Source organism: Vreelandella sp. 162(4c), assembly GCF_058152265.1.
In genome coordinates, this window is the sequence record NZ_CM176981.1 from 863,909 (window position 1) to 920,443 (window position 56,535).

Below are 56,535 nucleotides of genomic sequence, written 5' to 3' on the forward strand. Positions count from 1 at the left end.
TAACCAGGGTGCTCCAGAAACCGAGGTTCAGCGGATTGGCGTTATTGGCCCCGAACACAGCGGCCATCTCATCAACGCTGCTGCCCGCGAGCCCCCCGGTCAGCATCTTCCACAGATACGAGAACGACCAGCCCGCCACCACCACGTAAAACGACAGGATCATAAAGCCGCAGAGCATGGCCATCCAACCAATCAACGACCAGGCCGATGAACGGCCAGACTCATTGACCACGCGCCGTATGGCATCCACCGGGCTACCACGTCCCCGCCGACCAAACGCGATTTCGACCATCATCACCGGCACACCCACGGCAAAGATGCACGTTAGATAGACCAGCACGAAGGCGCCGCCGCCAAACTCCCCAGTCATGTAGGGGAATTTCCAGATATTGCCTAGCCCCACCGCCGAACCGGTGGCCGCCAACATAAACCCCCAGCGGCCTAGCCATTGGGTGCGAGGTTGCCTAGAAGAGGTCATTTGCCCATATCCCGTAAGAAAAAGGCGCTCATCCTAAAGGATTTCGAGGGTAATGCCCACTAGGCCCCAGTTCCTAGGCGTACACCGTGGCTTTTGCGGCGGCATCCAAGCGTTGAGCGGTTTGATCTACCCGGCGCAAACAGGCCAGCAGCACCGCGCCAAGCGTTACAAAACCGCCCGCCAACCACAGCCCAACATCATAGTGGCCAGAGGTTTCAGCCAACATACCGGTTAATGCCGGGGCGCATATCTGGGCGGCGCCGTATGCCAGAGTCATCTGCCCCATTAGCCGCGCGGGGCTGGAAGGATAGAGCCTACCTGCCATGGTCAGCACAAGGCTGACGCAACCAAGGAAGGTACCGCCATAGAGCACCGCACTGAGCAGTACCACTGCTGAGTTCGCGGTAATCGCAGGCAGTACGATCCCCACTACCTGAATCCCCATGGCGAGAATAAGCGCCCCTAAATAGCCCACTCGACGGGCGACCAGATCCCACAGCATCACCGCTGGGGCGGCGGCTAAACCGGCCAGAGCGAACGTCCAGTTGCCCATCCCCGCCAGCAGCGGCTCACGCTCAACGATGGCAACTAAGAAGGTAGCGCTGATCACATAGCCATAACCGGCGCAAAAGTAGGCGGCGAGCATCCAGCGCATAAAAATACGTGTTGGCGGCGTAGCGGTTCGGCTACTCGCCACGTGAGCCCCTTCTAGCGGCCTTTCCGGCCGCGGCAGCCAGCGCCAGGCAGGCACCAGCAGCACGGCACCCAGCAGGCTAAAGCCCCACCATTGGGTCTGCCAGCTAAAGGAAAACTGGAGCATCATCTCCACTGCCACCGCCGCGACAATCATGCCTAGCCCCAAACCGGCAAAATGAATTCCCAGCTCGCCGCGCTGGCGATGTTGGATTAACCAGTGAAGAATCAGCCCTGACGCTAATAGCATTGCAGCGCTGCTTGAAAGACCCGCCAGAAAACGCAACCCCGCCCAAACCCAGAAGTGATCGGTAAGCGCCATACCCGCAGTCGTGATTACCGCCAGGATTAACCCGCAGCGAAATAGCGTGTCTTTGATATAAATACTGTGAATAGAGGCGGCCAGCACGGCCCCCAGCATATAGCCCGCGTAGTTAACCGCAGCCAGCCAGCCGCCATCGGCATCACCCATCCAGGTCTGCTGCTGCATGACCGGTAGCAATGGGGTATAGGCAAAGCGCGCGATGCCAACACATAATATTTGGCTAAAAACGCCCGCCAACAGCACTTTGAAGCGCTGGGCACCTAGCGTTGCGACGGTCATGGGGCTGCTCCTGAACGGCTCTTTAACGACGACTGAGCGGACGTTATGTTAATTAGCGTGCGTATTTTATCGTCATAGTAAGGCCTTTCAGGCAGCGGGTCATGACCACCTAAGTCGAGGAGCGAGGTTAAAAAGGCCTAGCTCGCATCTACCTCCATGCTTAACAGCAAAAACGATAGCGTTTTGCCATGCCCGTCCAAGTTGAGCGCGCCATTAACGCCGCCCTGCAGCACGTCATCGATCACGAAGTTCATGCCCGCCAAATTAGGCAAAGGGTAACGCCGCACTCGGCTGGCACCACGATGAGCAAACAGCGCCAGCACACGCTCCTCGGTTACCTGCTCCAGCAGGGTGGTGTAATGGTCTGGGTCATAGGCAAACAGTGCCACGTTTAGCCGCTCGCCCTTATCACCTGCACGGGCATGGGCGAGTTGATGAAGGGTGACCGAGGAATGCGGGTGCACCGCCGTTTGCGTGGGTTCAGCTTGCAGCATAACGTTCACTCCTACGTTCGCCGAGGGGCGACGCTTCAAACAGACTGGCATGGGCATGAACGTCGCTACGTTTGACCAAATATGAGGCCGTAAACACTCGCCGTTGAAACTGACGCCGCACGCCGCCGCCGCCCGCAGGCCCGGCACAATAAAGCGCCAATAGCTCCTGGGTGGCGCGGGCTACCCAGCGCCGCTCGCTGTGCTCGGCCGCCAGTCGCAGCCGATAATCGCCGCTGGCAGACGCTGAAGCGCTACGCTGCAGCTCACCGCTATCGCTATCGAATACGCTGGCCAAGCCAATGATATCCAAGCGGGTACGCAGCTCAGCAGGGGCTCGAAACACCAATCGTTCACGCAGTACCTGCGCTGCAAGCTGGGCTCGTGCCAAGGCGTTCGGGCCGGCATAGGAGATTTCCGCCTCGCCCTGCCAACCGCCTTCATAGCACACGGTGGTTTTTAGCCGCTCAGGCGCAGGCTTGCCGCGAATTCCCGTCACCGCCACACGGTTAGGTGACAACTGACGCACCTCGGCGTGGGAAAGATCCACCGTGACATCCGGGGTTAGGTAATTCGCCGGGTCATGCACTTCGTAAAGCAGCTGTTCTTTCACCGTTTGCTCGGTAACACAGCCACCGGTATTGGCAGGCTTGGTAATAATAAGGCTGCCATCCTGCTCCACTTCAATAATCGGATAGCCCACCGTGGCGAGCCCCGGCACGTCTTTAAAACCCGGATCGGCAAAGTAGCCGCCGCTTACCTGGGCGCCACACTCAGCCAAATGCCCCGCCATCATCCCGCAAGCCAGGCGATCCCAATCGTCCCAACGCCAATCGAAGTGGTGCATCAGCGGCGCTAAAAACAGCGCCGGGTCGGCAACACGGCCTGTAACCACCACATCCGCCTGCATGACCAACGCCTCAGCCAGCGCCTTGGCTCCCAGGTAGACATTGGCTGAAATCAGGGCGTCATCGCCAGGCATATCCAGCCGCTCGGCCTCCCAGCGCTGTAAGTCCAAGCTATGTAGCTGCTGGCGGATATCGTCACCGTGCACCTGGGCAATGCGCACATCCCCGCGCCCAAGCTGTGTCGACAAGTCAGCAATTACTTGACAAGCACCACGGGGGTTCGCCGCACCAAAGTTGCCTAAAATCTTAATGTCGTGATCCAGGCAGTCGCGGAGCACTGGCGCCAGCAGCTCGTCTAACAGCGGTTCAAACCCGCTTTCGGGATCATCACGCATCGCGCGGTGAGCTGCCGCTAATGTCCGTTCACCCAGGGTTTCAAATACTAAAGCGGAGGGCTGCTGTCGCTTGATCAACTCTGCCACCACCGCCACGGCCGCATCGGTACGGTCGCCAGAAAAACCCGCACCACTGCCTAATAAAAAGCTCATAGCTGTGTCTCCTTGGCCTGAAGAGAGTGGTGGTCGCCCGCGACGGCCCCCTGCTCGTCTCTCAGCAGCGAGCGGCGGCGTATAAATAGCCCAATGATCAGGGCTAGCGCCGCCAGCGTGGTCAGCCAGCCGGGTGTCAGCGCCAGTCCAATGACCGCGATCAGCCCCACGACATCGATCACGCGCTTACCCGTCATGGCTACCCGGGACATCAGCGCGGCGAAGGCCATCACAAACACGACCCCTTGGCAGCTGGCCAAGACGATCTCCAGGGCAGAACCAAACCCTGCCAGGGCTGGGTAGATCAGCAGCAGGAAGGGAATGACGTAGATAGCCGCCGCCAAGCGCACTGATTCAACCGCCGCAGGCAGCCAGTTGGTGTCGGCAATGCCTGAGGCCACAAAGACCGCAATGCAGACAGGCGGTGTAATGACTGAGAGTGTCGCGAAGTAGAAAACGAATAGGTGGGCAATCAGCGGCTCAACACCGATGGTGGTGAGCGCAGGCGCCAGCACTGATGCCACCAGAACATACGCTGCCGTGGTCGGAATCCCCATGCCCAAAATCAGACACACGCCGCCGACGATAAAGGCGACCAGGAACAGCGACTCTCCGCCCACCGTGACTATCAAGCTGGCTAGGGTCACACCGATGCCTGTCATACCGATCATCGCCACCAGTATCTGCGCCCCGGCCAGCAGCACGCCAATAATCACCATGCCCTTGCCTGCATCGACTAAGCCTGCCACCAGCTTGCCGAGGATCTCGCGCAGCGGCATCTTAGCCATGAGCGCAAAAGGCACGAACGTTAGCACGGTCATCAAGATGCCGTAGAACGCCGACATTTGGATCGAACGACCGCTGAGCACGCCGTAAAACAGCCCGCCTAATGCAGCCAGAATGGGAATAATTCGTTCAGGGCGTATCACGTCTGACCAGCTTGGCAGCTCATCATCAGGCACTACCTGCAGTTGGCGGCGCTTGGCGACGAGGTGAATGGTGACAAACACCCCGAGATAGAAAAGAATCGCTGGCAACAAGGCCGCCAAGGCGATACGCAGGTAACTTTCGCCTAGAATTTCCGCCATGATAAATGCCGCAGCACCCAGGATTGGCGGTGCGATTTGGCCGCCGGTAGAGGCCACGGCCTCAACTCCAGCTGCGAACGGGCGTGGGTAGTTCAAGCGCTTCATCATGGGAATGGTGAAGTTGCCCGTGGTGGCCACATTGGCCACCGCACTGCCGCTGACCATGCCGAATAGCCCGGAGGCCACCGTGGCCACTTTGGCAGCACCGCCTGGCGAGCGGCCGCTAATACGCAGCGCCAGATCCATAAAGGTATTACCGCCTCCGGTATGTAGCAGCAAACAGCCGAACAACACGAAAGCAGCGATAGTGGTGGCGGCGACGCCCACCAGCATGCCCCACACGCCTAAATCGCCGAGGTAGATGGTTTCGGTCATGTAATACAGATCAAAACCACGGTGACCGAGCGGCCCTGGAATGGCTGCTCCAAACCACGCATAGGCCAATCCCACTAACACCAACAGTGGAAAGATCACGCCGATGGCACGGCGTGACAGTTCCAAAATAGCCACTAGCAGTACGCCGGTCAGCAACATATCCCGAGGCGTTGCCCAGGGTAGTTCGACCAGAATTTGTTCGTAGTTAAGCGCCACATAGCTGCAGGCAACTACCACACCCACTGCCAACACCACATCAATAGCGATACCCAGCGGGCGCCAGCGCTTGCCTGCGCCTAACGGATAAACGGCAAGCCCTAGCAAAATGACCAGCGCGAGAAAGATACTCCGCTGAATCAAACTCTCGAACGGCCCAGTGGCGGAGGTATACAGGATTAGCCCGCCCAACAGGAGCGCCAAGCCTTTGGTGACTGTCTCACGCATGATCATCTTCTCCGATTGGCCTTACTGGACTGGCTGCAAGGCATCGGGGATGTCATACCCCTGCTCTTCGAAATAGCGCGCAGCGCCAGCATGCAGTGGCACGGTGCCAACCTCCAGGGTCATCTTCGCCATATCCGCATCCTGCATGGCAGCGAAGGCGTTAACCTGCGGCTCTGGGTTTTCAATCACCGCTTTGACGATTTGATAGGCGGTTTCTTCATCCATATCCGGATGGGCGTGCACGGCCACACCAAAGGCCCAAGTGGTGTAGGCAGGAATCCCCTCCGCAGCACCTTCAGGTACATCGACAATCGCCACATCGGGCATTTCGCTGCGCAGTGTGTCGGCCTGCTCTTGGTCAAGCGACAGCACGCTAATCGGTGTGAAAGTGGCGATATCCATGGAGGAGCCATCCAGGCGTTCTCCGACACCCGATTTTACCGACCCCATCACTCGGCCATCTTTCATGGCGTCGACCATATCGGTGGTGGAACCACGTACATAATCCGGTTCGATACCAAGTGCGCGCATTACCGCTTCGGTGGTTTTCTCAGTAGCTGACCCCGTAATGCCTGGATTGAAGCGCACACCGTTTAAGTCAGCAAAGGTTTCCACCCCTGCATCCTGGCGCATTACGGTATTCTGTGGTGCCACGGTGTAGACCCAGAGCAGGCGGTTATCGACGGGGCGGCCTTCAAAATCCTCCTCACCGGCGTAGGCGTGATAACCCGTATTGGTGGTCACCAGGCCCATATCGATTTGGTTGCGGCCTAAACGGCGCAGGTTATCCACAGTGGCACCGGTTTCGGCAACCGAAGAACTGATCCCTTCAACTTGGTTATTAATAATCTGATTGACTGCCACAAAGTAGCTGTAGTGGCTGGAGGAGCTTGAGGTAGAGCCAATCAACAGGCGTTCATCGGCATGAGAGGTCGCAGCGGCTAGCACAGCGGCGCTTGCCACCATGGCGGTCAGTAGCGTTTTCATTGTGTCTCCGAAGCTCGCTAAGCGAGCTATTGTTATTGTAGAGCGGTTTTTATCTAAAACGGTGATCGCGACGAATCTAATCGCGATAAGCCAAGCATGGTGCTCCGGTTTAATTTTGTATATTGAATAGTTTTTAATTTATGTTTTACTTTCTAAATGAATCCAAGCATCCAGCAGTTGCGTGTTTTTGTTGCCGTCGCCCACTCGCGCAGCCTTGCAGAGGCCAGCGAGCGAGTACATCTTTCCCAACCGGCGATCTCTATTGCGCTGCGTAAACTTGAGGAGAACGTCGGTGGTGCACTGTTTTCCCGCACCACGCGCCAGCTCGCGTTAACACCGGAAGGCGAGGCTTTTCTGCCCGTTGCCGTGCGGCTCTTGAATGATTGGAACGAAGCCTTTGAGGATCTCAACGACCAATTTTCCAAACAGCGCGGAAAGGTAACCGTGGCCGCCCTGCCTACTCTGGCGGCAGGACTATTCCCGCGGGTCATTAAGCTTTTTCACGAGGCTTACCCACGTATTAACCTCAGCCTGCACGATGTGCTGGCCGATCAAATCAATCAAATGGTGCGCGAAGGTCGCGCCGACCTGGGTCTTTCAGTGCCACCAAGCGACGCAGACGACTTGACGTTTGAGCCCGTCCTCGAAGACAGCTATGTGGTCGTTTGCCCCTGCGGGCATCCGTTGTTGGCGCAATCAGCCGTCGCCTGGAGCCAACTCGCAGCTTATCCGTTTATTGGTATCAATCGTCTTTCCAGCTCGCGCCAGGATATTGACCGCATTATGCAGAGCGTAGGAGAACGGCTGGATATCTTGTGCGATGCGCGCCAGATCGCCACGGTAGGCCGCATGGTAGCCGCGGGGTTAGGCATTAGCGTGCTGCCCTCACTCAGTTTTCGTCAAATTGCCGCTGATGGGATTGAGTACCGCCCGTTGGTCGAGCCAACCATTCGCCGTGAGCTGGGCATTATATTGAGCCGCCGTCACCCTCCTTCCGCCGCCACCAGCGCCCTGCTCGAGCTAATTCATCACCATGAATAAGCGGCTTTCTCTACACACAGTGCGGGAATCTGGCAGACTAGAGGTGATTAACATCCACCTAAAAATGAGTGAGCGACAACGATGAGCGATAGTGCGAAACCCTGGACACAACCGATGCCCGACGCGCAGTTCAAACTGATGCGCGATATTCTTGCCGCCCCTAGCCCCGTAGGCCTGGAAGCTGCCATGACCTACGGCGTGCTCAAGCCGCATTTTGAGAGCTTCGCGCCTAAAAGCTGGCACCTTCACCAGTTTAAGGGCAACGCGGGCGTTGTGCTGGACACTCACCCCGGCCGCGACGACATGTTCAAGGTCATGCTGATCGGCCATGCGGATAAAATCCGCATGCAGGTGCGCTCGATTGGCGAAGACGGCAAGATCTGGATCAACACTGATTCGTTTCTGCCCACTGTGCTGATCGGCCATGAAGTGAAGCTGTTTAGCGAAGCCCCGGACGCCCCCGGTAGCTACCGCTGCATTGAAGGCGGCACGGTCGAGGCCCTGGGCGCGATTCACTTCTCCGATCCTGCCCAGCGCGATGGTAGCAAAGGCCTGAAAAAAGAGCAGATCTACCTGGATTTACAGATCCACGGCGAGAATAAAAAGCAACAGGTGCTGAACCTGGGCGTACGGCCCGGCGATTCGATTATTTTCGACCGCCCTATCCGCCCCGGCTTCAGTCCCAATACCTTCTACGGCGCTTACCTGGATAACGGCCTAGGCTGCTTTGTGGCCGCCGAAGTGGCGCGTTTGATCGCCGAAGCAGGTGGCACCCAAAATGTGCGCGTGCTGTTTGCGATTGCCAGCTACGAAGAGATTGGCCGTTTCGGCAGCCGCGTGATGGCGGGCGAAATGAAGCCAGATGCGCTCATTGGTGTCGATGTAAATCATGACTATGTGGCTGCGCCCGGCATCGGCGACAAGCGTATGCAGCCGCTAGAGATGGGCAAAGGCTTCACCATGGCGGTGGGCTCTATTGCTAGCGAACAGCTCAACCGCATTATCGCCACTGCCGCTAAAGAGCAGGATATTCCGCTGCAGCGCGATATTGTGGGTATCGATACGGGTACCGATGGCATGGCAGGCGTATTGGCGTCTATCGACAGTGCCGCTACCTCGATTGGTTTCCCCATCCGTAATATGCACACCATCTCAGAAACCGGTCATACCCAGGACGTGCTGGCGGCTATTCACGCCCTCACCCATACCCTGCAAGCCTTGGATGCCATACCTGACCTGCAGCGTGAATTCCTGGATAACCACCCGCGCTTAGACCAAGCGAGCCCGCTCACCCATCAAGGCGGCGACAAGCCTGACAGTGAGAAGGATGACAGCAAAGACGAGAGCAGCGAAGGCAAAACAGTTAGCCAAGGCAACGACAGTAAGAAAAGTAAGAAAAAGGCGAAGAAATAAAACAAGCGTATAAAAAAGAAGCCCCGGCCACTCCCTGGCTGGGGCTTTATCAAACCTTCCTTGATTCGTCTTCACAAACATCCTGTTTGTGCTTCCATGAGCGTAAGCTTTCCTAGCTTTATCTTCCCTGTTGCCACTTCCTTGTGCTGTGTACTCACAGTGAACCTTAAAACACTCTATTTATCTAACCTATGTTATTAAACCGGAAAAAATTTATCTTTTTTATTCAGATTAACTGCACCTATTTAAAGCACGCTTTTTTATATGGCACATATGCCTTGCAGCGCTATACTATTAAAAGTATCGGCAACGATACCACTCTACACGGACGTTACCACGCCTGAACCATCATCTAACCTAATGGTAGGAGGTCAGCGTGCGAGACATTATTATTAGCAGCAAAGTCAACGGGCTGGATGTCATCTGTCGGCATTGTGGTAACTCAGAGTCACCCAAAGACCCGTTTTTGAACCGCTTCCGTTTAGAAGGCACCGGTAAAGACAGTACCACCGTACGCTGCCTGAACTGTCAAACAGCGGTTGAAATACCCTTGAGTGAATTAAGCTCGCTTTATTATCACTATGCTTGTTAAAACAATCGCTTACCAACTTGAGCAATTATTATAAAAAAGGCTTATCTTTGTGACCGCTGCCTTTTTACTAGCAATAGCAATACATTATTAACAAAAGCGTCATAAGAGCTTAATTAAATTTTTATTTATTCCAGGGTAAAAAAAACCCGGCCACTCCTTGGCCGGGTTTTCATCTGTTCTTCCCTGATCTTGCACCACAAACATCCTGTTTGTGCATCCTTGTGCTACACAAGCAATCCTTGCTTGTTCTTCCCTGTCGCGAGTTCCCTTCGCTGTGTGCACACAGTGCGCTTTATAACAGCGGGTTTATCTAACCTGTGATATGTAGCGGCAAATAAATTGTTTTTTAACGGATTTTTGGATTTTAAATAGCATTTTAGCCAAGCAAGTTTTTGACGACGATTGTTATAGCAACATTTTCAGCGGCATCCATAGCCCCATCAGCACCATGGCGATATTTTCTGTCAGCGATACAAACCCTAGTGGCACATTGCTGCTTCCGCCAACGCAGGCACATTTCAACTCACGCTTATCCACGTACACGGCTTTAAAAACCGACACCGCGCCCACCGTGCCGATAAACAGCGCCAGCGGTGCTGCCAGCCAAAGCATGGCACCGGCCAGCATTAGTATCCCTGCCAGGGTTTCTGCGTAGGGGTACACATAGCTGTAAGGGACATAGCGCTGAGCCAGTAAGTCGTAGTTAAGGAACATCGAGCTAAAGCTCTCTACATCCTGCAGCTTCTGCAAACCCAGCAGCACCATGGCCGTGGCCACCGCATACTCAGGCATTCGTGCTGCCACTAAGGTGCCATTGGCAACCCAGCTAATCGCCAGACCGATGAGCAAAGCGGTAACAAAAATCGCGATCACTGGCCGATATGCGGTCTCTTTTGCACTCGGCACGCTCATGCCTAAATGCTCACGAACCTCTTCATAGCCGCCAATACGTTTATCACCTATATAGGTTTGCGGAGTGGTATCGACATTCTCCTGGGCCTTGAACGCTTCAATTTCATCTCGGGATGTAAGCGGATGGTCATCAACCTGATAGCCTTTGCGTTTTAACAAATCGACTGTTTTCATACCGAATGGGCAGAGATGTTCCGCGGTTTTCATCCGATAGACGCGTGCTGTCTCCATGTTAGTCGCCTCCTTGTTGCGCTGCTGAGAACTGCGCTGTTGAGAACATAGCTAATTAAAAATAAATAACCTATCTCCCTATAAGCATAGTCAGAATCTAATCGGCACCCAAAAATACAAACGGCGAGGAGAGCCTCGCCGTCGTCACCAAACCCGGTATTAATACCGGCGGGTTATTTCGTCAGCCACGCCATTAGCGTTTCAGCCGTGAGCGCTGAGGAAGGCGGGTTTTGCCCTGTGATCAGTTGGCCATCTTCACGTACGTAAGGAGTGAAATCATCCGCTTTGCTATAAATCCCGCCGCACTTTTGCAAGGCATCTTCAACGAGATGCGGCACGATATTGGTCAAGCCCACAGCCTCCTCTTCGCCGTTAGTAAAGCCCGTTACTTGGCGGCCTTTTACTAGCGGTTCACCAGCGCTGTCTTTAGCATTTACCAACACTATCGGCGCGTGACAAACCGTGGCAACCGGCTTGCCTTGGGCGATAAAGGTTTCGATCAAGCGAATCGAGTCCGCGTCGTCAACGAGATCCCATAGCGGGCCATGGCCTCCGGGGTAGAATACCGCATCGAAATCATCAGCCTTCATGTCGCTCAAGCGATGGGTAGCGGCAAGCTCCGCGTTCGCTTTTTCATCTTGCTTAAAGCGGCGCGTTTCATCGGTTTGGCTATCGTCTGCGTCACTTTTTGGATCAAGCGGCGGCTGCCCACCCTTGGGCGATGCCAACGTTACTTCAGCACCCGCGTCTTTAAAGACATAATAAGGGGCTGCCAGCTCTTCGAGCCAAAAACCGGTTTTATTACCGGTATCACCCAACTGATCGTGAGACGTCAGTACCACTAAAATACGCTTGCTCATATCTCTCTCCTGGCGGTGGAAAATGAGGCAATTAAAATGCGTTACGGTTAGTTAGTGGGGGTCTGGATGGCGGAATGCAAGGAGAAACGACAAGTGAGCATCGAAGCGCGGGATTTTTATCGCAGTGGTCCTGACCATCGCCAGGGGCAAGCCAGCAGTTTTGCCCTGATCCGGCGTCAGTTTGATTTTCGCTCCATTGAGATTGGACGCTGGGTAACCAACGCTGAGCGCGACCGTGCCGCCGAGCTGTTTCATGATGCACTGTGCGATCTTATGTTGATTTTACAGGGAACAGAGGCGTTGATTTCCCTACGCGGCTCAATCGCGCTGCAGTACGGCAGCGGTGGTCGACCGGGTGTTTCTGCCCACTATGACCCCAGCCAACGCAGTTTTGCGCTGGCTAAAAACGCTGGCCCCGGCAGCATTGCCCACGAGTGGTTTCATGCTTTTGATCACTACATCGTCAGCAAGTGTTTTCGTGGCATCCCCAACGGCATGTTCGCCTCTACCGCGTGGCTGGCTGATGCGACGCCCATTCCCCACCCGCTTAATCAATTATTGATGGACTGTTTCAAAGCTATTCTGCTGCAGCCAGCAGGCGATCAGCCTAGCGAGCTGTTTCAGCATTCGGTGCAAGTAGATAAAAAACTTGGACAGCTCTATTACAGTAAACCCGAAGAGCTCTGCGCACGCGCCTTTGAAGGGTTTGTGCAAGATGCGGCCATCACCAATCACTTCCTGGTCAAAGGCACCAAGGCCTCTCCTGAAGCGGAAAGAGGTCTTTACCCACGAGGCGCACAGAGGGAACAGATCAATGCAGCGTTCAGCGACTACTTTGGCAGTCTGGGGAAAGCGTTGCGGGATGCAGAGTAAGCATGACGGCGCTCGGCAAGCTCTGCTGACGAACGCCGTGGGTGTCCAAGCAACTTTACCTAGGTGGAGCACTTCGTGATGTCTGCGCGTTTCGTGGTGTGCAGCATCGCCATCAGGTAGCACAATGCAAGCGCTAGAAAGCCCAGCAGGTCACTGATCCATTCGGGGTAGATCATCAGTGCGGCAGGCAGCAGCAGCGCACAACGCATGCGCACTCCCACCGAACCTATTCGATAAAGGTATCCTTCCATCGCCGCTGCCACCAACCAGATCGCGGTCATGGCTGTAAAAGCGGAGGCCATCACGCTCAACAGGGGGCCCTGCAAAATCAGCGATGGGTTGAGCACAAACAGAAACGGCAGTACGAACAGCACGGCTCCCAACCGCACGGCATACAGGCTCGTTCGGGTGCTGTTGGCGCCGGCAACACCGGCAGCAGTAATGGCGGCTAGCGCCACGGGTGGAGTGATATAGGAGAGCATTCCCCAGTAAAGAATGAACAGGTGGCTGGCAAGAGGATTGAGGCCAGCACCCACTAGCGCTGGCGCAAGCAGAATCGACAGGAAGATGTAGCATGCGCTGACCGTCATTCCCATCCCGAGGATAAAGCTGGTAATCGCCCCCGCCGCCAGCATCAGGGGAATGCTGTCACCTGCATACAACAGCAGTTCGCGAGAGAAAGCCCCTGCAACCCCCGTATAGGAAAGCCCACCGACCACCAAACCGATACCGGCCAAAACGGCGACCAGACTCCCCACCCCGTGTGCCAACTGATAGAAAAAATCCAGCAGTTGGCTGATACGCAGCCGCTGCTGACGGCGCACCAGTGCAATCGCCAGCAATATCAGGGTGGCATAATAAGGCGCCTGACTTTCCAGACGCATGACAAGCAGCATATAGATCAGCACGCCCAGGCTGAGTAGGTACGGCCATCCAGAGAGCAGCGTGTCACGCACCCTGGGGATATCCTTGTCGGGCATGCCCATGAGGCCTTTGCGGGCAGCATAGTTATCTACCTGAAGCAGCAGGGCCAGGTAGAAGAGCACCGCAGGCAGCAACGCCGCCAGCATTACCTCACCGTAACTGACGCCTAGGAAGGAAGCCATGATGAAGGCAACGGCCCCCATAACGGGCGGCATCAAGGTTCCGCCCGTGGAGGCGCACGCCTCTACGGCAGCGGCATATTCGCGTGAATAGCCACTGCGCTTCATGGCAGGAATGGTAATCGTCCCTGTGGTCAGGATATTGGATACCGCACTACCGGATAAGCTGCCCATGAAGGCACTGGAAACGACGGCCACCTTGGCGGGCCCGCCGCGGCTTCGGCCCATCAATGCAGTGGCGAAATTCATAAAGAACTCACCGCCACCGGTGATGGTTAGCGCAATCCCAAATACGACGAAGCCGATAATCAGGTTGGCGACGACCTGCATCGGCACGCCCACAATGCTTTCCGCCCCCATGACATGGGCTCGGATGGTTTCCCCCCATCCAAAACCGTTACTCCACAGGAAACCAGGCATGTGGCCTGCATAGAGCGGATAGAGCCCAAACAGCAGTGCCACGGCAAAAATCGCCCAGCCACCACAGCGACGAACGCCCTCCAGCACCAGTAGCAGCATCATCGTTGCCACCAGCGTGGCTTCGAGCGGGGCGAAATACTCCCACCCTTGCTGGGTCATGCGCAGGCCATTAAGGCCGAGGTAGATGGCGCCGCCAAGAGCAGCCCCCGCCAGCACCCAGTCATACCAGGGAAGGCGTTCAGTATCAGCCTTGCGAGCCGGAAAGATCAGTAGTGCCGCCGATAGGAACAGCCCTATCAGATAGTAGATGAAGGCATTACCGATCGGATAGAACCCCAACAGCTTGAGGGCAAAGGTTTGGTTGATCGTCATCAACAGACCAACGGCCCCCAATCCCATCACTATCCACCTTGCCGAACCTTCCAATCGCTCTTGACTTGAATTGCTCATGATGTCGCTCCCAGTTACACATCCACCCCGTGGTCAAAGCGCGCCAATCACTTCTTGCCGGCGAGCTTCCCAACGTTCGGCAAGCGCATCCCCTTCGAGGTCTGGCTCCGCGTTCAGCAGGCTATCCCAAGCTTGCTTCAGTGCTTCCAGGCGGGCGAGGCGGTTATCGTTCCATGTCTGCATCTTCTCGCTCCATAGCCCTTTCTCTTGCATGTAGCGGATAGCCCCAGGGTGGAAAGGTATATCGATAGGCGGCACGCCGGAGTCCTCGATTGCCCAGCGGTGAATGGCAGCGGTCGCGTCACGATAAAGGTCATAACTATCATCCAGGCTCTTGATGAACTGGTAGACCTCTTCTTCGTCACGATCAGCCATGGCCACGATAATCGGGTAACGGTAGGCAAGCATGTTGGCGGGAGATTCTTCGCTTAGCCCGGCGCCAATGGTTTCACGGAATGACTGGAAGACGGGAGCCACCTGGTTCATGCGCGCCCAGCCCTCTTCATCATCGGCAGGAATATCCACCCAGCGAATACCACGCGACGACTCTTCCAGCTCATAAAGCTGGCTGGCGGTGGTGGTCGTGCAGGTGGCATCGGCCCGATCCTCGACCAGCGAGCTCATGGCGGCGCCGTGAGTCGGGAACATCACCGCCTCCACATCGTCGTGACTCAGCCCTGCGAAGGCCAGGATCGCATCACATTTCACATTGACCGAAGGGTTGCCTGCCACGTAGGCAACCCGTTGCCCCCGCAAGTCTTCGAGCGTGTGGATATTGGCGTCGGCAGCCGATGGCACACCAAAGGTAGACGGTCTTCCGGCAACGGCTCTGAGGTCTTGGGGCCCCCAGCGGCGCTCGCTGAAGTCGTAAATTCCTTCCGTTGCAAAGAAGGACTCCGTGGCCAGGTAGGCATAGTCAGCCCGGCCACTTACCAGGGGCTGCAGTCGCCCAATGGCTGACCCTGCAGGCTGGATACGGATGCGGGTGTTGTAGGTCTTGCCAAAGGCATCGGCGATAGCAGAGGCCTCCGAGTGTCCTTGCGAGCCCACATCATAGGCGGTCCATGTCATGGTGCTGGGAAGCTCTGCGGCCGATGCCGTATTGGCTAGAACGGCAAAAACGGTGGAGATAAGGCCAGTGGCCAGGTGCGTGCGTTTCATGGGTTTGCTCTCATATTGTGTTGTTATTGGCGTAACGTTAATTGTGTTTCTTTTTCAGCCCTTAGGATTGGGCAATGGTGTACAGCGTGTTGTGCAAAAGGCTTCATGCCACCGGCATATCTGGCAGCACACCTTTCGCTCTCAGGTGCTCTATTTGTTGCACGGTCAATCCTGCTTCATGAAGGATTGCGTCGGTATGTTCGGCAAAGCGTGGCGGTGGGGTTTCATAGCGCGAGGGCGTACGAGCCAGCTTGATCGGCGAGCCAGTGCCCTTGTAATGGCCTATATTGACGATCATATCGCGGTGCTGGGTATGCGGATGCGCCAGCGCTTGCGTGGTATCGAGTACGGGCCCGCAGGGAACGCCGATACGCATCAACCGGTCGGCAAGCTTATCGCCTTCCCACCTGGCCATGGCACTCTCCAGCACATCACGCAGTGCATCGCGGTTACCCAGGCGGGCACCATTGGTTGCAAAGCGTTCATCCTGGCTAACGTCGTGGCATTCGAGCAACTCGCATAAGCGCGCGAACTGCACATTATTGCCAACTGCCAGAAAAATCGGCTGTGTCGCCGTCCGGTAGACCTCATAAGGGGCAATGTTGGGATGCTCATTTCCCGTGCGGCCCGGCGGCGGTCCACCGTAGAACACGTTGGGAAAGTGGGGGTGCATCAAGGACAGCCCGGAGTCGAACAGTGCTGTTTCGACAAACTGCCCACGCCCGCTGCGCGTACGCTCATGGAGAGCCAAGGTGATACCGATGACGGCATTCAGGCCAGTCACGATATCGACAATGGGCAGCCCCACTCGCAGCGGCTCCCCCTGTTTCTCACCGTTGACACTCATCAGCCCCGCCATTGCCTGGATGATGGCGTCATAGCCAGGCAAACCGCCCATCGGACCATCAGCACCAAACCCACTGATTCGGCACTGGATCAGACGGGGAAAGCGCACGCTGAGAATGTCATAGCTCAGCCCCCACTTTTCCAGGGTTCCCGGCTTGAAGTTTTCCACCAGCACATCGGCGCCCTCCAGCAACTGCAGTAACAGTGTCTTGCCGTCAGGATGACGAAGATCCAGCGCCATCCCGCGCTTGCTGCGGTTCAAGCCGTGGAAATAGGAAGCTGCATCGCCTTCGAAAGGAGGCCCCCAGCCGCGGGTTTCATCACCCCCGGGAGGCTCGATCTTGATCACATCCGCACCGTAGTCACCCAGCACCTGGGTGCAGTACGGGCCTCCCAGCACACGGCTAAGATCAATCACCCTGATTCCGCTCAGTGCGCCATTTGGCTTATCCATGACCCACCCCCAGCCCGTGAGAACGCGCCAGTGCTTGGGTATTCACAACCGCCACGACCTGTTCGTCGGTCATCGGCGTTTCGCTGAGCAGCATCGCCAGCGCTTCCGGCGACGCTCGACTGACCGATAGCGGATCGGGAGGGAATAGCTTGTGGCGTACCACCAGCCAAGCGAGTGCCAATCGCCGCCTGTCTCCCGTGATCCGGGACGCCTCCCAGGCCATAAGAATGGCGGAGGTAATGTGGTAGAGACTGCTGGCGATCCGCCGCGCGTCGTGCTCGCAGGCAGGATCCTCTGCCAGTGCATTCGCGCTCTCTACTGCCTTGTCGAGGAGCACCTGCAACAGGTGGCGCTCGTGATTCTCAATGGCGGACGCCTGCAACTGTTGGTGCAAGTAGTCAGCCAGTACCGGCAAGGTCTGTTCACGCCGAATCGCCCGGAAAACATCCAGGGCAACGATATTGCTGGTGCCTTCCCATATTGAGCCAAGGTGGGCATCACGCAGCACGCGGGCATCCGACCACTCCTCGATGTAGCCACATCCACCACGTACTTCCATGCCATCCCCAGCCACCTTGCGTGCATCCCGCGTGGTGCGGAACTTGATCATGGGTGTCAGGATGCGCAAGAGCTTGGCTGACTGGGTATCCCCCGCATCGGCACGCCGCAGGCACTCGGCTGTGTGGAAGACCATCGTGCGCCCCTGCTCGGCAGTGAGCATCATCTTGCTGAGCTGACGCTGCATAAGCGGCAGCTCGATGAGCTGGCTACCGAACGCCTGCCGATGGCGGGCAATGAAAAGCGCCTCGTTGAGTGAGCGACGCATTAGCCCCGCCGACCGCACCCCGTTCGAGAGACGAGACATGTTGATCATGTCCGTCATCTGCTTGAAGCCCTGCCCCGGCTCTCCCACCACATAAGCTTCGGCGCCTTCGAGCAGGATCTCACCGCTCGCCATGGAGCGAGTACCCAGCTTGTCTTTCAGGCGTACGATGCGGTAATGGTTAAGATCACCATTTTCCAGATACCGGGGCAGCAGGAACAGCGTGAGACCGCGAGTGCCCCGCTCCCCCTGCTCGGGGCGCGCCAACACCATCGCCAACGCGGCATCGGGGTTAGAACAGAACCATTTGTCGCCATAAAGGCGCCATTTGCCGTCTTCCTGCCTCGCTTCCGTAGTAATCGCCCCTACATCAGAGCCTGCATCCTGCTCGGTCATGAACATGGCTCCCTGATAGGCCAGATCCATATCCTGTGAGGTCAACGCTTCCAGGTAGCGGTTCACCAACGCTTCGTCGCCAAACTTGCGCAACGTGCGAGTCAGTGCATCGGTCATGCTAAGCGGGCAGCAAAGGCCAAACTCTGCCTGCACGAACAGGTACGTCAGCGCATACTTCACTACCGGCGGCATGGGTTCCGACCAGTCAAGCACTCCACCGCGGTGCGACATGGCCGCCAGCCCGAACTGCCCATAGGCATACGCTTCCAGGCGTTGATAGGCTGGATGTTTGAGGATCTGCTGACGCTCGGCGCCATTTCGGCTGCGCAGGGCAAGTTCAGGTGGATGCTTGTCAGCCTCGATAGCCAGCGTTTCCAGTTCACCGCCAGCAAGGGCTCCCATCTCATTGAAGTGGTGCTCCAGATGCTGACGTAGCGCCGCCGGCAAATAGAGATCCAGAAGTTGGGAAAGGGTGGGATCGTTATGGTAACTGTTCTGCCCCCAGGAATCGGGGATATTGCGGTGTATCATTTCATTCACGACGGCGTACCTCTTGGACTTATTATATGTTTTATCGTCACATTAGGTCGGTATGGAGGCCGTCTCCAATACTGTTTTAGGATCCATTGATTCAGTTTTATGTATGATTGAAGAACAAGAAACGATAAGGAACGAAGCCAATGGCGCTGACATTTCGACAGTTGCGTTACTTTCTAGTGCTCTCGGAGGAGCTGCATTTCGGCAGAGCAGCACAGCGTCTGCATATCTCTCAACCACCGCTAAGTGCCAGCCTGCGTCAACTGGAAGAGGAGCTAAAGGTCAAGCTGCTGCTGCGCAATAGCAAACGCGTTACCCTCACGCCCGCCGGAGAAGCCTTCCAGCGCCAGGCACGCCGGATTCTCGAGCAGCTAGAAGACTCGCAAACGCTGGTGCAGCGCATTGCCTCAAGCGCCACCGGCCTGGTGCGCGTCGGGTTTACGCCCGCCATGCTCTTTCGCGGCCTGCCGGAACTGCTCAAACGCCTGCAATCCCGCTATCCCGGCATCGAAATACAATTGATCGAACGCAACTCGGCAGATCAAGTAGAAGCAGTGATGCAAGAGCAGCTCGATATCGGCTTTATCCACTCGATGCCGTTACCCGAGGAAATCGAGTCGGTCATCCTGTCGGACGAACCCTTCCTGTGCTGCTTGCCAGCGCATCACCACCTGGCAGGCCGACGCGAGTTGGCGGTCAAGGAACTGGCCAATGAGCCCATCATCCTGTTTGGACGCGACCTTGCCCCTCACTATTACGACAGGATCATCGGCCTGTTTCACCACGCCGATGTTAAACCCCATATTTGTCACGAAGTCTCCCACTGGTTGACCATTCTTGCTCTGGTAGCCAATGCGATGGGCGTTGCCCTGGTTCCCCAATCACTTGCCAAAGCCGGGTTTTCCAATGTGAGCTTTCTCCCTCTGACCGATTCAACGACACGACATCAGTCGCACTGCATATGGCGCAGCGATTCGGAGGAACATGAAGAAATCCGTCAGTTGCTGCTTAACTGCCTAAAAGAACAACAGCAAGTCAGGTAAGCACGGCGCCAAGCCCAGCAGCCCCCCTACCTGCCCTACTCCCGCCGACCACCTCATTCCGTCGTGAGGAAACCGCAGTGCAGTCGTTGTCGCCTACGTGCGAAATAACGCTTTCGCGACTACGCTATAGCAACGCTCACTACTCAAAGGAAGAGAATATGTCTACTACCACTATCGTCGTTATCGTTGTGGTTATCGTTGCCGTGCTGGGTATTGGCTTCGGCGGAGTGCTGCCTTTTTAAACGTCGTGAACAGAGGGTTCTCAGGAACTCGACGCTAAGCATCTGACCTGAGCACAAAAAAAGCCCGCTGATTGTGAACTGCATCCCAATCGTTGGATGAGTGTCCAACTTTTGAGGTGCAGTTCAGTGGCGGCGCGGCGGGTTCAAAGGTAACAGTTACATCAATCAGGGAAGTTCCGGATTAGCTTGTAGGTAATACCTGTGTTTCCAGCTTCAATTACCTCTAAGGAGGCTCCTTTGTAACTTATCTCGTCGGAGGTGCTTAAATCATACTCTACTTCGTTATTGAAAGCTGGCCTGGCAAGACTGGAGCTAAATTCTCTGTAACCAATGTTGATTTTATCTCCAATGCGACCATTATATATGAGCGTCTGCTGGAAGCTGTCTTCTTGCTCAGATAGCCTTTTCGCCTTTGTGTAGTCACCAGCATAGCAAGCACTACCTCCAAAAGTAGTTATGACACATATTTCAGCATTGTCTTTTTTGGCAACTGCTAGCGCTTGGATTGGATCAGCAAAGGCTCCTCTGACCACGCCTGTAGGTTCATAAAAATCATTTTCCGTATCGTGCCCAATCTGGCGATAGGTTCTATTAGGGATGTCATACATAGCCCCATCAATCATTTGGTTTACTCGGAGAACGCCCACCTCAACCATCGAGCCTTTCTCAACCATGTGCTCTCCCACGCCCACGGTCATAACTTCACCGATCTCAGGATAACTCACCCGATTAACCAACTCTTCCCCCCCATTGTAGGAAACTGTTGTACAGCCCGTTAGAGAAATGAGGCTTAGTAAAACAAAAATCGCTTTTTTCATTCTATATCCCTTGCTTATTAGAGTAGCCCTCTCGGAGGGACGTTTTTAATCCCGAATTCATCTAAAATTCGCTAATCCATCTTAGCGTTTTAAGCCACCCGCTAGTTAGGGTGCTTGTGGGGAATTGCTTCATTTAAAAATATGACGTAGCCGCACTTGTCGTTACTGCTCCGAAAACCACCAATGCCGATGTCGGTCTGCACTGCCTGAACTCACTACCCAGGCATATCGAGCATGGTCAAGTACATCTTTAAAAGCAACCTTGAAATCAGAGCTACCTGCAAATACATCCGCCATGCTGAGGGTTTACCGGATGTTGATGCAACTTGAGTCTGAACGGCTGTCATGAACTGCATGAAAATAAGCCAATAATTGCTCGCTTAACTGGAGGCAGCGTAAACCCAGCAAATTAAATCCTCCAGATAAATGTTTCCAAGTCAATGCGAGCAACTTCATTGCGTTCGTTTGATATGAGTCGAATGCAGTGAGCATCATTGGTGCTGAGTTGAATTTTCTTCAGGCAGGGGGTGACAAGCTTCTTCATCTACTGGATGATTACCTAAGGTGATTGAGCCTGGGTTGACCCGTGAATCTCAATCACTGCCAGCAAAGGAACTTAACGACTAAGATAAATGAAATAATATCAAGTATTTAACTATAGGGGGCAACGTGAGCAAGGGCGAACCACAAGCATCACTGGATGAAAAGATCGACGCACATGCAGACAGTTATTCAGATGAGAGTTTCTGGAACAAGACGACTAAGTACGCCAAGAAGGCTGGTGAAAAAACACTCTCACCAGCATTGAAGATGTACTACTCAGCCAAGGATAGCGACACCCCAATGTGGGCAAAAACTACGGTTTATGGTGCGCTTGGATATTTCATCTCTCCTGTTGATGCCATACCTGATCTAACTCCAGTTCTTGGCTATACTGACGACATAGGCGTTCTTGCCGGTGCACTGGCAATAGTGGCAGCGCATATAAAAGATGAACACTATGAACAGGCACAACAGACCCTCAAGCGCTGGTTTAACTGATCTATCCACCAATGTACACCCATGGCGTGAAAGCCTTTATTGGCTTTCACGCCATTTTTGATTTCTAACCAATCACTCATGTTTAATCAGCTTGAATCGCCTTGGGTTTAGTAGACAACTCTAGGCCTTATACTAAAGGCATCTAGAGGATACATGAGCCATCCCCGTTATACTGAAGAATTCAAAATCAAAGCCGTCCAACAGGTGGTAGAGCGTGGGGCCATCGAGTCGCTGAAGTTGCTGCTCGGTTAGGCGTCTCAGACCACAGTTTGTACCATTTGATCAAGCGCTACGACAGACCTGTAGAACTCCGGAAAAAAAGATGATGATCTAAGCTGAAAGACGACGCTTGAAGACGGAACTAAAACGCGTATCGAAGGGCGGGGCCTATTAAAAAAGGCCGCCGCGTGCTTCGCTAGAGGATCTGACTGAGGTAAGCGTTTATTCAGGATCATGCGAGCCAATATCAAAAAGCAGGCCGCTGTTCATTGCTCACCGAGAGGGCCGTGACCGTCAGGTAATATCTCTCAACTCCACATCCAACGCAGCCGCAATGCGGGTCAGCACACTCAACGAGCCGCTCTTTTTTCCTGACTCTATTTCGGAGAGGTACCCCTGGCTAATCCCTGCTTTTTCCGCCAGTTCACCTGCGCGTAGGCCACGGTATTCACGGTACACCTTCACGGGTGCCACGCCGTCCAGCAGCGCATCCACAACCGCTGCGGGAAATGACTCTTCACCACGCGCCACAACCGCGTTGGCAGCGTCGATATCGTCCTGGTCTTCCAACCGCGCAAGCAATGCGTGGTACTCCTGCTCGGGCAGTACCACCAGCCGCTCGCCAGTGGGCGTTTGAATAATCTGAGGTGCACTCATGCCGCCTCCTGTTAATTGCCGGGTGCATTATTGATGCTTTATTGATAAATAGCACCACGGGCACCGATGTTAATGATGTCCAACACATCGCCACGCTCGTCGATGATCACCCGCCAGTCGCCTACCCGCAGGCGAATATAATCGCTCCCCTTCAACGCCTTCACATTATTGCGTTGGCTTTCCGGGTCTTCCGCGTAGGCCTTGATTTTACCTTGTATGCGCTTCGACTCAGGCCGCGGCATTCGCTGCAGCACCTTTAGTGCACTTTTACGGTAAGTGATCGTCTTCATTACTAGCATTATAGCTAATAGAGAATAAATATAGAAATTTTTTAGCTGTAAGCTAACAAACACCACAGAAGGTCAATATCGCCATGGTGACCAGTTGGGCTAACTCGCCCTTTTACGAGAACGCTATCCGCGAGCGCTTCTGGAAAACCCACCTAAAACACGCCGGCGTTCGCTACCGCGGCCCCAACCAGTGCCGGCACCCGTTCATAAGCCAGCTGCTCTCATTGGAAAAGTGGTGCCGCTGCACTGGATCTCTAACCACGTTGGCCACGCGACGATCATCATGATCCAACAGCGTTATGGTAAGTGGATTCGCAGCGACGGCCCAGATATTCCAGCGCCATTGAGAAGCAATTAAATCTGGAAGCATTCCCAAGCTAGTCCCTGAGAGCCAAAAACGAAAAAGGCCGTCGAGCTAAGTGCTTGACGGCCTTCAAAATTCTGTGGCGGAGGGGGAGTCCGCTGACTTAACATCCAGTACCATCTACTAGACACTGCAACTATCAACAAAATCATAATCTTGTATTGCATCTTTGTCTATTGAAGTCTATGTTGATCTATAACATATGGGGGACTATTTGGGGGACTAACCCCAATTTTTTAGAGAGGTAAGCCGTGGCAATACACAAGCTTAGCCCACGCAAAGTAGCTACTGCTGAACCGGGCAAACATGAAGATGGTGGCGGCTTACGCCTAGTGGTTTCTGAAGGTGGAGCTAAGAAATGGGTACTTAGATTTACTTTAAGAAGTAAGCGCCGAGAAATGGGGCTTGGCAGCTTCCCGGACACAGGCTTAGCCGAAGCTCGTCGTAAAGCTGAAAACTATAGAAAGCTGGCCAAAGAAGGCACTGATCCAATTCACGCTCGCGAGCTGGAAACGCAGCAACAAGCGACCCCTACGTTTACAAATTGCGCTGCACGGTATATACAGTCGCACCGGCGTAGCTGGCGAAATGCTAAGCATGCTCGACAATGGGTTAGCACCTTAAAGACTTACGCAAGGCCAGTCATTGGCGAATTGCCTGTTGATGAAATCGACACCCACCAAATACTCAACATACTTAGCCCTATTTGGGTGACTAAAACTGAAACCGCTAAGCGTGTTCAAGGCCGAATTGAGAATGTGTTAGACTTTGCTTCAGCACACAAATATCGCGATGAAGCCAATCCAGCTCGTTGGCGTGGTCACCTAGATAAGCTGTTGCCAAAACCATCAAAGGTTCAGAAAGTTGCTCATCACCCCGCAATGCCCTACGAACAAGTTGCTGCATTCATGGGGGCTATGCAAGATTACAACAGCATGTCGTCAAAAGCGCTGCAGTTGCTGATCCTAACAGCAACACGAACGTCGGAAGTTCTCAATGCTGAGTGGCATGAGATTGATCTTGTTAACGCCACGTGGACAATTCCTGCTAAGCGCATGAAAGCTAGCCGCGAACATCGTATTCCCCTTTCCCACCAAGCTTTATTGCTGATCTCTAACCTTCCAAATGTTAAAGGCAATTCATTTGTTTTTCCGGGTATGAAACCTGGCCGCCCTCTTTCCAACATGTCACTGCTGCAGTTTATGCGAGGCCTTGGTTACGGCCCAAGCGGTGACAAAGGCAACTATGTACCTCATGGCTTTCGTTCAAGTTTTCGCGACTGGACAGGTGAAGTGACCAGCTATCCACGCGATGTTGCTGAGATGGCGTTAGCTCATACCATAGAAAACAAGGTAGAAGCCGCCTATCGGCGTGGTGATTTGTTCGACAAACGACGAGCGATGATGCAGGATTGGGCTGATTACATAATAGCTTAAAGCGCACTTTGATAAAGGATGCGTTGAGGTTGTAACGCCCCCAATACTTCCTTAATCAAGAACACTATTCAATACATACACTTTCATTCTAACGAGTCTTTCTGAGAAGCCTGTGACTGCAAGAACTCACAGGCCTCTAAATTCACAGCTATAAATTCATCCCAGGTGTATTGTCGGGAGTAGGTTTTTTCGTACTGTAAATCTACTCGGCAGATATCAGGTCGTTTATCATAAATGCTGCAAAATTTATTAAGGTGATCATAGTGGCGACAGCTCCCATCACTACGATCTAAGAAACGCGTTTCGCTTGCGAGATGAACTTGCTGGCAACACAGCCCGCATTGACTACAGGGGAATGCTTGCGATAGATTTTTGGACTGACACATCAAAAATTTTCCTCACTTAGTGGCTCGTACCCGTTGAAGAGTACGAGCCTTTATTTTTACTTTTCTATACTGTCGAGCGTGGACTTCTCTCCGATTGCCACTTCGTTAACATTAATAATACGTTTTTGAGTGGAAATAACTAGGTTACCATCTTTATCAAGTATCGGCGTATCGACCATAGCCTTCAGTAACTGCGCAAACTTAACAGCGCTGAAGACCGTTGCTTTGCTTTGCTCAGAGTAATTGGCAAAATCTATACCTTCATTACCAATAACTTTTTTCAGTTCCGAGACTGCATGACGTAAACGCGAGCTAACGTTTGAAAAGGTAGTATTCGCTAACGTAGTGACTTCTGAAATGGCTTTGAGTTTGTTGCCCATTAGTTCTGCTTGATCACAGATGGTGCGGGCTTGTTCCATGTTGGAGTTGGCTTTGTTTAATGCTGCTTCGCCTTTGTGGCCAAGTACATGCCCAAATATTGCAAGGGCAGGTCCAGCAACGATTCCACCAAGAACCATCATGCCACCGGCCATGCCGTAACCGCCAGCGGCGAGCGACCCACCTCCCAACCAAGCGAGCGTGGCATTAGTGGCTGCAACGCCGCCCAACGATGAAATTGCAGCACCTGTACTGGCAGTTGCTAGTAGCATAGTGCCGTTGTATGCACCGAATGCCAGCGCAGCACCGCCACCTATACCGGCACCAAGTCCGAGGCCAGCATCCTTCAAAGCTTGGTAGTCCTGTTTCAGGCTTGGAAGGGTTTTGTTGGAAAAATCCCCCGCATTGAGCTTATCAAGCTCAGTGCTTTGTTTGAGATCAACGTTCTTAATTTGCTGGAATGTATCAATAAAATCTGAAATAACGCCATTAAAAGCACGTAGCTTGCGTTTGCCATAATCTTCAAGCTTATTGTTTGTGGTCTGGCGAAGTTCTTCAAGTGCCTCATTAGCGAGTTCTACTGAGGAGCGGGCATCGTTATTAATATTCTTTGCCTTGGTTTGGTTTATCGCCCCACTAACACCCTTTACTGCACCATATAAGCCAGCTGCAGCAGCACCTGCACCTATTAACAATGGGATCGGCATATTTTTACCTTATTCCAGAATAATTGAAATAGTTTTAGTCATTTCTTGATTGAGCGTTTCGGCACGCTCCAGCAAGTCGTCGAAAATGAATTCTTCTATCTTGTGATGTCGTTGAAACTCCTTAAGCAACGCCCATTCAACACCCGAGATGTGGCCATCGCGCAGTGCTACCAAGAACAGCTCATAAAGAATAATTTTCGGGGTAGAGGGTATGTCATATTTCTTTTGTTCAAGCATTTCTCTCAGGACGGTAGTAGCTGCTCCCACACGGTTACCTGGGTTTTCCATCTTAGTGAAAGGGTATTTCTTTAAGGCTTCTATAAGTCGGTTAGTGATGCGTGTGAACATGCTACTTCCGAACATAAAACGATCACCGATTTCAGCAGAGTTCTCCAACTCAGCTATCAGCTCGCGCTCCTTCTCACCGATCATTATGGAGATTAGTTCCAGGCTGGTTTCAGTAGTAATCTCATCATAACTTTTACCATCCCAAAGAATGGGCTTGTCAGAGATTGCTATTAAGCTTGCTAGATCTAGCAAATGTTCTCTGTCATCATTCGGGAGCATCTTAACCAACATGAAGCTTGTATCCTTTCAACTTGAGTATATTTTAGAATATAAAGGGATCGTCAGAGGACATGAACGTTTCGAATTCATTTACAGAATGGAATTGAAGTGATTTTCCAAGTAATCCTGCGTAGTGGTTTATGCTCTTGGATAATGCCTCTGAGTCCTGATGGTCGGCGTTTGCAAGAGATGACAGAAGAAACTGTGTTTCCAATCGCAGTTGGGGAATCTCCCGGCTTACGAATGCTTCCAATTGTTCCTGTTCATGAGCTATTCGTTCACGCGCTGCTTCTTCTATTGTGCGTATTTTAAGCAACTGCTCACTCGAAAGTTTCGCACTACGCGAAGCCTCCAGAGCACTTTGGTAAAACATCGACGAAAGCGTGTAGCCAATCATGCCTCCGATAGCAGCGCCTACGAACGGGATAGGGATAGCAACTTGGCCTACAGCTGCCATCATGCCGCCCGAGAGCATCCCAGCGCCTTTTTCACCTACTTCGGTAAGTAGCTGTTCCTCGTCGATCTCACCTGTAACGAAGCGGTTGACGGTGCTTCCCAAAGAGAGGCAAATGTTGATAGCAAGGGCGGGGCCACTTGTACTTGCTAGCTGTCGCGTGAATTGGTTCCCCGACTGCTGCATTCCACCCTTTAAGGCCGAACCCACAAAAGCTGTAGCGTACCCAAGTGTACCTGCCTTGGCAGTATCGAGAGCTATGTCTGGCAAAGCTTCAGAAACTTCCTTTTCTCCCTGAGCAACAGCCCAACAATTCATTAGAACTGAAATGCTTCCACCAATAATCGCACCGTACTTGGCCCCTTGCAGGCCTGCCCCGTGAGCAGTACGACCAATGTCTCTCAGCGTTGCAGTTCCTGGATTCTTGCGATAATAGATGGCATCTTCTGTAGTAAGGCCACTATCACTGACATTTTCTGCCAGTTCATCGTAATTATTTGCCTCACGGCGAAGTTTTTCTGCTTCGTCTATGTTGCCTTTTTTTTCAGCTTTATCAGCATTGAAGCGTCGTTGATAAGCTTTATTACGGCAGTGTTGTGCCGCTGATTCTGCCTGAAAATCGTCAGAGTTGGCGCGCTTTTCCAGCTTGTCCGCCTTAAACATCATTTCTTGTACTTGTTTGGCCTTATTAGGATCGTCTGAAGCTTGTTCGCCTAGCTTTTCAGCACGCTCCCTTAGCCTCTCAGCTTCTCCAAGTACATAGGCCTTGTTACCTTCAAGCTGCTCAGTTGGCAATTCAAGTTTGGCGCCACGATAACGGAAGAACTTGCCATCTTCTCTAGCAATATCATCAAGGAGCTTATTTCGGTTGCCGACGAATTTCATCTGCGCCTGCGAACCATCAATGACTTTTCCATCTACCAATTGCACCCGGTCGACTACGTTATGATTCTTGCCATATTGGGGTAGGTCATCAGAACGGGAAGCCCGTACTTTCGACTTGCGGATTATTGCTTCGGCGTTGTCGCGGCTAGTTGAGGCTACCTCAGCGCTGAATCCGGCCTGCTGCTTTATGTTTTGGGCAACGTAGTTTTCATTAACTTTGTGTTTCGCAATGTCGACCAAGCCTTTGGCATAACGCGTGCCTGATTCATTATCTAACCCTCGATAGCCTTTGATATATTCAGCACTTGCACTCCCAAAGCGTTGGACAGTCTCGTGAGTGGATAGCGCCTCGGCCGTGCGAATTGCATCCCGACGCATCTCTTTCAGTGACTCTTTTTTTTCTTGCTTGGTGTGGATCTCTTTAGAAGCCATAGGGTCCCTTGATAGACGAATATCAGTTCAGCCTTCTAGAATCGGAGTCAGGGCACGCAGACGTACCTAGGTAACCAAATTAAAACTACTCATATTTAGTATCGGTTCACTCTCCTAAAACTTTAGGATCTTCTGCTACCCCAAGCTTGCCGACAGAGCGATGGGATCTTTTACATGGTGAAGATTAAAAAGCTGGTAAGAATAACCTGTTCAAACAGGCTAAATTACTCATGCGACAGTTAGCGTCGCTACAAATTTTTTTTGCTAAAAGTAAGTGTTGCGACATGAAATGTCGCAACTCAGGATAAGACTGATGCCAATTATAGTTAATTGAGGCATCGTCATGGAATCGAAACCCTTACTGAATGATCAGCTCATTAGTGATATTGACGAGAAGGAAGTCATCACTAAGCAGAAAGGACTTTGGCAAGCTGACCGCGATGCCTGGAGCAATGATCAACCCGCTACGGCCTTCCTGGCCCAGCAACTCGATATCGAACTCGTGCCAGCATCAAATGTGGCGACAGCCTCTACTGACGGCAGAGGCCTCTATGTGAACCCATATTGGAGCTCGAGTCTGGACGAAATAACTCGCCGGTTCACACAAGCCCATCTCGTGTGGCACTGCGCGGCAAGACACTTTAGCTCCGCTCCGGGACTAGACAGTCGCCGCTGGCATTTGACATGCGATCACGAGGTCAATGTAGTTTTACTGATGCTGGGATTTGTCATGCCACCTCAAGCTGTGCTGTTCCCTGCTTGTATCGGTAAATCACTACCTGATGTATATGCATGGTTGGCCGATTACCCCCTACTCAATGAAGAGGTAAGCCTGGACGCACCGCCGTGGCTGACTCATAGCAAAAAAAATGATGAGGATGAGACTACTCATTTCGCTGTGAGCTCTCTTGAAAAGCACTGGCAAGAACAAGCCTGTGAAGTGATGCACCGCTACGTTGGAACGCCGGACTTACGCTTTTTGATGGCTTCCTGGCATACTAACCGGTGATAAGAATGATTAGCCATCACCAACGCCGATAGGCTGTAAGACCGCCTGGCTCCTTAAGACAAGGTTCGTTCATGTCCGAGATTCGCGAGACGCTGTTCCGCTACCTGACCATGCTTCAGCTCATACCACGCAGTCCTGGTCGAGTTAGCACACCAGTGCTATTGGAGAAGTTACATGAACGGGGTTTTCGAATAGATACCCGCTCACTGCAACGAGACCTACGCGACAAGCTTGCTTTGCACTTTCCGCTAGTCTGTGACGATAGCAGCAAGCCATACCGCTGGTACTTTGACCGAGACTTTCACTGCAATCTGCCAGCACTTGACGTTCCTAGCGCTCTAACTCTAGTGCTAGCCGAGGAATACCTAAAGGGAGTGCTGCCTCCTGTAGTGATCGACCAATTGGCACCTCAATTTCGAGACGCACGGCGATTACTTGATGATTTGGAGGGCAACGGGCTTAGCCAGTGGGCTAAACGAGTTCGGGCAATTCCAAACGGTAAGGTATTAATTCCGGCCCTATTCAAGGAAATGATTTGGCAGGTTGTAGCTCAGGCCCTGATGGAAAACAGAGCATTAGATGTAACCTATCTCTCTCGAAGTACTGAGCAAGAGAAGCAATTCACTCTTCACCCTCAAGGATTAGTGAGTCGCCACAGCGTGACTTATCTGCTGGCTACCGTGAACGACTACGACGATATCCGGCAGTTTGCTCTGCACCGAATCAAAAAAGCGATTATAAGCAGCAACTCATGGCGGGAATCGACAGCGTTTGACCTAGATAGTTATATACACAATGGCGCATTCGGCTATCTGGATGGAAATGAAGATACTAGATTAGTCGCAAATGTGGCTCCACAATTAGCTTGGTTACTAACGGAAACTCCACTTTCCAATCATCAAACTCTCATTCCGCTGGAAAATAGCGAGTGGCAGCGTCTAGAGGCCGTTGTGCCAAATGATCAGCAGACACTGTGGTGGCTCAAGGGACTAGGGGCCAATGTTGAGGTGCTGGAGCCCCTTGCATGGCAGAACGACATCCTGGACACCGCACGCGAGATTCTGTCACGTGTTCCATAAGTATGACCCTTATATCAGCTTAAACGGCCCAATAGCGTGATAGTCCTCTTTTGGATCCTTTCCCGCCTTCGTAAGTGCAACGGTATCGACATGCTGTAAAGATTTATTCTTATTTTTACAGATGGCAGCTCATTCCGATCCATAGTGTTGCGTGTGGCGTGGTTTGCGTTGCCCACTGCGTAGCGACCAGGCATTGCCTTTATGGGGCAGGCCCAACTTTACCGTTCACTTACCCAAATCTCGAGTGAGCTTATTAATCGTGCCTATCAGTCGTTCGCTGCGTTTGGCTACCGCCTGCGGTTTGTGGGTCTCAGTGAGGGTAAGTAGTTGGTTATACTAAAAGGAAAGCTCAGGAAGCATTAATTCTATTTTATGTAGGCATATATAAAAAATTTAGCTGTCTAATAAAATTTAAAATAATTATTTATCTTTATTTATGTGCTTTTAGTTTATTTGCTTGTGATCCTGTTCACCACAGAACACGCATGCTCGGGATGAACGCCCGGGAGCAGTGACACTCCAGTCTCCCCATGTATGTTTCTTAGAGTTTGTTTTTTTCACAAGATCACACCTTGCACACCGTTCAAATACATTGCAGCCTGCATCAACCCTATCAAATGTATAATGATGAATTATTTTTTCAACAGCATGATCACAATGGACACATGTTGACCTTTTAAGGCAGTTCATTTCTCTCACATAAAAATCATTGCCATACTTATGCTTATTTTTAACAACAACCTCATCACAATCTGGGCATGTCTTACTCAAATAGCATTGAGGCTTACCTTCCATTTTACTGTAGTTTCCTCCGTGCATACCGACTTTACATTTCGCACTTTTAAAAGCGCCCTTTGCTTTTTGAAAAAGACTCATTAAAACTCCTAAATAATATAAATTATGATTAAACCATTAGACTAAAATAAAATTTTTGAACGTCGACGCATGTTGGATTCAGTAAAAAAGTTAATCTAGCTTCTCAATTTTTCCAGAAAATAGCTATAACGGCGTTGAATGTCAAGTATTATTAGACTTCCCCTATCTTCGACAAGTAAGTAGATCAGAATAGGCAACGAAGCCTAGTACCATTGCCACCTCTACGAAATCTTAATGACCTGCTCTACCTAACAATCATTAGCTCGTTCCATTGGGTTGTGTAACGTGGCGTGCGTCGCTCACTTCGCAGCGCCCAGGCATTGCCTTTACGGGGTAGGCCCAGCTGTACCGTACCCTTACCTAGCTCTCGGTTGAGCTTGTCCATCGTTGCCATGAGGCACTCGCTTCGCTTTGCTTCCTCGTCGGTTTGCGGGGTTTCAGTGAGGGTAAGCTGACGGTTGGCCTTGGGCGTAAGATCGAGCAGCATGAGGCCTGCTTTATGGTAGGCATAGCCTTTGCGCCAAAGGCGCCGTAGGCCTTGTACCGCCGCTGCGATGATGTCCCGGCTATCATCGGTAGGTCTCTCTAGTGAGACAACCACACGCTGTTGGTATTGCGGCAAATCGGTACGAAACGGATTGGTGCGCACAAACACCATCACGGCGCTGGTAACGCTGCTCTGTTTGCGCAGCTTTTCGGCCGCCCTGGCGGCGTGCTGCCTTAAGGCTTCGCGTAGGTCATTAAGGTTGCCGGTTAGCCTGCCGAATGAACGCGACACCATGATCTGTTGCTTGGGTAGGCTCATGTCCTCGAGCTGTATGGCGGACTGCCCGCGTAGCTCCCATACGATGCGTTCCTGCACCACACTAAATCGCCCCCTAATACGCTTAGGGTCTGCCTCGCGTAGATCCCATGCGGTCTCAATACCCATCACTCTTAAACGTTCACCGGTGCGGCGAGCCACGCCCCACAGCTCTGTCACCGGCAACTGCTTTAACAATGCCTTGGTCGCTTCACTTTCGGCGATTAACTTACACACCCCGTGCTGCTTGTAGGCAGGATGTTTTTTAGCCGCGTGGTTCGCCACTTTGGCCAATACGCACGTTGGCGCAAATCCCACACATACGGGAATACCCGTCCACTGCCGAACGGTAGCTCGCATGGCTTGGCCCCGTGCTTCCAACGTATCAGGGTCGAAGCCCTGAAACCCAACAAAGCTCTCATCAATGGAATACACCTCAACATGGGGCGAAAACTCGCCTAGCACCTCGGTCACCCGCTGGGACATATCGCCATATAACGCGTAGTTACTGGACAGCAGCACGGCTTGGCGGCGTATCGCGGGCGGTAACAAGTGCATGGCCGTCCCCATCTCAACACCCAGCGCTTTGAGCTCGTTGCTACGGGCAACAACGCAACCATCGTTATTCGACAGCACCCCTACGGGTCGCCCTTCCAGCGCTGGATCAAAGACGCGCTCGCAACTGACATAGAAGTTGTTGCAGTCAACGAGTGCGATCACGGTAGTGACCTCAGCAGATTGTGAATCACGTCGGTCACTACACCCCATACTTGGGATTCGCGTCCATCAAGGGAAATCGGCTTGAAATTAGGGTTGCTTGCTTTGAGGTAGGTGCGCTGACCAACACGCTCCAGACGCTTAACAGTCATTTCCCCATCTACGCAGATCACCACAATCCGACCAGGCAGCGCTTCCAGGCTGCGATCTACCACCAATAAGTCCCCAGGGTGAATGCTGTCCCCGATCATTGAATCCCCTTCCGCACGCGCAAAATAGGTCGAGGCTGGGCGTTTAACGACGTAGCGGTGCAGATCTAGCTCGGTATCCAAGTGATCATCGGCGGGCGAAGGAAACCCGGCGCGCACGGCGGTTGAATAGAGCGGTAAGGGTAGTGACGAGGCCACGGCATCTGCCCGGCCCATCAGTGAAACGTTCAATGACATATAGGGCTTCTCCTTTTTACTGTATGCATAAACAGTATCAGTAAAGAGGGCTAGCGAAGCAACCATTTAAGAGTCGACGCTAAAAACTTTCAGATCTATATCACTCCTATGAATCCTGCACACGGGATCACTTTGACGCCTATAGGAGTGTTGTTTATGTCCCCGCCTTGCCTACGCTGTGCAGCCCCATGCACGCTTAACTTTGAAACCGCCCAACGTATCGGCACCGTGGGCGGCAGCCTTGTCGGCGCTGCCATTGGTGCGTGGCGGGCATCCTATACCCCAACGTCCCCTTTATCGGATGCCTCCTCCCGCTTTCCGTTAGCCAAACTGCCCGCTGCCGTGATGGGGGCTGTTTCCGGCAGTCAATCAGGCTCGCGAGTCGCAACGGTGTTCTTCACACAGAAACTGCCACCCGGTGAAGGAAAGCCCTGGCTGTGCGCATCGTGCGGTCATACCTTCCGGCAATTAACCCGTCCCTTCACCGCACCCCAATAATGCGTTCCCACTATGCGACATAGCCCTTACTTTACAACCATAAAGCGCTGGCGATTAACGTCAGCGCTTTTTTATTGCTAGGAGTTTTCACCATGGCTCATCTCGTTGAACAAATGGCTTACGTCGGCGCTACCCCTTGGCACGGCCTGGGACAGCAGCTATCCCGTCAACAACCGTTAGAGGTCTGGCAGCAACAGGCCGGAATGAACTGGCATATTGAAGAAGCCCCGGTGCGCTTTATTGCCGAGGGTGCCAGCCACCTGGGCAGCATCCACTCATTCCCCGAGCAAAAAGTGCTCTACCGCTCGGATACCAAGGCGCCGCTATCGGTCGTCTCGCAGCGCTATAAGGTGGTGCAGCCCGAGGAGATTCTGGAGTTTTACCGCGATCTGACAGAGTACGCCGGGTATGAACTGGAAACCGCGGGTGTGCTGAAAGGCGGTCGGAAGTTCTGGGCCTTGGCGCGCAGTGGCTTAAGTACCTCGCTGAAAGGACAGGATGAGGTGAACGACTACCTGCTATTGGCCACCTCCTGCGATGGCACCTTAGCCACCATGGCGACACCAACGACAGTAAGGGTGGTGTGCAACAACACGCTGCAGATTGCGGTGGATGGCTCTAGCCAAGCGGTGAAGGTACCCCACCGATCAGAGTTCGATCCCCGGGCGGTAAAAAGCCAACTGGGTATTTCTGTATCCCAATGGAATGACTTTATGTACCGCATGAAAGCGTTAGCGGAGCGGAAGATCGATCATCGCGAGGCACAGCAGTATTTTCAGTCGGTGCTCTGCGGTATCGATAAGCCGATAGATGATCCTTCCAAGCTGCCCAATTACCGGGCACTTAATAAGGTACACAAGCTCTACCACGGCGAAGGCCGCGGTTCTCACCTCGACACGGCCAAAGATACTGCGTGGGGCTTGCTCAATGCGGTCACCGAGTACGTCGATCATGACAAGCGTGCGCGTAGCAACGATACCCGGCTCGATTCAGCGTGGTTTGGCCAGGGGGCGCAGCTGAAGCAGGAAGCACTGCAAACAGCCCTTGCCCTGGTGAGCTGACATGCTGTTTCTCATCATTTTACTGCTAATTTTCTTAGTTTTTGTCTTACCCCTCATCGGATAGCGCGATAAGCCCAGCCCCTAACAGGCTGGGCTTTTTGCTGTTACGTGGAGTACACCATGGCCTCTCTTAACCCCGATTTAGATATCGCATTAACCCAACTAACGGAACGACTGCTCACCCAGGAACAAACCTATGCCCAGACCTACGTGATGGCAAAAGGACAGCTGTATCGCACCGAGCTGCACCTATGCCCCGTCCCTCCCAGCGAGCTTCCCGCCGATTTTTAAGCCTCTATTGAAGGAGCCTTTTCATGGCAACCAAAACTAATGTGGTAAATCACGAGACGTCTGCATCCTCTTTACAAGCCGTTCCTGCAGCACCCACCCCCCATCTTGCGGAGAGCACGGCCATTATTCAGGTGATTGAACGCGCTGCGCTCAACCCGGACGTCGATATCGACAAAATGGAGCGCTTACTGCAGATGCAGGAACGGGTGATGGATCGCCAGGCCATGATGGCCTATAGCGCTGCTATGGCGGCGATGCAGACCGAACTCCCCAGCATTGAGGAGCGCGGGCAGGCTAACAACGGCTGCTACGCCACCTTGGAGGATATCGTCGATACCGTTCGCCCAATTATGCAGAAACACGGCTTTGCGGTGAGTTTTCGTATTCAGACGCAGGAACGAGGCATTGAAGTGACCGGTGTGCTGATGCATAAGGATGGCCACCGTGAGGAGACTAGCATGCTGCTGCCTGCCGATATGAGCGGTAACAAGAACGCTGTGCAGGCGTTTGGCTCTTCCACCAGCTACGGCAAGCGCTACGTACTCTGCGCACTACTTAATATCACCACCCGGGGGCAGGACGATAACGGCAAGACCAGCACCAAAGCGAGCATCAAGCTAGTAACGCCCTTTCAGGCGGGACAGATCCAGCGGCTCATTAGCCAATGCCCTGCGACGACCCAGGAGTGGTTCAGCGGTAAGTACAGATCAGCCGTGCAAGTGCCTCAGAGTGACTTCGACAAGCTGCGCGCCTCACTCTCCAAACGGGCGGTTAAGTAACAGAGGTTTTAAACCCTCTCGTAGGAGGTTTCTATGCAAGTACTTAACATGGAACAAGGCACGCCCGAATGGCTGGCGGCACGCTTAGGGCGCGTCACCATGTCGGAGCTCAAGACATTGTTGGTCAAGGGTAAAGGCCCTGGAGGGTTTGGTACCGGGGCGATTACCTATATGAACCAGTTGATCGGTGAGCGCATTACCGGTGAGTTAGCAGAGCCCTTTCAAGGTAATACGCATACCCGTCGTGGGCATACGCTGGAAGGCGTTGCCCGTTCGCTTTACACGGATGCCACCGGCGAACCTAAACCAGAGGAAGTGGGCATTATCCTCAACCACGGTGTGGGCTACTCGCCTGACAGTCTGGTAGGTGCTAACGGTCTGCTGGAAATCAAAACAAAGCTACCTAAGTTCCAGATTGAGGTACTGCTCAGCGGCGAAATACCCGATGAGCACGTGCCCCAATGCCAGGGCGGGCTATGGGTCAGCGAACGGGAATGGATCGACTTTGTGAGCTATTGGCCAGGTATGCCGCTGTTTATCAAACGTGCCTACCGTGACGACATTATGATCCGCACCATTGCCGAGCGGGTAGAACGATTCCATGAGGAGATGGAACGTCGCATAAACCAAGTGATGGCTGCGTGACGCGACGATTCCATAGATACACCAACCGATCATTAACGACATAGACGCCGGGGCCACTGAACTGACCCCACCACCCCGGCGTTTTTTATTTTTTGGAGACAACCATGACACACGCCAAACTCAAAGCTGGGGAAGTGGCTGGTACCTATCACGTTACCTCGCCAGTGACTGAAACCGATATCATCACCATGGCCAAGCGCTTCGCGCGCCGTAAGCTCGCTAAAGGTCGCAAGATAGCCCAACCTTCGCAAGCGTTTGAGCACCTGCAGTTACTGCTTCAAGATTACGAGCACGAGGTATTTAGTGTTCTCTTCCTCGATAGTCAGCACCGTGTTATCCGCTTTGAGGAGCTATTCCGTGGAACCATCGACGCGGCCAGCGTCTACCCGCGTGAAGTGCTAAAAGCAGCTCTCACCTACAACGCTGCTGCTGTCATCTTGGTGCATAACCATCCAAGCGGTGATCCCGAGCCAAGTGATTCAGATAGACGTATCACCCAGCGGCTCATAGAAACTATGGGGCTGATGGACATTCGAGTGATTGATCATGTAGTGGTGGGGAGTGATGGGTGTAGGTCGTTTGCGGAGATGGGGTATTTGTAGGTGAATGTTGGGATAAGAATGGAGCTGCCTTGCTGGGCAGCTCCAGTAATTAGGCAAGCTTTATTTTTTGTTTAAGACGGCAAACGGCCAGAAGCGGTCTTTTAGATATTTCGCATATACGCCTAACCTGGATTTCTCACAGGGTATAAAAGAAAGCGGCTGAAAGTGCTATGATTTCAAGAACCCGGTGTGGAATTTTGCCCAATCCCGCATGCTTGGCCAATCGGCGCTGATAGCGCCGCTGGTGTGGTAGGCGGAGTCGCTTCCATAATTCGCCGCCGTGTTTCTTGTCGTCCCAGATTAACGCGTAGATCCACTGATGGCTTACGCAAACGCCGTTGGCATTCGCCATGAAGCCACTAATTTGCTGGGGGCTCCATTCGTCCATCAGTTGATCAGTGACCCATCGAATTAGGCTGGGCAGTCGCTTCGTCACTTTCCAGGCGCTGCGTCGACGCTGATCACTTCTCAATTGAGCCTGCTCAGGCGCATAGCCAGCAGTAAGCCCATTGCGCTTTATCTCCCGGCTAATGGTGCTGCTGTGAACCCCAATAGCCTTGGCTATCTGTCGCTGGCTGATGCCAGTCTCAAGGTAAGCGAAAATTTGGTATCGTTGGGCCTGGGTCAGTTGTCGGTATCCCATTCTCTGCTTCACTTTGGTCGGTAAAGTCGAGAGGGTACCGGCGCTGGCCCTCCTTCCTCTACTGTGTGATCCAAAGTGCTGCGGTTATTCTATGAATCCAGACTCATATGTTGCATTATTTTCAACTCCTTAGCGTGAACGACTGAAGAGGTACTTGGCCAGCGAAGCGATCGCCAAGCCAATTAATAACAGCATGGCCAGGGGCATCAACCAGCCTAGCCACCCCATTGACCCCATAAAAGCAAAACATTCCGCGTTCATCATGCCATCACTCCTAAAAAAAGAGGCAATCGCCAAGGCTTATTGCGGGCCATGGTGGCTGGGCATGCTTCCTCTCATCTGTTCACGCTGCTCATCGGTCAGTAAGTCCTGCATCTGATTATGCATGCGCACGTTATCAGCCATCATATCGCCATGAAGGTTGGCCATTTGAGCATGCAGCGCCTTTATTTCCTCTGGTTCAGGGCGTTCAGTCTGCATGGTTTGCATCATGTCGTCGCGCAGGTTCATCAATTCGCCCATCCGCTCAAGCTGGGCCGCGCGGTGTTCTTGGCGCATCTCACGCATGGTACTCATCTGCTGCTCGTCGAGCATACCGCCAATGCCGGACATACTCCCCATGCCTTCCATCATTGGACAAGGCATCATCCCGCTTTGCCCTCCCATCATCATTCCTGGGTACATGCCTTCTTGACTGCCCATCATCATGCCCGAACCCATACCGACTTGGCCGTCCATCATATTGCCCTGACCTTGGGCGCCTTGGCTCATACCTTGAGCGAAGATGGCGCTGCTGGGGACACTGAGGCTTGCAGCCAGACCAATGGCAAAGATCATCTTGTGCTTAACCATGATATTTCCTCTTATCATGTTGCTGGTCGAGACATCGCCTTATCCATTAAAAATGGAAGAAGGCGGAGTTAGCTTTCGTTATAAGCCTACAACCTATAGGTGGCCCAAAGGTAAAGGAGAAACCGATCCCAATACCTAAGTGTTGTCACAGATCATTTTTTCCGCCATTTTAGCCCTGTTTCAGGTTGGCACGTTTTAACACCGACTCATTTCCATGAAGAAAAGCACGACGCCATGCGCCTTGTTCGCCAAACAGGGCAGATGAACGATGTAAGAAGGCTCAGCCGAATCAGTTTTAGCGCCTCCGCGATGAAGTAACGGCATCCATTCAACCCTAAAAATATATAAGGATACGGTATGCAAAAGAAGACGAGTTCGCTCCCTATCATTCACGCTACCTTAGCAACGCTGTTGCTGTCGCTAGCAATCCCAGTGCTGGCCCATGAAGGGGGCGCAAGCACTTCGCCTAAGGATGGCGTCACCATTCAGGATTCCCCAGCAGAGATTGGCATCGAGTTTGGTGGCATGATGCGCATCACCCAGTTTGAAGTGACAGGCCCAAACGGCCCCGTTCCTCTTGATGGTCAGCCAGGCAGTGAACAGGTCGAACGCTACGTCGTGAAGCCCGGTGAAATTCTTTCGGCTGGGGACTACCAGGTGCACTGGCGCGGCCTATCGGATGACGGACACATGATGTCCGACGGTTTTAACTTCTCGGTCGAGCCCTGACCCGTGGCTTGGTGGTTCTCCGTAAATAGCCTCGATGTCTGGACCGTCGCGATGATTCTCGTGGCGGCCGGGATTTACCTTAGCGCCCTAGTCGCGACGGGGGCCGTGTTGTTTCGTCTAGCGTTTCCCCGGCTCCCTGATCACGACCGGAGGCGCGTCGCCCGCATGGGTGTCCTTTCTGCCTGGGCGGGGGTCATCCTGATTCTGTTCCAGTGGTCTTTAGAAGCTGGTTACCTTGGAGGCGGCAATATAGCGGCTGCAACCAACCCAATGTTGCTCGGGATCGTGTTCGATGGCGCGTCCGGGGGTCGACTAATACTGGTGGTAGCTGGTTTGCTGCTGGTCCAGGCGATTCAGCTTAATAACTTAGCGTTCTCGAAAACAGCCAACAGCTTGAGCCTAGTAGGCGTTTTATTGGTGATGCTGGCATTCGTGCAGGTGGGGCATACAGTAAACACCCCACGCCTCGTTCTGGCTGTCTTGCTGATCGTTCACCTGATGGCGGCAGCATTCTGGGTAGCCTCGCTGTGGCCGCTGTTCCACTTAGTGGGGCAACATTACAACCACGGCAATACCGCCCGCATTCTGACCCGTTTCGGGCAACTCGCCATGGGCGGAGTTGGCGTGTTGGTACTGGCGGGCGTCACTTTGGCCACGCTGCTAACAGGCGGTCTCACACCCCTGCTCACCACGGCATATGGACAGTTCTTGATCGGCAAAGTATTGATTGTCGCGGTGCTGCTGTTATTTGCTGCCGCGAACAAGTGGCGGCTTGTACCTGCCTTTGAGAGCGGCGATGCAACAGCCCCACGACGTTTGCAGCGCAGTATTGCGCTGGAGGTGGTGCTGGTCGTGGTTATCCTGCTGATCACGGCGGTGCTGACAAGGGTGACATCACCGAATGGGTGACCGTCAGGACAACCACCTTAGGTAGTTAAGAACCTAGCTTAATAGCTATAAGCAACGCTATCCGGAAGGCAAGGCCGATGCCATCCGCGCGCGACAAGAGATGCACACCCGCCACGTGGCCGTGGTGGTTCGTGGCATCTTGATGTGGTTCAGAAATTGTAGCCCAGACCAATCGTATAAGCCCAGATACCGTCCTCCTGAAACGCATCGGTGGCATCGTCGGTATCGCTGAACAGGAACTGATACTCAGCGCGAGCGAGGAAATAGGCCTTGGGCAGAACATAGTATTTCATACCCGTTTCCCGTCCCGCGAAGGCGCTGTCTTTGACGCCGTCTCCATAGATACCACCGAGGCTAGCACCGACGAAGGGCCGCGCACGACCATCAAGGAACTGATGGGTTAGGTAACCACGGGTTGAGCCGTTCCAGAAACCATCTGTGACGCCCGCCTTCGCCTTCGACATCGGCGTAATTGACGCTTTGCCGAACACCGGCAACCATGTTATCCCTCAGATACCAACCAAGATCAACAGTCTCACGCCGAAGTTTCCGCTATTAAAATTCCGATCGTTACTGCCAGTTCCAGAGATCGAAAACTCACGGACACCCGTGGGCCGTACTCTGAGTTTTGGGCGGATGCTGCCCTAGGCAGAACAGCGAGAAGACAAAAAGCCATTGCTGCAGTGTTGACTCTATTCATGAGGAGACCCTTCCTGACATTATTAGGATTGTATTTCCATAATGCACTATTCGTTATCTAGCGCGGATAGTAACGCGACCGATACCTTGGCGATCAAACGACACGGACCCGCACCATCATGTTCAGGGTCTGACATCACACGATCTGTGCGTTAGCACACACGTATATGATGGAATCTGAAAAACTGGCTACCGGATTGAGGATATGTGCTTCACCACAGCCGATCGACTCACCATCGGCATTATGCTCGGCTACATCGTATCCGGACTGATCATTCTTAGGCATCAGTTCCCGGCTGCCTTGCTAGCAACGGTTCTTTACTGATCATTTATTAGTTCTGGTCGACCGGTCGATTCCACCGCCTCGACTGGGTCAGCGACGCGACATGGTTTCTATATGAAGGCCATCGCTCGGCTAGGTGGCTATCTATATCGCTCCAGAGATACCCCTTTAAGGGCAGCCTTCATTGACGAGGTTTCATCCGCGTAGCTGATAATATTGTAAGTTTCCAGGCTTTAAATCCAAACGCAGGAAAAACTTGCGCGCAATTGAAAGGTTGCTGGGAGCAATTTCCGAATAACTAATCGCGGGCCGAAGTGAGGCGATCGCCTTGCAAGATGAGTTCCACGCCCTATCACGATAATCGCATAAGTTGTGGGACAAACTCTTTAGATCATATTTTTGATAACTAATCTTTCATGAGAAGCACAGGTGCGAACCCCCCACCTGGCGTACGGAAATTGGTCGTCTGTCCTCGATAAAGTCTCGCTGCGGCCATTAACAGTGTGCCGCGATAGGTATACAGTCTAACGTCGACCTTGAGATTTTTACGCTGTCCATCGACCAGAACGAGGCGTTCGGAGGGAGGCACATGGGCCTGGGCAATATAGTCGCTTTCCAAGATTTGGCTGAATGTTTTTTTGGTGAGTTTACTTCCCCGGTACACTCCCTTACTTCCGTGGCCTGCGACAGGTTTGAAGAACCACTGCCGTCGCTGTTGCCAAAGGGTATCAGCATTATCAGCGCTGACCTGTAAGGTACGGGGAATACAAGAGCGAAGTAATTCGGCATTTTGAGCGCTCAACCCCCAAGCCATAAGCGTCGCGGGATCTGATAACACAGCCAAGTTGCGTTTGTCCGCGAACAATGCGTGTGCATGGGGATTTGGGGTTATGACTGCGCCTCCGTCCAACCAGGCAGAGTGTAAGGCGGAGTTTCCGGGTGCTTCGAGCCCAAAATCCACTAAGCGATTGTAAACCATATCTACTCGCTTACCGCCGCTGTATAGCATGCCTGACTCATACCGAAGGTCGCCAGGCGAGAGGATGAGAGCATCAATGCCATGACGCCGTAATAACTGCTGGGCAAGTTTGAATTCAGGATAGAGGTATTGCCCCATAGGCTGATCATCAACGATAGCTATCCTCTCCAGACGTCCATTGCCACGCTGGGCACGCCATTCGCTCTCGAACTGGGCTATCACTTTAGCCTCGAAGTCGGCAGACCCGGCCGCACTTTTAGCATCACCACAACACTGCAGTTGGGCCCGTACCAGGATCGCGTTAAGAAATGCACCTCCGGCATTGGTATTGATTTCGATGAGGCGAGGCCCGTCCTCGCCGAGATGGAAATCATAGCCCATGAAGACACCTACTGGGCCGGGGTTTAACTGTGCACTTTGCGGGGCCCAAGACAGTACTTGTCGCTGATAGTCGGGAAGAGCGGCGGCGTTTTCTATGGCCTGAACAGTGGCCCTCATCTGCTCCAGAACCTGAGATGGGACAAAGACAGCGACATTCGAGAAAAGTTGATGCCAGGTCGAACGGATAAAGGCCTCATCGGCATCGTCGCCCAACTGGTCGATAAGACTTTGGGTGGCTGCTCGTCGGTCTAGAGTGATACAGGTGCAGTGCTGGTTCAGCCTTTCTGCTTCTGTCATCCCTGGGGAGCCACTGGTCTTTTGCAAGAGCTGTCCTCTGGTTTTTTCACGCTGATCTAGATCAAACTGGCCAGCATCGGCTGGTCATTGAGTTCATGAGGGCGATATTTAACGAGCTACACCTTCTGCTGATAGATCAACGTCGATGATGAGCGCTCATGGTGCTTGTACGCTCGCATTAACATCTTGTGGCAAAACTTTCAGGAAATGTAGACACAAGGGTTAATATAGATGAAGTGGAAAGCCGACGTCCGGTCATAGCGATAAAAGTAACTAGCTCTACCATCATCATCAACAAGGGGCAACTATTTTCTGCCGACAATGATGCGCAGTGATGACCAAGAGCATCCCTGCTGCCGACATCGGCAACTGAACAAATTTCACTATTAAGCGGAAGATGCTGTATTGAATTAAAAAAGGTCCCGAAATAAGGCCTTGCGCTTGCAAGTTTTCGTGATAGCTACTTATCCGGCAGGTCATATTTTTACTGTAGGTTCAGGCTCGTTTCAGGTTAACACCGTATAAAGAACGGGTGACAATAACCTCTGAGGTAAATGACCATGCGCTACACTCTTTTAACAACGTCTTTGTTTGCCCTTTCATTAAGTCTGATCACGGGCGCGGCGCTGGCTGCACCCGGCCACGGCGGTGGTGGCAATAACCTAACCGAGGCTGACGTTGACCGCACGATCAGCCTTGAGGCTGGCGATATGTGGTTCGACCCTGAAGAGCTAGAACTGGCGGCTGGGGAGGTGGTTAAATTTGAAATCACCAACACCGGCAATTTAGAGCATGAATTTGTGATTGGCAGTAAAGAAGCCCAGGAAGAGCATCGTCAAATGATGCTAGACATGGCAAATGGCGAAGGTCATGACATGTCAAACATGTCACAAGGTGAAGGCCACGATATGGCCAATATGAGCATGGCAGGTGTCACCATTGCGCCTGGTGAAACCGGGACTTTATTATGGAGTGTCCCTGACAATGTTAACGAGCTAGAGTATGCCTGTAACATTCCTGGTCATTATGAATCCGGCATGTACGGTAATTTTTCTCTCTAATCTGACGCAGACCCATGAAACTGTTGCTACTCGAAGATGATGATTTGTTAGCAGAAAGCTTGGCAGAGAGTCTCAAGGACAACGGTTACCTGGTTGATTTGGCCGCTTCATTGAAAGCGGCCAAGTCGCTGATGGCAACCGAGGATTATGAGCTGGCTATTTTAGATGTCGGTTTGCCCGATGGGTCGGGGTTAGATCTTCTCGCTCATTGGCGCAAGCAGAAGCGCAGTACGCCTATTTTGATTTTGACGGCGCGCGATACCTGGGAAGATAAAGTTATCGGACTTGAAACCGGAGCCGATGACTATCTCACCAAGCCTTTCCACGAAGCCGAACTTATGGCTCGCCTGAAGGCCTTGTTGCGTAGGCAGTCTGGCCAGTTATCTCATGTGATTACGCTTAACGGTGTCTCGTTGGATGAGGCGGGTCAACGCGTGTGCTTAGAAGGAGAAACGTGGCGTTCGCTAACAGCAACGGAGTTTCGATTACTGCGCTACTTAATGCTTCATCCAGACCGTATTCACTCGAAAGATCAGCTACTAGAGCAGCTCTACGCCTTGGATCAGGACGCTGCCGCACCTAACTTGGTGGAAGTCTACATCGCTCGTCTGCGCCGTTATCTAGGCAAATCAATTATCCAAACTCGCCGCAGCCAGGGGTATTTCTTTGCTTCACATTGATCGGCGCAGTTTACGTTTTCGACTACTCGCCTGGCTAGGAGGCGTGGCACTATTCGTAGTGGTGACGACCTGGCTACTGCATGGCATATTGTTACAGAATCTTGCTCGGGATTTTTTGGGTGAGCGTCTTCAGCGCGAAGCCGACCATGCCGTCACGCAGCTTGAGCAAGGTGAAGCCGCCGTGCCTGCCGCGCTTGACTCGGTTAGCCAAGGCTATCAAGTCTTTCATCATCTCTACGTACTCCGCTTCAACGGCTCGGTCAGCGCTTCCGACCCACAATGGCAGCAACAGCTGGCTCCGCTGCTAGATGAAAGCGGCAATGCTCTAATAGACGTGAATCGCGGCGAGCAACACATGCTCGTCTATCGTCGCCATTTTGAATGGCAGGGCACGCAGGGTGTGCTGCTGGTGGGTGAGGACTTCTCTCAAGTAGAAGCAGGGCTTGCAACATTGCACTGGTGGGTCGGTGGGATTGCCAGCGTGCTGTTAGGAATGCTCATCATACTCAACATGTTAGCGGTTAATCGTGGACTTAAGCCACTCTGGCAACTGCGTCAACAGCTTGAAGCATTGCGAGCGGGCAAACGTGATCGCTTGTCATTAATAGCCCCTTCTGAGCTAGATGAATTAGTCGACCAGTTGAACTGGTTTATGGATGACATTGACCTTCGCTTGAAGCGCTCCAGAGAGTCGGTCGCGAACCTATCACATGCATTAAAAACCCCGCTGGCAGCCGTTACCCAAGTACTGCGTGGCAATCGGCCCATTGATGAAACCCGACGCCATAAACTGCTCAGCCGTATTGAGGATATTAACGCCCAGCTGGATGCGGAGCTGCGTCGCTCACGTATTGCAGGCCCTAACGCGGGGCGAATGGCCAACGTCACGCGTGATAGTTCACGGCTCATCGAGATGTTCCGCAGCCTTTACCCTGAGCGTATCTTCAACCTCGCCCACTCGGCAGGCGAGAAAGACCAAGTGCCTATTGAGGCTCACGACTTTTCTGAAATATTAGGCATCGTGCTCGATAACGCTGGCAAATGGTCGAATAGGTGCGTTAATTGCGATATTGCCGTCTCCGCAACCACACTCACGCTCACCATTGATGATGACGGCCTCGGCGTTGCAGAAGAGGATCTTTCGCGCTTGGGAGAGCGTGGCACACGACTGGATGAACGCCGTCCCGGCTACGGCTTAGGCCTGTCGATTCTTGCGCAGCTAATTGCCCGCTACTCAGGGCACTCGTATTTTGAGCGCAGTCCACTGGGTGGACTGCGCGTTACGATTATCCTGCCTCTAGCGGGTGAAGTAGCTAATTAATCATTATTCAGCTTTGTTTCAGGTTCTTCCATCAAGATGGTGTCATTCATCATTGATGGGAGTTACACATGGCACGCTCAAGCATTATTTCTCACCCGCTTTCTCGCCGGCAAGTCCTAAAAGGCGGTGCTGCCTTAGGGTTAGGTTCCGCTGCCGCAATGGGGCTAACTCCCGCCTGGGCAAACCCCTGGGGCCGTACGAATGTCTATGCACAGGGCGTCGAAGAAGGGCCCGAGATATCACTGGCTATCCGCCGTGAATCCATTCCGATTGACGGACAAGAAGCCCACCCTATTAGCATTAACGGTACTAGCCCTGGCCCACTGATTCGTCTGAAAGAAGGTCAAGACGCCGTACTGCGTGTTACCAACCTGCTGGATGAGTCCACGTCGATCCATTGGCATGGCCTCATCTTGCCACCGGAGATGGACGGTGTGCCTGGGGTCAGTTTTGCAGGCATAGCACCTGGTGAAACCTTCACCTACCGTTTTCCTGTCCGCCAGAACGGTACCTACTGGTACCACAGCCACTCCGGCTTGCAGGAACAGCTCGGCCACGCCGGGCCGTTGATAATTGACGCCGCCGAGCGCGAACCCATCCGCTACGACCGTGAGCATGTGCTACTGCTCACCGACTGGACCTTTGAAGACCCCATGTCGGTATTTCGTAATCTGAAAACCATGGAAGGCTATTACAACTTCCAAGAGCGCACGATTGCTGATTTTTTCGCCGATGTTCGCGAAAAGGGTTTCTCACAAACCGCCGAGATGCGCGGTATGTGGGCCAAAATGCGCATGAGTTCTCGGGATATCGCCGATGTGACCGGCAGTACTTATACCTACCTGCTTAACGGTCACTCCCCCCAAGAAAACTGGAATGCGCTGTTCAAGGCTGGTGAGCGGGTACGACTACGCGTGATTAACGGGTCGGCGATGTCATACTTTGATGTACGTATACCTGGTTTGAAGATGACCGTCGTTGCTGCCGATGGCCAGCCAGTGCAACCCGTGCCTGTTGATGAGTTCCGTATTGGCGTGGCGGAAACGTACGATGTGCTTGTTTCACCAGAAGATGATCGAGCCTATACCATCTTCGCCGAAGCCATGGATCGGAGTGGCTACGCTCGCGCCACGCTAGCCCCGCGTGAAGGCATGCAGGCGGAGATTCCCAAGCGCCGCCAAATTGCCGACCGCGGCATGGAAGCCATGGGCGCTCATGGCATGGGTGACATGGAAGGTATGGATCATTCAGGCATGTCGAATATGGAAGGTATGGATCACTCCAATATGCCGGGAATGAGCGGTGACGATGCTGGTATGGAAGGCATGGATCACTCTAATATGGAGGGGATGGATCATTCCAACATGGAGGGCATGGATCATTCTAATGTGGGCGGCATGTCGGGCGAGCAGGCGAAAGTCGGCGAAAACGGCATTCTCATTGCCGGTGAAGCCCAGCCCGGCTCTCGCTACGACCAGGCGGGCATAGGCATCGACCCCAACGAACGTCGAGTACTCGTCTACCGCGATCTTAAAGCCTTCACGCCATGGCCTGACCGCCGCGAACCAGGCCGTGAGCTTGAGCTGCACCTGACCGGCAACATGGAACGTTACATGTGGTCGTTCGACGGCAAGAAGTTTAGCGAAGTGACCGGCCCAATCCATTTTGTGAAAGATGAGCGGCTGCGCCTAATCCTGATCAACGACACCATGATGGAGCATCCTATCCACCTCCACGGTATGTGGATGGAGCTAGAAAACGGTCAGGGCGAGCTAATTCCGCGCAAACACACCTTGAACGTTAAGCCCGGCGAGCGGGTTTCGGCACTGATTACGGCAGATGCTGAAGGCAGTTGGGCGTTCCATTGCCACCTGCTTTATCACATGGATGCCGGAATGTTCCGCGTTGTTCAGGTTTCTTAAGGAGGCAGTATGAAAACTAAGCTTTATTTTACTGGCATTAGCTTAGCGTTTGTCATGACCACCGCTGCCCATGCGGAAGATGGTTACGACGCGCCGAAAGATTGGCCAGCGCCCACGATGGAACACAATATGGGTATGGCGCTCTTTGATCGTCTTGAATATAGCGTACCCGATAACGGCGAGGAGGCCGTCGTGTGGGACTTTCAAGGCTGGTATGGCGGTGATATCAACCGTGTTTACCTGAAGTCAGAGGGCGAGAATGTCCAAGGCGACGGTGAAGATGCTGAGTTTGAATCCCTGGAACTACTCTATAGTCGCCTAGTGGCTGATTTTTGGGAGTTACAGGGGGGTATCGGTTACCAAGGCGGTGTGTTCTCCGATGATCACGCCGAACGCACCTATGGGGTTGTCGGCCTACAAGGTGTGATGCCCTACGGCATTGAAACCGACGTTGCTATGCAAGTGAGTGAAGATGGCGACGTGGCCGCTAGTTTTGAGGGCGAGTACGATCTGCGCCTGACACAGCGGCTCTACCTACAGCCGCGCACCGAAATTGCCGTAGCTGCCAGCGAAGTTGAGGAATTTGGTGTGGGTGAGGGCCTTAACTCAGTGCGTGTCGGCATGCGCCTGGGCTACGAAGTGACCAGACGCTTTGCGCCTTACGTGGGCGCTTACTGGGTAAAAGAGTATGGCGATACCGCCGACCTATCTCGTGCTGGTGGGAATAATACCGAAGATACCGGCGTGGTGGCAGGTGTCAGGTTAATGTTTTAAATCGTTAAGCACTCTATAACTTGCGCCACCGGAAGGTGGCGTTTTTTTTGCTAATAAACCACTAAATTCAGCTTCAATTCATACTCTAAGGTTATTATTAAATTGTAAATAACCAACGGAGTAAACCACCATGAAAATTAAAGCAATTGTTTTTAGTGCAGTAGTAGCAAGTATCTTCTCTACACCTGTATTAGCGAGCTTAGGCAATACAACACAGGATCTTCCCTTACTAGAAAGAGGCGTATCTTCTACACAGATGCTTGCTCAGGGGCAATCGAAGCGTTTCAATATTAACATTGAACAAGCGACTACACTGAAAGTAGCGAGTGAGCACTTCCCAGGTTTTACCAGCACTGGCAACCGCATTTCAGCTGTGCTTTATGACAAAACTGGAAAACAAGTAGCAGAAGCGTCCAGTCCACGGGGTCACTTTGAACTTGTTCGTCAGCTGCAACCGGGCAATTATCAGCTTGAGGTGACAGGTAGCTCAATGGGGGGCACTAAGGAAAATAGCAATAACAGTTATGAACTACATGTCGCTTACTAAGCGACATTATTAATTATAACTAATTCAAAAGGGGTTCGCAAGCGAGCCCCTTTTAGATATTAAAAAAAGCAAACACCAACATTTGAAAGCCTCAGTTAATGTATATAACCCCCTAGAAAATGACGCCCAGCCGAAGCGCTCGCCCCGGCTGGCTTGAAGCTTAGCTGGCCATTGCGGCACATTCTTCAGCGCAGCGATGACAAGCTTGAGCACACTCTTGGCAGTGAGGTGCATCATGTTTTGCACACTCATCACCACATTTCTTACAAATGTCGGCACATAGACGGCAGATCTCGTGTGCAAACTCACTTTCTTGTGCCATAAATGAGGCAGCTAACCGACAAATTTGAGCACATTGCATGTTAAGGCGAATACATTCCGCCATCATTTTTACGTTGTCTTCTTTTAGGCACTCAGTTGCACACTTGTCACAATAAGCAGCGCATACGTGACAAGCTTCAATGCAGTTTTCATATTTTTTTAAGTCCATCTCGGTTCTCCATTTTTTAAACCATATTTTATTTACCATAGTTTCTGCTTGGCATGATAAAGCTAGAACAACCCAAAAGAAAAATCAAGGAAAGGTAATCTGATAGATACTCACGAAATATAAAGATAAACCAGGTAGCTGTGCGTTACTTGCCATAATTTTTATTATTCAGCTAGGATTCAGGAAGGCCTACTATAATAAATGTTTTTTTCAAAAAAACACTGAAGCGTTCGCTGCGCTTGTACGTTACCTCGCCACGAGCTCCTAATTAAAGTAATTAGGTGAAGAACTAAATTAATAGTGAAAGCAATTAAGCTCTAAGCATTATAAAAATAATCTCCTTTTAGGAGACTAGCTCAGCCTAATCAGCTTCCTAAGGAGTCAGTATGAAAATTAATCTCTACTTCTCTGACGGCCTGGCTACCCCAGGGTCGCCAGGGAGGGGAAAAGGTCAACCATGATACTTGAAAGCCGTGTCATATACCCCGTAACGATAGCAATACCCATCAGGATCACAATCGTGCCCGCCACGGGGCGAGCATAGGCACTCCACCTTCCCAGGCTTTGCCGATGCAGAGCAAATCGGTTAATCAGTAAAGTGCTGGCAAGAAAAGGTAGCGCCAGTCCTGCCGAGTAGGCACTTAGATAAATCATTCCAGCCTGGGCACTAGCAGCATTAGACGTGGCCATCAGAATAGCGCCTAGTATAGGGCCGATACAGGGGGTCCAACCGATGGCAAAAGAGACCCCGAACACTGTCGCCGACAGCGGGGAGCCACCCTGGACATTGGGTGTGAACTGAAAGGTACGCTGGAATAGCGGCAATCGGAACACGCCGGTCATAAAGAGGCCCAGCACGATCACCGCCGAGCCGGCAACCCAGTTGAATTCTTGGCGATACCCTCGCATCAGTTGCCCGATACTACTGGCGCCGAGCCCGAGTAGGATGAACACGATGCTGAAGCCGAAGACGAAGAAGGCACTGAGGGTCAATGCCTCTAACCGCCTGTCGGCTTTACCGGCACTACCGCCTGTGACCACCGAGAGGTAGGCCGGTAACAGGGGCAGCGTGCAGGGCGAAAAGAAGGAGACCAATCCGCCGATAAAGGCACCGACCAAGCCGATGGAAGAGAGAGATTCCAATGTGTTATCGCAACTTAAGTTATGGAGACAGACAACAAGGGTATTGATACCAATCCCATGGTGCTACCTCATATCATGTCCATTTTAGCGCCGTAAGAATTTTAAGGCTTACAGCTGCTTTAAGGTCAACCTTTATTGGCAAATTATTTGTCTCCTACCGAACTGCAAATATTACACATCACGCTTGACCTTAAAGTTGACTTCAAAGTTATGGTGGCCACTCAATGAATGACATGAGGACATTTCCATGACGCTACAACTGGGCGAGACAGCACCAAACTTCACGATCGAATCTACGCAAGGTACGGTCAACTTTCACCAATGGCTTGACGACAGCTGGGCGGTGCTGTTCTCGCACCCCGCTGATTTTACGCCAGTATGCACCACAGAACTGGGCGCGTTTGCCAAGCGAAAGCTCGAATTCACCCAGCGGGGAGCCAAGCTGGTTGGGGTTTCGGTGGATCCACTTAGCTCTCACCACGACTGGGCGAGGGATATTGAACAGACTCAGGGCGCAGCTCTGAACTACCCCTTGCTGGCTGACGAAGATCAGGTGGTGGCGAAGCTGTATGGAATGATTCACCCGAAAGCCGATCCTAAACTGACGGTGCGTACGGTCTTCATCATCGATTCTGACAAGAAAATTCGTCTCACTTTGACGTATCCGCCCAGCACTGGACGTAATGTCGACGAGATACTGCGTGTTCTTGATTCGCTGCAGTTAACCGACAAACACAAAGTGGCCACGCCCGTTAACTGGCAAAACGGTGACGATGTCATCATCTCGCCATCGCTATCAAATGATGACGCCAAGCAACACTTTCCCGAAGGTTGGAACACTAAGACACCCTACCTTAGGGTCGTGCGCCAACCGAAGCAATAGGAGCCTCGGCCGGTGTATGAGGCATATCAACTGAGTCAGGGTATTGGACGTTCAGACTAGCAATGTCGTGAGGTAACGTCATGCAAACACTAAGTATCGGCGAGCTTGCCGAACGAAGTGGAGTCGCTAGCCAGGCGATTCGATTCTACGAAAAAGAGAAACTTATGCCTCCTCCGAGGAGGACCGATGCCAACTATCGGCGTTACCCATTAGTAGCCGTGGATCGGTTGCAGTTTATCGTTCATGCCAAGCAGTGGGGCTTCACGCTACAAGAGATTCGGGAGCTGTTAATGCTTCAGGATGCTAATGGCGACCGGGCACAAGCTAAACGCATCGCCGGCGAGAAGCTGCATAAAGTGCGCGAGCAGATCAAACACCTCACGCGGATTGAAGCCGTATTATCGAAAACATTGAGTGAGTGTGCAGGCGAAGGGCCTATGCAGGAAGGCTGCCCGATTGTTGAAGCTATCGCTGAGCAGACTGAATGATTGGGCATTTTCTCGACAGCGAACATGGGAATCAAGTTTGCCTATCGGGTCGTCGATAAATTAACAGGGAGATCGTCATTATGACGCAACACGTCGGCATTGAGATTCGTGGTATGTCCTGTGCTTCCTGTGTTGGGCGTGTGGAGCGTGCACTCAGCCAGCAGCCAGGCGTGATCAACGCTCAAGTAAACCTCGCCACACAGAAGGCGGCTATCCAGGTCGAAGCAGGTACCGCAACCGCTAACCTACTCAATGCCATTGAAACGGCGGGCTATCAACCGGTGGTAGAAAGCCTCGACATACCCGTCACCGGCATGAGTTGCGGATCTTGTGTCTCTCGGATTGAGCGAACGCTAACGAAGCTGCCCGGCATAGTGGAGGTGAGTGTTAACCTCGCCACCCAGAAAGCCTTCGTTCGTTTCCTGCCGGGAGTCGTTTCGCTACTGCGTATTCAGCATGCCATCCGCGAGGCAGGCTATGAACCACAGGATACCGATACGCCGCCACCGACGGACAGCGAGGATCGGGAGAGAGCTGAGCTTCGCCGCCGAGTCGTGCTCGCGGCAATATTCACGATTCCGGTAGTCATCATCGCCATGGGGAAAATGATTCCCGCTTTTGACACGCTGTTAACAAGTCTAATGCCGCATCGCGCCTGGATGGGCGTCGAGTGGTTATTAGCGACACCGGTGCAGTTTTATGCAGGTGCACGCTTCTATCGTGCCGGCTTCGCCGAACTCCGGCATTTTAATCCGGGCATGAACAGCCTCGTCATGATCGGCTCGAGCGCTGCCTACTTCTATTCGGTCGCCGCCCTGCTGGTGCCCGCGCTCTTCCCCGTCGGAACCGCCGTGAGCTATTTCGAAGCGGCAGCGGTCATCGTGACGCTAATTCTGCTCGGTCGCTATTTTGAACACATTGCCAAAGGTCGCACTTCCGAGGCGATCAAGAAGCTTCTGCAATTACAGGCGAAAACTGCCCGTGTCATCCGCGAGGATGAAACCGTCGAGCTGCCTATCGACGCCGTCGTCACGGGCGATCGTATTTTGGTTCGCCCAGGGGAGCGTGTTCCAGTCGATGGCATCGTTGAAGAGGGTCACTCCTACATTGATGAGTCGATGATCAGCGGTGAGCCAGTGCCGGTCGTCAAACAGAAGGATTCCGAAGTCGTCGGTGGCACTATCAACAAGAACGGTGCACTTACCTTTCGGGCCACGCGAGTCGGTGCCGACACCGTGCTGTCGCAGATCGTCAAGATGGTGGAAACGGCCCAAGCGGAGAAGCCTCCCATCCAGCAGTTAGCCGACAAGGTTGCTGGTGTGTTTGTTCCCGTGGTCATCACTATCGCCACGATTACCTTTGCAATCTGGTTCGCTTTCGGACCGGCGCCTTCCTTATCCTTTGCCTTCGTCACTACCGTTAGCGTACTGCTAATTGCCTGCCCCTGTGCGATGGGCCTGGCCACCCCAACGGCCATCATGGTCAGTACCGGGAAAGGGGCCGAGATGGGAGTGCTATTTCGCAAAGGGGCGGCGCTTGAAACGCTGGCTAAGATGAATACGGTAGTGCTGGACAAGACCGGCACTTTGACCCAGGGGCGCCCCGAGCTGACCGACTTCGAAGCGATCAACGGCCATGAGAACGAGGTGCTGCGACTGGTCGCGGCGGTGGAAGCTCAAAGCGAACATCCCATCGCCGAGGCCATTGTCCAGGGCGCTAAGGCCCGCGGGCTGGAATTACCCTCAATCAGTCGCTTTAGTGCCGAGCCTGGCTACGGCATTGAAGCCGAGGTCGACGGCCACTTGGTGCAAGTAGGAGCTGATCGTTACATGCGTCGGTTGGAAATCGAGCTCGGCCAGGCAGAATCACGCGCCAAGGTGTTGGCCGAGAGCGCTAAGAGCCCGCTCTATGCCGCGGTAGACGGTCAGCTTGCTGCAGTCATCGCGGTGGCGGATCCCCTTAAAGAAGGCTCTGCCGAGGCTATCGCAGCACTCAAAGCGCAAGGGCTGGACGTGACCATGCTCACCGGCGATAACCGTGCCACTGCCGATGCTATCGCACGGCAGGTTGGCATCCAGCAGGTTCTCGCCGAGGTGCTGCCCGACCAGAAAGCGGCAGAGATCCGGCGTCTCCAAGCGGAGGGCAAGCGTGTCGCTTTTGTGGGAGATGGAATCAATGATGCACCCGCGTTAGCGCAGGCCGACGTGGGCATTGCGATCGGCACTGGTACCGATATCGCCATCGAGTCCGGCGATGTGGTGCTGATGAGTGGCGATTTGCGAGGCATCGTCAATGCCACAGCGCTCTCCAAGCGTACCCACCGGACCATTATCGGCAATTTCGTTTGGGCCTATGGTTACAACGTAGCGCTAATCCCCGTGGCGGCGGGTGTGCTCTATCCGTTCATCGGCGTATTGCTCAGCCCCATGCTGGCGGCGGCGGCCATGAGCGTTTCCAGTGTTTTTGTGCTGACTAACTCGTTGCGGCTACGCCGTTTCACATCGGATACCGGCAATGCCACACCACGTCCAAAAGATGCTGTTCATCGCGCCTAAACCAAACACCGTCGTGTTAACGAGGAATTCAAAATGATGGGAAGTGAAAGCTGCATGTGGGGTATGGCAGGGATGGGCCTAATAGCGATCTTGTTGATTATTGCGCTGGGGCTTGGTGTTGCTGCGCTTATCAAGTACCTGTTTTTTAATAAGAAGTGATGAAGCTGGCAACCGAATACAGTCGTCCCCCTTGGGTAGATCAGAAACTAATAAAGAGAGCATCCATGAGATATATCCTACCTATCACTTATTGCCTAACTGCTGCAGGTCTGTTAGGTCTTATAACGTTGCCTGCGTTGGCGCAGGAAGCAAGTACTGATACCAATGAGAGTCATCAGGCCAGCAGTGCCACGAATACTGAGTCTCCCTTGCCCAAGTCGATTACCGCATTGGTGGATCAAGGGTTCACCTTCCATGGCAGCTTCGAAGCGCCTGACGGTCTCCAAGGCTATGCCTTGTCTTATGATAATGAGCCTATGGCAGCTTATATCTCCTCCTCTTCCGACTACGCCGTCATTGGTACGTTAATCGACCCGCAGGGCAATGCCGTTATGGAAAGCCAGCTTCAGGCTCTGGTGCTGGACCCCATGCTGGAAGCTACCTGGAGTGCGTTTGAAAACACTCGTTTTATCTCGGAGGGGAATGATGATGCATCGCATATTGTGTACACACTAACAGACCCCAACTGCCCCTACTGCAACGCACTCTGGAAAAATTCGCGCCCGCTCATTGAGCAAGGCGTGTTACAGCTTCGTCACGTGCTGGTCGGCGTGCTATCAGAGGACAGTCTTCGCAAAGCTGCTGCAATCCTTGAATCCGACAATCCGGCCAGCGCTCTCGAAACTCATGAACTGGAATTTCGCAATGGCGGCATAAGGCCGGTGGAGCCGTCGGAGGAGAGTCAAGCGCTTCTTAGAAATCACGCCCAGATCATGCGTGAGGCCGGTGCTACGGGAACGCCGACCAGCTACTACCGTGATGAAGCCGGGAAAGTGCAGCGTATCAATGGCGCAGTGTCGACCGATCAGTTTCGCGAAATATTGGGCGTTGAATGATACACCATAACGGTACAGGGCTGAGATGCGAGTCTCCCCAATCACAACCACTGAGATGCACATGGCAACCAAGCTTAGCGTAAAGCAAACGCTCTTTTTGGGGCTCACTCTATTGATGGGCTTGGCGGCCCTTTATTGGATTCTGATGGAGACCGGCGCCTTGACGGTCTTGACCGACAAGCAGGCCTTGCGTGAGTGGGTTGATAGGCTGGGCGTCTGGGGGCCATTGGCCATCATCTTTATGATGATGACGGCCATTGTCATGAGCCCGATTCCCAGTGGGCCGATTGCGATGGTGGCTGGTGCGCTTTACGGCCCGGTTTGGGGGACGGCCTATGTCGTTATCGGTGCCGAAGCCGGTGCTCTGCTCGCTTTCTGTATTGCTCGTTTGCTCGGCTATGAAGTGATGCAACGCTGGCCGCGTACGCGGCCCATCTTCAACTGGCTGGGAA

The 56,535-nt window shown here is 52.9% G+C and carries 57 protein-coding genes and 1 pseudogene (2 of these 58 only partly in view); 30 read left to right on the forward strand and 28 right to left on the reverse strand.

Annotation, left to right across the window (positions count from 1 at the left end):
* From AC4EYZ_RS03805 to AC4EYZ_RS03830, 6 genes are all read right to left on the reverse strand, one after another.
* On the reverse strand, positions 1-478 hold the 5' portion of the coding sequence (locus AC4EYZ_RS03805) for a sodium-dependent transporter (RefSeq protein ID WP_041157895.1). The gene continues 986 nt to the left of window position 1, outside the view; the window shows 478 of its 1,464 coding nt (coding positions 1-478); its start codon is at positions 476-478; its stop codon lies beyond the left edge, outside the window.
* Positions 479-551: 73 nt separating this feature from the next.
* Complete coding sequence (locus AC4EYZ_RS03810) at positions 552-1,775, reverse strand: YbfB/YjiJ family MFS transporter (protein ID WP_027959625.1); 1,224 nt, start codon at positions 1,773-1,775, stop codon at positions 552-554.
* Between the two features lie 137 nt (positions 1,776-1,912).
* Positions 1,913-2,269, reverse strand: a complete 357-nt coding sequence (locus AC4EYZ_RS03815) for an AtuA-related protein (RefSeq protein ID WP_027959626.1) — start codon at positions 2,267-2,269, stop codon at positions 1,913-1,915.
* Complete coding sequence (locus AC4EYZ_RS03820) at positions 2,256-3,662, reverse strand: acyclic terpene utilization AtuA family protein (RefSeq protein WP_027959627.1); 1,407 nt, start codon at positions 3,660-3,662, stop codon at positions 2,256-2,258. Before AC4EYZ_RS03820 ends, AC4EYZ_RS03815 begins: the two co-directional genes overlap by 14 nt.
* Positions 3,659-5,569, reverse strand: a complete 1,911-nt coding sequence (locus AC4EYZ_RS03825) for a TRAP transporter permease (protein WP_022520383.1) — start codon at positions 5,567-5,569, stop codon at positions 3,659-3,661. The genes AC4EYZ_RS03820 and AC4EYZ_RS03825 overlap by 4 nt, the downstream gene beginning before the upstream one ends.
* A 21-nt stretch (positions 5,570-5,590) precedes the next feature.
* Entirely contained in the window at positions 5,591-6,556 is a 966-nt protein-coding gene (locus AC4EYZ_RS03830; protein WP_474191076.1) for a TAXI family TRAP transporter solute-binding subunit, read from the reverse strand.
* Positions 6,557-6,712: 156 nt separating this feature from the next.
* On the opposite strand from AC4EYZ_RS03830, the gene AC4EYZ_RS03835 reads away from it, so the two are divergent.
* Both AC4EYZ_RS03835 and AC4EYZ_RS03840 read left to right on the forward strand, forming a co-directional pair.
* A complete protein-coding gene (locus tag AC4EYZ_RS03835; protein ID WP_490204132.1) occupies positions 6,713-7,597 on the forward strand; it encodes a LysR family transcriptional regulator in 885 nt (294 codons plus the stop codon).
* Between the two features lie 81 nt (positions 7,598-7,678).
* Positions 7,679-9,010, forward strand: a complete 1,332-nt coding sequence (locus AC4EYZ_RS03840) for a M20/M25/M40 family metallo-hydrolase (protein ID WP_490204133.1) — start codon at positions 7,679-7,681, stop codon at positions 9,008-9,010.
* A gap of 997 nt (positions 9,011-10,007) precedes the next feature.
* Here AC4EYZ_RS03840 and AC4EYZ_RS03845 read toward each other — a convergent pair.
* Both AC4EYZ_RS03845 and AC4EYZ_RS03850 read right to left on the reverse strand, forming a co-directional pair.
* The gene (locus tag AC4EYZ_RS03845; protein WP_039860162.1) at positions 10,008-10,745 is read right to left on the reverse strand and encodes a glutaredoxin; all 738 of its coding nucleotides are present in this window, start codon (positions 10,743-10,745) and stop codon (positions 10,008-10,010) included.
* 173 nt (positions 10,746-10,918) lie between these two features.
* A complete protein-coding gene (locus AC4EYZ_RS03850) occupies positions 10,919-11,605 on the reverse strand; it encodes a type 1 glutamine amidotransferase domain-containing protein (RefSeq protein WP_009288080.1) in 687 nt (228 codons plus the stop codon).
* A gap of 93 nt (positions 11,606-11,698) precedes the next feature.
* Between AC4EYZ_RS03850 and AC4EYZ_RS03855 the strand changes: the two genes are divergently transcribed.
* Positions 11,699-12,478, forward strand: a complete 780-nt coding sequence (locus AC4EYZ_RS03855) for a CLCA_X family protein (protein WP_474192024.1) — start codon at positions 11,699-11,701, stop codon at positions 12,476-12,478.
* Positions 12,479-12,537: 59 nt separating this feature from the next.
* Here AC4EYZ_RS03855 and AC4EYZ_RS03860 read toward each other — a convergent pair whose 3' ends face one another.
* From AC4EYZ_RS03860 to AC4EYZ_RS03875, 4 genes are all read right to left on the reverse strand, one after another.
* Entirely contained in the window at positions 12,538-14,451 is a 1,914-nt protein-coding gene (locus AC4EYZ_RS03860) for a TRAP transporter permease (protein ID WP_474192025.1), read from the reverse strand.
* A gap of 33 nt (positions 14,452-14,484) precedes the next feature.
* Positions 14,485-15,612, reverse strand: coding sequence for a TAXI family TRAP transporter solute-binding subunit (locus AC4EYZ_RS03865; protein WP_474192026.1), 1,128 nt, complete (start codon positions 15,610-15,612; stop codon positions 14,485-14,487).
* Between the two features lie 103 nt (positions 15,613-15,715).
* Complete coding sequence (locus tag AC4EYZ_RS03870) at positions 15,716-16,912, reverse strand: CaiB/BaiF CoA transferase family protein (RefSeq protein ID WP_474192027.1); 1,197 nt, start codon at positions 16,910-16,912, stop codon at positions 15,716-15,718.
* On the reverse strand, positions 16,905-18,662 hold the full coding sequence (locus AC4EYZ_RS03875; RefSeq protein ID WP_474192029.1) for an acyl-CoA dehydrogenase family protein: 1,758 nt from the start codon (positions 18,660-18,662) through the stop codon (positions 16,905-16,907). The genes AC4EYZ_RS03870 and AC4EYZ_RS03875 overlap by 8 nt, the downstream gene beginning before the upstream one ends.
* A gap of 149 nt (positions 18,663-18,811) precedes the next feature.
* Between AC4EYZ_RS03875 and AC4EYZ_RS03880 the strand changes: the two genes are divergently transcribed.
* A complete protein-coding gene (locus tag AC4EYZ_RS03880; protein WP_490204134.1) occupies positions 18,812-19,711 on the forward strand; it encodes a LysR family transcriptional regulator in 900 nt (299 codons plus the stop codon).
* 77 nt (positions 19,712-19,788) lie between these two features.
* Positions 19,789-19,953 (forward strand): hypothetical protein, encoded by a 165-nt coding sequence (locus AC4EYZ_RS03885; protein WP_155830865.1) that lies wholly within the window; start codon positions 19,789-19,791, stop codon positions 19,951-19,953.
* Positions 19,954-20,114: 161 nt separating this feature from the next.
* Here AC4EYZ_RS03885 and AC4EYZ_RS03890 read toward each other — a convergent pair whose 3' ends face one another.
* The gene (locus AC4EYZ_RS03890; RefSeq protein WP_027959639.1) at positions 20,115-20,771 is read right to left on the reverse strand and encodes a hypothetical protein; all 657 of its coding nucleotides are present in this window, start codon (positions 20,769-20,771) and stop codon (positions 20,115-20,117) included.
* A gap of 669 nt (positions 20,772-21,440) precedes the next feature.
* Here AC4EYZ_RS03890 and AC4EYZ_RS03895 point away from each other — a divergent pair.
* On the forward strand, positions 21,441-21,812 hold the full coding sequence (locus AC4EYZ_RS03895; protein ID WP_190373613.1) for a YkvA family protein: 372 nt from the start codon (positions 21,441-21,443) through the stop codon (positions 21,810-21,812).
* A 179-nt stretch (positions 21,813-21,991) separates the two neighbouring features.
* Positions 21,992-22,138 (forward strand): helix-turn-helix domain-containing protein, encoded by a 147-nt coding sequence (locus AC4EYZ_RS03900; RefSeq protein ID WP_190374955.1) that lies wholly within the window; start codon positions 21,992-21,994, stop codon positions 22,136-22,138.
* 187 nt (positions 22,139-22,325) lie between these two features.
* Here AC4EYZ_RS03900 and AC4EYZ_RS03905 read toward each other — a convergent pair whose 3' ends face one another.
* Both AC4EYZ_RS03905 and AC4EYZ_RS03910 read right to left on the reverse strand, forming a co-directional pair.
* The gene (locus AC4EYZ_RS03905) at positions 22,326-22,688 is read right to left on the reverse strand and encodes a helix-turn-helix domain-containing protein (protein WP_022520397.1); all 363 of its coding nucleotides are present in this window, start codon (positions 22,686-22,688) and stop codon (positions 22,326-22,328) included.
* A gap of 38 nt (positions 22,689-22,726) precedes the next feature.
* Entirely contained in the window at positions 22,727-22,987 is a 261-nt protein-coding gene (locus AC4EYZ_RS03910) for a type II toxin-antitoxin system RelE family toxin (protein ID WP_022520398.1), read from the reverse strand.
* A gap of 606 nt (positions 22,988-23,593) precedes the next feature.
* On the opposite strand from AC4EYZ_RS03910, the gene AC4EYZ_RS03915 reads away from it, so the two are divergent.
* Positions 23,594-24,778 (forward strand): tyrosine-type recombinase/integrase, encoded by a 1,185-nt coding sequence (locus AC4EYZ_RS03915; RefSeq protein ID WP_427770638.1) that lies wholly within the window; start codon positions 23,594-23,596, stop codon positions 24,776-24,778.
* Between the two features lie 442 nt (positions 24,779-25,220).
* Here AC4EYZ_RS03915 and AC4EYZ_RS03920 read toward each other — a convergent pair whose 3' ends face one another.
* The 3 genes from AC4EYZ_RS03920 to AC4EYZ_RS03930 are packed head-to-tail and all read right to left on the reverse strand — an operon-like array spanning position 25,221 to position 28,587.
* Complete coding sequence (locus tag AC4EYZ_RS03920) at positions 25,221-26,249, reverse strand: hypothetical protein (protein ID WP_427770640.1); 1,029 nt, start codon at positions 26,247-26,249, stop codon at positions 25,221-25,223.
* A 9-nt stretch (positions 26,250-26,258) separates the two neighbouring features.
* Complete coding sequence (locus tag AC4EYZ_RS03925; protein WP_427770642.1) at positions 26,259-26,828, reverse strand: hypothetical protein; 570 nt, start codon at positions 26,826-26,828, stop codon at positions 26,259-26,261.
* A gap of 31 nt (positions 26,829-26,859) precedes the next feature.
* Positions 26,860-28,587, reverse strand: a complete 1,728-nt coding sequence (locus tag AC4EYZ_RS03930) for a hypothetical protein (RefSeq protein ID WP_427770644.1) — start codon at positions 28,585-28,587, stop codon at positions 26,860-26,862.
* A gap of 343 nt (positions 28,588-28,930) precedes the next feature.
* Here AC4EYZ_RS03930 and AC4EYZ_RS03935 point away from each other — a divergent pair, with 343 nt between their 5' ends.
* Positions 28,931-29,596: a DUF2201 family putative metallopeptidase gene (locus AC4EYZ_RS03935; protein WP_427770646.1), complete on the forward strand. Its 666-nt coding sequence runs from the start codon at positions 28,931-28,933 to the stop codon at positions 29,594-29,596.
* Between the two features lie 71 nt (positions 29,597-29,667).
* A complete protein-coding gene (locus AC4EYZ_RS03940; RefSeq protein WP_490204135.1) occupies positions 29,668-30,675 on the forward strand; it encodes a helix-turn-helix transcriptional regulator in 1,008 nt (335 codons plus the stop codon).
* Positions 30,676-31,119: 444 nt separating this feature from the next.
* On the opposite strand, the gene AC4EYZ_RS03945 is transcribed toward AC4EYZ_RS03940, so the two are convergent.
* The 3 genes from AC4EYZ_RS03945 to AC4EYZ_RS03955 all read right to left on the reverse strand — a co-directional run bounded on the left by AC4EYZ_RS03945 (position 31,120) and on the right by AC4EYZ_RS03955 (position 33,516).
* Positions 31,120-31,551 (reverse strand): hypothetical protein, encoded by a 432-nt coding sequence (locus tag AC4EYZ_RS03945; protein WP_427768915.1) that lies wholly within the window; start codon positions 31,549-31,551, stop codon positions 31,120-31,122.
* 244 nt (positions 31,552-31,795) lie between these two features.
* Positions 31,796-33,073: a Y-family DNA polymerase gene (locus tag AC4EYZ_RS03950; RefSeq protein WP_427768913.1), complete on the reverse strand. Its 1,278-nt coding sequence runs from the start codon at positions 33,071-33,073 to the stop codon at positions 31,796-31,798.
* Entirely contained in the window at positions 33,070-33,516 is a 447-nt protein-coding gene (locus tag AC4EYZ_RS03955; RefSeq protein ID WP_427768910.1) for a LexA family protein, read from the reverse strand. Before AC4EYZ_RS03955 ends, AC4EYZ_RS03950 begins: the two co-directional genes overlap by 4 nt.
* A gap of 156 nt (positions 33,517-33,672) precedes the next feature.
* Between AC4EYZ_RS03955 and AC4EYZ_RS03960 the strand changes: the two genes are divergently transcribed.
* From AC4EYZ_RS03960 to radC, 6 genes are all read left to right on the forward strand, one after another.
* Positions 33,673-34,014: a hypothetical protein gene (locus tag AC4EYZ_RS03960; protein WP_427768908.1), complete on the forward strand. Its 342-nt coding sequence runs from the start codon at positions 33,673-33,675 to the stop codon at positions 34,012-34,014.
* A gap of 92 nt (positions 34,015-34,106) precedes the next feature.
* Positions 34,107-35,075, forward strand: a complete 969-nt coding sequence (locus tag AC4EYZ_RS03965; RefSeq protein ID WP_427768906.1) for a DUF932 domain-containing protein — start codon at positions 34,107-34,109, stop codon at positions 35,073-35,075.
* 120 nt (positions 35,076-35,195) lie between these two features.
* On the forward strand, positions 35,196-35,366 hold the full coding sequence (locus AC4EYZ_RS03970; protein WP_414120875.1) for a hypothetical protein: 171 nt from the start codon (positions 35,196-35,198) through the stop codon (positions 35,364-35,366).
* Between the two features lie 23 nt (positions 35,367-35,389).
* Positions 35,390-36,145, forward strand: a complete 756-nt coding sequence (locus tag AC4EYZ_RS03975; protein WP_427768903.1) for an ERF family protein — start codon at positions 35,390-35,392, stop codon at positions 36,143-36,145.
* Between the two features lie 33 nt (positions 36,146-36,178).
* Positions 36,179-36,790 (forward strand): lambda exonuclease family protein, encoded by a 612-nt coding sequence (locus AC4EYZ_RS03980; protein WP_427768901.1) that lies wholly within the window; start codon positions 36,179-36,181, stop codon positions 36,788-36,790.
* 188 nt (positions 36,791-36,978) lie between these two features.
* Positions 36,979-37,392 carry a RadC family protein gene (radC, locus tag AC4EYZ_RS03985; RefSeq protein ID WP_490204280.1) on the forward strand — a complete coding sequence of 138 codons (414 nt, stop codon included), beginning with the start codon at positions 36,979-36,981 and terminating at the stop codon, positions 37,390-37,392.
* Between the two features lie 181 nt (positions 37,393-37,573).
* Here radC and AC4EYZ_RS03990 read toward each other — a convergent pair.
* From AC4EYZ_RS03990 to AC4EYZ_RS04000, 3 genes and pseudogenes are all read right to left on the reverse strand, one after another.
* Positions 37,574-38,035 (reverse strand): annotated as a pseudogene (locus tag AC4EYZ_RS03990) (transposase); the annotation flags it as partial.
* 129 nt (positions 38,036-38,164) lie between these two features.
* Complete coding sequence (locus tag AC4EYZ_RS03995) at positions 38,165-38,299, reverse strand: hypothetical protein (RefSeq protein WP_008957443.1); 135 nt, start codon at positions 38,297-38,299, stop codon at positions 38,165-38,167.
* Positions 38,300-38,335: 36 nt separating this feature from the next.
* Positions 38,336-38,887, reverse strand: coding sequence for a hypothetical protein (locus AC4EYZ_RS04000; protein WP_008957444.1), 552 nt, complete (start codon positions 38,885-38,887; stop codon positions 38,336-38,338).
* Positions 38,888-39,244: 357 nt separating this feature from the next.
* Between AC4EYZ_RS04000 and AC4EYZ_RS04005 the strand changes: the two genes are divergently transcribed.
* Positions 39,245-39,616 carry a copper resistance CopC family protein gene (locus AC4EYZ_RS04005; RefSeq protein ID WP_008957445.1) on the forward strand — a complete coding sequence of 124 codons (372 nt, stop codon included), beginning with the start codon at positions 39,245-39,247 and terminating at the stop codon, positions 39,614-39,616.
* A 51-nt stretch (positions 39,617-39,667) separates the two neighbouring features.
* Positions 39,668-40,525: a copper resistance D family protein gene (locus AC4EYZ_RS04010; RefSeq protein ID WP_092490837.1), complete on the forward strand. Its 858-nt coding sequence runs from the start codon at positions 39,668-39,670 to the stop codon at positions 40,523-40,525.
* Between the two features lie 149 nt (positions 40,526-40,674).
* Here AC4EYZ_RS04010 and AC4EYZ_RS04015 read toward each other — a convergent pair whose 3' ends face one another.
* On the reverse strand, positions 40,675-40,989 hold the full coding sequence (locus AC4EYZ_RS04015) for a hypothetical protein (protein WP_197672011.1): 315 nt from the start codon (positions 40,987-40,989) through the stop codon (positions 40,675-40,677).
* A 924-nt stretch (positions 40,990-41,913) separates the two neighbouring features.
* Entirely contained in the window at positions 41,914-43,164 is a 1,251-nt protein-coding gene (locus tag AC4EYZ_RS04020) for an ATP-grasp domain-containing protein (RefSeq protein WP_008957448.1), read from the reverse strand.
* 554 nt (positions 43,165-43,718) lie between these two features.
* Here AC4EYZ_RS04020 and AC4EYZ_RS04025 point away from each other — a divergent pair.
* From AC4EYZ_RS04025 to AC4EYZ_RS04050, 6 genes are all read left to right on the forward strand, one after another.
* Positions 43,719-44,225, forward strand: a complete 507-nt coding sequence (locus AC4EYZ_RS04025; protein ID WP_427768896.1) for a cupredoxin domain-containing protein — start codon at positions 43,719-43,721, stop codon at positions 44,223-44,225.
* Between the two features lie 14 nt (positions 44,226-44,239).
* A complete protein-coding gene (locus AC4EYZ_RS04030; protein WP_427768894.1) occupies positions 44,240-44,905 on the forward strand; it encodes a response regulator transcription factor in 666 nt (221 codons plus the stop codon).
* Entirely contained in the window at positions 44,892-46,226 is a 1,335-nt protein-coding gene (locus tag AC4EYZ_RS04035; protein WP_144815969.1) for a sensor histidine kinase, read from the forward strand. Before AC4EYZ_RS04030 ends, AC4EYZ_RS04035 begins: the two co-directional genes overlap by 14 nt.
* Positions 46,227-46,294: 68 nt before the next feature.
* Positions 46,295-48,148, forward strand: a complete 1,854-nt coding sequence (locus AC4EYZ_RS04040) for a copper resistance system multicopper oxidase (protein ID WP_144815965.1) — start codon at positions 46,295-46,297, stop codon at positions 48,146-48,148.
* A 9-nt stretch (positions 48,149-48,157) separates the two neighbouring features.
* Positions 48,158-48,922, forward strand: a complete 765-nt coding sequence (locus AC4EYZ_RS04045) for a copper resistance protein B (protein WP_008957453.1) — start codon at positions 48,158-48,160, stop codon at positions 48,920-48,922.
* A 130-nt stretch (positions 48,923-49,052) separates the two neighbouring features.
* Entirely contained in the window at positions 49,053-49,469 is a 417-nt protein-coding gene (locus AC4EYZ_RS04050; RefSeq protein ID WP_139041537.1) for a hypothetical protein, read from the forward strand.
* 160 nt (positions 49,470-49,629) lie between these two features.
* Here AC4EYZ_RS04050 and AC4EYZ_RS04055 read toward each other — a convergent pair whose 3' ends face one another.
* On the reverse strand, positions 49,630-49,998 hold the full coding sequence (locus AC4EYZ_RS04055; RefSeq protein ID WP_232774902.1) for a four-helix bundle copper-binding protein: 369 nt from the start codon (positions 49,996-49,998) through the stop codon (positions 49,630-49,632).
* 381 nt (positions 49,999-50,379) lie between these two features.
* The gene (locus AC4EYZ_RS04060; RefSeq protein ID WP_144815962.1) at positions 50,380-51,102 is read right to left on the reverse strand and encodes a cytochrome c biogenesis CcdA family protein; all 723 of its coding nucleotides are present in this window, start codon (positions 51,100-51,102) and stop codon (positions 50,380-50,382) included.
* A 247-nt stretch (positions 51,103-51,349) separates the two neighbouring features.
* On the opposite strand from AC4EYZ_RS04060, the gene AC4EYZ_RS04065 reads away from it, so the two are divergent.
* The 6 genes from AC4EYZ_RS04065 to AC4EYZ_RS04090 all read left to right on the forward strand — a co-directional run.
* Positions 51,350-51,985, forward strand: a complete 636-nt coding sequence (locus AC4EYZ_RS04065; RefSeq protein WP_427768890.1) for a peroxiredoxin — start codon at positions 51,350-51,352, stop codon at positions 51,983-51,985.
* A gap of 80 nt (positions 51,986-52,065) precedes the next feature.
* On the forward strand, positions 52,066-52,473 hold the full coding sequence (locus AC4EYZ_RS04070; RefSeq protein ID WP_427768888.1) for a heavy metal-responsive transcriptional regulator: 408 nt from the start codon (positions 52,066-52,068) through the stop codon (positions 52,471-52,473).
* Positions 52,474-52,553: 80 nt separating this feature from the next.
* Complete coding sequence (locus tag AC4EYZ_RS04075; RefSeq protein ID WP_427768886.1) at positions 52,554-55,028, forward strand: heavy metal translocating P-type ATPase; 2,475 nt, start codon at positions 52,554-52,556, stop codon at positions 55,026-55,028.
* Between the two features lie 33 nt (positions 55,029-55,061).
* Complete coding sequence (locus AC4EYZ_RS04080; RefSeq protein WP_258955997.1) at positions 55,062-55,187, forward strand: hypothetical protein; 126 nt, start codon at positions 55,062-55,064, stop codon at positions 55,185-55,187.
* A 65-nt stretch (positions 55,188-55,252) separates the two neighbouring features.
* Positions 55,253-56,083: a thiol:disulfide interchange protein DsbG gene (dsbG, locus tag AC4EYZ_RS04085; protein ID WP_427768884.1), complete on the forward strand. Its 831-nt coding sequence runs from the start codon at positions 55,253-55,255 to the stop codon at positions 56,081-56,083.
* Between the two features lie 61 nt (positions 56,084-56,144).
* Positions 56,145-56,535: the 5' portion of a TVP38/TMEM64 family protein gene (locus AC4EYZ_RS04090; protein WP_427768882.1), read on the forward strand. 287 nt of this gene lie beyond the right edge of the window; the window shows 391 of its 678 coding nt (coding positions 1-391); it begins with the start codon at positions 56,145-56,147; its stop codon lies beyond the right edge, outside the window.

Bases quoted from the DNA above. Each gene is read 5' to 3' on its own strand.
- AC4EYZ_RS03865 (WP_474192026.1), bottom strand. From the start codon at position 15,612: ATGAAACGCACGCACCTGGCCACTGGCCTTATCTCCACCGTTTTTGCC.
- AC4EYZ_RS04055 (WP_232774902.1), bottom strand. From the start codon at position 49,998: ATGGTAAATAAAATATGGTTTAAAAAATGGAGAACCGAGATGGACTTA.
- AC4EYZ_RS03835 (WP_490204132.1), top strand. From the start codon at position 6,713: ATGAATCCAAGCATCCAGCAGTTGCGTGTTTTTGTTGCCGTCGCCCAC.
- AC4EYZ_RS04080 (WP_258955997.1), top strand. From the start codon at position 55,062: ATGATGGGAAGTGAAAGCTGCATGTGGGGTATGGCAGGGATGGGCCTA.
- AC4EYZ_RS03840 (WP_490204133.1), top strand. From the start codon at position 7,679: ATGAGCGATAGTGCGAAACCCTGGACACAACCGATGCCCGACGCGCAG.
- AC4EYZ_RS03905 (WP_022520397.1), bottom strand. From the start codon at position 22,688: ATGAGTGCACCTCAGATTATTCAAACGCCCACTGGCGAGCGGCTGGTG.
- AC4EYZ_RS04020 (WP_008957448.1), bottom strand. From the start codon at position 43,164: ATGACAGAAGCAGAAAGGCTGAACCAGCACTGCACCTGTATCACTCTA.
- AC4EYZ_RS03970 (WP_414120875.1), top strand. From the start codon at position 35,196: ATGGCCTCTCTTAACCCCGATTTAGATATCGCATTAACCCAACTAACG.
- AC4EYZ_RS03830 (WP_474191076.1), bottom strand. From the start codon at position 6,556: ATGAAAACGCTACTGACCGCCATGGTGGCAAGCGCCGCTGTGCTAGCC.
- AC4EYZ_RS03945 (WP_427768915.1), bottom strand. From the start codon at position 31,551: ATGAGTCTTTTTCAAAAAGCAAAGGGCGCTTTTAAAAGTGCGAAATGT.
- AC4EYZ_RS03870 (WP_474192027.1), bottom strand. From the start codon at position 16,912: ATGGATAAGCCAAATGGCGCACTGAGCGGAATCAGGGTGATTGATCTT.
- AC4EYZ_RS03920 (WP_427770640.1), bottom strand. From the start codon at position 26,249: ATGCCGATCCCATTGTTAATAGGTGCAGGTGCTGCTGCAGCTGGCTTA.
- AC4EYZ_RS04070 (WP_427768888.1), top strand. From the start codon at position 52,066: ATGCAAACACTAAGTATCGGCGAGCTTGCCGAACGAAGTGGAGTCGCT.
- AC4EYZ_RS03975 (WP_427768903.1), top strand. From the start codon at position 35,390: ATGGCAACCAAAACTAATGTGGTAAATCACGAGACGTCTGCATCCTCT.
- AC4EYZ_RS03875 (WP_474192029.1), bottom strand. From the start codon at position 18,662: ATGATACACCGCAATATCCCCGATTCCTGGGGGCAGAACAGTTACCAT.
- AC4EYZ_RS03955 (WP_427768910.1), bottom strand. From the start codon at position 33,516: ATGTCATTGAACGTTTCACTGATGGGCCGGGCAGATGCCGTGGCCTCG.
- AC4EYZ_RS03825 (WP_022520383.1), bottom strand. From the start codon at position 5,569: ATGCGTGAGACAGTCACCAAAGGCTTGGCGCTCCTGTTGGGCGGGCTA.
- AC4EYZ_RS04005 (WP_008957445.1), top strand. From the start codon at position 39,245: ATGCAAAAGAAGACGAGTTCGCTCCCTATCATTCACGCTACCTTAGCA.
- AC4EYZ_RS04030 (WP_427768894.1), top strand. From the start codon at position 44,240: ATGAAACTGTTGCTACTCGAAGATGATGATTTGTTAGCAGAAAGCTTG.
- AC4EYZ_RS03880 (WP_490204134.1), top strand. From the start codon at position 18,812: ATGGCGCTGACATTTCGACAGTTGCGTTACTTTCTAGTGCTCTCGGAG.
- AC4EYZ_RS03860 (WP_474192025.1), bottom strand. From the start codon at position 14,451: ATGAGCAATTCAAGTCAAGAGCGATTGGAAGGTTCGGCAAGGTGGATA.
- AC4EYZ_RS04015 (WP_197672011.1), bottom strand. From the start codon at position 40,989: ATGTCGAAGGCGAAGGCGGGCGTCACAGATGGTTTCTGGAACGGCTCA.
- AC4EYZ_RS03820 (WP_027959627.1), bottom strand. From the start codon at position 3,662: ATGAGCTTTTTATTAGGCAGTGGTGCGGGTTTTTCTGGCGACCGTACC.
- AC4EYZ_RS03965 (WP_427768906.1), top strand. From the start codon at position 34,107: ATGGCTCATCTCGTTGAACAAATGGCTTACGTCGGCGCTACCCCTTGG.
- AC4EYZ_RS04065 (WP_427768890.1), top strand. From the start codon at position 51,350: ATGACGCTACAACTGGGCGAGACAGCACCAAACTTCACGATCGAATCT.
- AC4EYZ_RS03810 (WP_027959625.1), bottom strand. From the start codon at position 1,775: ATGACCGTCGCAACGCTAGGTGCCCAGCGCTTCAAAGTGCTGTTGGCG.
- radC (WP_490204280.1), top strand. From the start codon at position 36,979: ATGGCCAAGCGCTTCGCGCGCCGTAAGCTCGCTAAAGGTCGCAAGATA.
- AC4EYZ_RS03935 (WP_427770646.1), top strand. From the start codon at position 28,931: ATGGAATCGAAACCCTTACTGAATGATCAGCTCATTAGTGATATTGAC.
- AC4EYZ_RS04045 (WP_008957453.1), top strand. From the start codon at position 48,158: ATGAAAACTAAGCTTTATTTTACTGGCATTAGCTTAGCGTTTGTCATG.
- AC4EYZ_RS04075 (WP_427768886.1), top strand. From the start codon at position 52,554: ATGACGCAACACGTCGGCATTGAGATTCGTGGTATGTCCTGTGCTTCC.
- AC4EYZ_RS04040 (WP_144815965.1), top strand. From the start codon at position 46,295: ATGGCACGCTCAAGCATTATTTCTCACCCGCTTTCTCGCCGGCAAGTC.
- AC4EYZ_RS03930 (WP_427770644.1), bottom strand. From the start codon at position 28,587: ATGGCTTCTAAAGAGATCCACACCAAGCAAGAAAAAAAAGAGTCACTG.
- AC4EYZ_RS04050 (WP_139041537.1), top strand. From the start codon at position 49,053: ATGAAAATTAAAGCAATTGTTTTTAGTGCAGTAGTAGCAAGTATCTTC.
- AC4EYZ_RS03845 (WP_039860162.1), bottom strand. From the start codon at position 10,745: ATGGAGACAGCACGCGTCTATCGGATGAAAACCGCGGAACATCTCTGC.
- AC4EYZ_RS03995 (WP_008957443.1), bottom strand. From the start codon at position 38,299: ATGATGAACGCGGAATGTTTTGCTTTTATGGGGTCAATGGGGTGGCTA.
- AC4EYZ_RS03850 (WP_009288080.1), bottom strand. From the start codon at position 11,605: ATGAGCAAGCGTATTTTAGTGGTACTGACGTCTCACGATCAGTTGGGT.
- AC4EYZ_RS03960 (WP_427768908.1), top strand. From the start codon at position 33,673: ATGTCCCCGCCTTGCCTACGCTGTGCAGCCCCATGCACGCTTAACTTT.
- AC4EYZ_RS04025 (WP_427768896.1), top strand. From the start codon at position 43,719: ATGACCATGCGCTACACTCTTTTAACAACGTCTTTGTTTGCCCTTTCA.
- AC4EYZ_RS03980 (WP_427768901.1), top strand. From the start codon at position 36,179: ATGCAAGTACTTAACATGGAACAAGGCACGCCCGAATGGCTGGCGGCA.
- AC4EYZ_RS04000 (WP_008957444.1), bottom strand. From the start codon at position 38,887: ATGGTTAAGCACAAGATGATCTTTGCCATTGGTCTGGCTGCAAGCCTC.
- dsbG (WP_427768884.1), top strand. From the start codon at position 55,253: ATGAGATATATCCTACCTATCACTTATTGCCTAACTGCTGCAGGTCTG.
- AC4EYZ_RS03910 (WP_022520398.1), bottom strand. From the start codon at position 22,987: ATGCTAGTAATGAAGACGATCACTTACCGTAAAAGTGCACTAAAGGTG.
- AC4EYZ_RS03815 (WP_027959626.1), bottom strand. From the start codon at position 2,269: ATGCTGCAAGCTGAACCCACGCAAACGGCGGTGCACCCGCATTCCTCG.
- AC4EYZ_RS03890 (WP_027959639.1), bottom strand. From the start codon at position 20,771: ATGAAAAAAGCGATTTTTGTTTTACTAAGCCTCATTTCTCTAACGGGC.
- AC4EYZ_RS03925 (WP_427770642.1), bottom strand. From the start codon at position 26,828: ATGTTGGTTAAGATGCTCCCGAATGATGACAGAGAACATTTGCTAGAT.
- AC4EYZ_RS04010 (WP_092490837.1), top strand. From the start codon at position 39,668: ATGATTCTCGTGGCGGCCGGGATTTACCTTAGCGCCCTAGTCGCGACG.
- AC4EYZ_RS03940 (WP_490204135.1), top strand. From the start codon at position 29,668: ATGTCCGAGATTCGCGAGACGCTGTTCCGCTACCTGACCATGCTTCAG.